Source organism: Streptomyces sp. NPDC033131 (genome assembly GCF_055578365.1).
The window spans coordinates 228680-277106 of record NZ_JBVIPA010000003.1 but is presented as its reverse complement, the minus strand read 5'-3'; the positions used below and the strand labels follow the sequence as shown (position 1 = coordinate 277106).

Annotated in this window: 44 protein-coding genes and 3 tRNA genes (1 of these 47 only partly in view); 26 read left to right on the top strand and 21 right to left on the bottom strand. The window is 71.4% G+C overall.

All coding sequences use genetic code 11. The annotated features are described in order from the left end of the window. The 7 genes from ACZ5XS_RS06515 to ACZ5XS_RS06485 all read left to right on the top strand — a co-directional run. The coding region (locus ACZ5XS_RS06515; RefSeq protein ID WP_468648355.1) for a hypothetical protein at nt 1-201 on the top strand (201 nt) is incomplete at its 5' end. Between the two features lie 111 nt (nt 202-312). Next, nucleotides 313-1161: a hypothetical protein gene (locus ACZ5XS_RS06510; protein WP_468648353.1), complete on the top strand. Its 849-nt coding sequence runs from the start codon at nt 313-315 to the stop codon at nt 1159-1161. A 115-nt stretch (nt 1162-1276) separates the two neighbouring features. Beyond that, nucleotides 1277-2056 carry an HAD-IIA family hydrolase gene (locus ACZ5XS_RS06505; protein ID WP_468648351.1) on the top strand — a complete coding sequence of 260 codons (780 nt, stop codon included), beginning with the start codon at nt 1277-1279 and terminating at the stop codon, nt 2054-2056. A gap of 91 nt (nt 2057-2147) precedes the next feature. After that, complete coding sequence (locus ACZ5XS_RS06500) at nt 2148-2714, top strand: hypothetical protein (RefSeq protein WP_468648349.1); 567 nt, start codon at nt 2148-2150, stop codon at nt 2712-2714. Between the two features lie 5 nt (nt 2715-2719). Next, nucleotides 2720-3385: a class F sortase gene (locus tag ACZ5XS_RS06495; protein ID WP_468648347.1), complete on the top strand. Its 666-nt coding sequence runs from the start codon at nt 2720-2722 to the stop codon at nt 3383-3385. A gap of 97 nt (nt 3386-3482) precedes the next feature. Continuing rightward, nucleotides 3483-5057 carry an LPXTG cell wall anchor domain-containing protein gene (locus ACZ5XS_RS06490; protein ID WP_468648345.1) on the top strand — a complete coding sequence of 525 codons (1575 nt, stop codon included), beginning with the start codon at nt 3483-3485 and terminating at the stop codon, nt 5055-5057. Nucleotides 5058-5652: 595 nt separating this feature from the next. Continuing rightward, nucleotides 5653-6672, top strand: a complete 1020-nt coding sequence (locus ACZ5XS_RS06485; RefSeq protein ID WP_217234859.1) for a glycoside hydrolase family 6 protein — start codon at nt 5653-5655, stop codon at nt 6670-6672. A gap of 67 nt (nt 6673-6739) precedes the next feature. Here the strand turns inward: ACZ5XS_RS06485 and glxA are convergent, their stop codons facing one another. The 3 genes from glxA to ACZ5XS_RS06470 form a co-directional block, all read right to left on the bottom strand. Then, on the bottom strand, nt 6740-8677 hold the full coding sequence (gene glxA / locus ACZ5XS_RS06480) for a radical copper oxidase GlxA (protein WP_468648343.1): 1938 nt from the start codon (nt 8675-8677) through the stop codon (nt 6740-6742). Further along, complete coding sequence (locus ACZ5XS_RS06475) at nt 8674-10671, bottom strand: glycosyltransferase family 2 protein (RefSeq protein ID WP_468648341.1); 1998 nt, start codon at nt 10669-10671, stop codon at nt 8674-8676. Before ACZ5XS_RS06475 ends, glxA begins: the two co-directional genes overlap by 4 nt. Before the next feature lie 439 nt (nt 10672-11110). Continuing rightward, a tRNA-Lys gene (locus tag ACZ5XS_RS06470) sits at nt 11111-11184 on the bottom strand. 189 nt (nt 11185-11373) lie between these two features. Between ACZ5XS_RS06470 and ACZ5XS_RS06465 the strand changes: the two genes are divergently transcribed. The 5 genes from ACZ5XS_RS06465 to ACZ5XS_RS06445 all read left to right on the top strand — a co-directional run bounded on the left by ACZ5XS_RS06465 (nt 11374) and on the right by ACZ5XS_RS06445 (nt 16842). After that, entirely contained in the window at nt 11374-12705 is a 1332-nt protein-coding gene (locus ACZ5XS_RS06465) for a peptidoglycan-binding protein (RefSeq protein ID WP_468648339.1), read from the top strand. A gap of 102 nt (nt 12706-12807) precedes the next feature. Next, on the top strand, nt 12808-13917 hold the full coding sequence (locus tag ACZ5XS_RS06460; protein WP_468648337.1) for an SPFH domain-containing protein: 1110 nt from the start codon (nt 12808-12810) through the stop codon (nt 13915-13917). A gap of 101 nt (nt 13918-14018) precedes the next feature. Then, nucleotides 14019-14624 (top strand): lytic polysaccharide monooxygenase auxiliary activity family 9 protein, encoded by a 606-nt coding sequence (locus tag ACZ5XS_RS06455; protein WP_468648335.1) that lies wholly within the window; start codon nt 14019-14021, stop codon nt 14622-14624. 117 nt (nt 14625-14741) lie between these two features. Continuing rightward, nucleotides 14742-15182: a hypothetical protein gene (locus ACZ5XS_RS06450; protein ID WP_468648333.1), complete on the top strand. Its 441-nt coding sequence runs from the start codon at nt 14742-14744 to the stop codon at nt 15180-15182. A 58-nt stretch (nt 15183-15240) separates the two neighbouring features. Next, nucleotides 15241-16842, top strand: coding sequence for an AMP-binding protein (locus ACZ5XS_RS06445; protein ID WP_468648331.1), 1602 nt, complete (start codon nt 15241-15243; stop codon nt 16840-16842). Between the two features lie 18 nt (nt 16843-16860). Here ACZ5XS_RS06445 and ACZ5XS_RS06440 read toward each other — a convergent pair. The 6 genes from ACZ5XS_RS06440 to ehuB form a co-directional block, all read right to left on the bottom strand. Beyond that, a tRNA-Lys gene (locus ACZ5XS_RS06440) sits at nt 16861-16934 on the bottom strand. 86 nt (nt 16935-17020) lie between these two features. Continuing rightward, nucleotides 17021-17779 carry an IclR family transcriptional regulator gene (locus ACZ5XS_RS06435; RefSeq protein WP_468648329.1) on the bottom strand — a complete coding sequence of 253 codons (759 nt, stop codon included), beginning with the start codon at nt 17777-17779 and terminating at the stop codon, nt 17021-17023. 222 nt (nt 17780-18001) lie between these two features. After that, nucleotides 18002-18778: an ectoine/hydroxyectoine ABC transporter ATP-binding protein EhuA gene (ehuA, locus tag ACZ5XS_RS06430; protein ID WP_468648327.1), complete on the bottom strand. Its 777-nt coding sequence runs from the start codon at nt 18776-18778 to the stop codon at nt 18002-18004. Between the two features lie 10 nt (nt 18779-18788). Continuing rightward, nucleotides 18789-19439, bottom strand: coding sequence for an ectoine/hydroxyectoine ABC transporter permease subunit EhuD (gene ehuD, locus ACZ5XS_RS06425; RefSeq protein ID WP_217234849.1), 651 nt, complete (start codon nt 19437-19439; stop codon nt 18789-18791). Further along, nucleotides 19436-20164, bottom strand: coding sequence for an ectoine/hydroxyectoine ABC transporter permease subunit EhuC (gene ehuC / locus ACZ5XS_RS06420; protein ID WP_468648325.1), 729 nt, complete (start codon nt 20162-20164; stop codon nt 19436-19438). The genes ehuD and ehuC overlap by 4 nt, the downstream gene beginning before the upstream one ends. Next, the gene (ehuB, locus tag ACZ5XS_RS06415) at nt 20161-21066 is read right to left on the bottom strand and encodes an ectoine/hydroxyectoine ABC transporter substrate-binding protein EhuB (protein WP_468648323.1); all 906 of its coding nucleotides are present in this window, start codon (nt 21064-21066) and stop codon (nt 20161-20163) included. Before ehuB ends, ehuC begins: the two co-directional genes overlap by 4 nt. A gap of 97 nt (nt 21067-21163) precedes the next feature. Here ehuB and ACZ5XS_RS06410 point away from each other — a divergent pair, with 97 nt between their 5' ends. Further along, nucleotides 21164-21658: a DUF3830 family protein gene (locus ACZ5XS_RS06410; RefSeq protein ID WP_217234846.1), complete on the top strand. Its 495-nt coding sequence runs from the start codon at nt 21164-21166 to the stop codon at nt 21656-21658. On the opposite strand, the gene ACZ5XS_RS06405 is transcribed toward ACZ5XS_RS06410, so the two are convergent. Further along, a complete protein-coding gene (locus tag ACZ5XS_RS06405; protein ID WP_468648321.1) occupies nt 21639-23063 on the bottom strand; it encodes an amidase in 1425 nt (474 codons plus the stop codon). The two genes, ACZ5XS_RS06410 and ACZ5XS_RS06405, sit on opposite strands and share 20 nt — an antisense overlap. A gap of 21 nt (nt 23064-23084) precedes the next feature. Next, nucleotides 23085-24050 (bottom strand): D-2-hydroxyacid dehydrogenase, encoded by a 966-nt coding sequence (locus ACZ5XS_RS06400; RefSeq protein ID WP_468648319.1) that lies wholly within the window; start codon nt 24048-24050, stop codon nt 23085-23087. Between the two features lie 270 nt (nt 24051-24320). Here ACZ5XS_RS06400 and ACZ5XS_RS06395 point away from each other — a divergent pair, with 270 nt between their 5' ends. From ACZ5XS_RS06395 to ACZ5XS_RS06385, 3 genes are all read left to right on the top strand, one after another. Further along, the gene (locus tag ACZ5XS_RS06395) at nt 24321-25166 is read left to right on the top strand and encodes a maleate cis-trans isomerase family protein (RefSeq protein WP_217234843.1); all 846 of its coding nucleotides are present in this window, start codon (nt 24321-24323) and stop codon (nt 25164-25166) included. Beyond that, entirely contained in the window at nt 25163-25894 is a 732-nt protein-coding gene (locus ACZ5XS_RS06390) for a maleate cis-trans isomerase family protein (protein WP_468648317.1), read from the top strand. Before ACZ5XS_RS06395 ends, ACZ5XS_RS06390 begins: the two co-directional genes overlap by 4 nt. A 347-nt stretch (nt 25895-26241) precedes the next feature. Further along, a complete protein-coding gene (locus ACZ5XS_RS06385; protein ID WP_468648315.1) occupies nt 26242-27336 on the top strand; it encodes an LLM class flavin-dependent oxidoreductase in 1095 nt (364 codons plus the stop codon). 27 nt (nt 27337-27363) lie between these two features. On the opposite strand, the gene ACZ5XS_RS06380 is transcribed toward ACZ5XS_RS06385, so the two are convergent. After that, nucleotides 27364-29379, bottom strand: a complete 2016-nt coding sequence (locus ACZ5XS_RS06380; protein ID WP_468648313.1) for a putative bifunctional diguanylate cyclase/phosphodiesterase — start codon at nt 29377-29379, stop codon at nt 27364-27366. A gap of 312 nt (nt 29380-29691) precedes the next feature. On the opposite strand from ACZ5XS_RS06380, the gene ACZ5XS_RS06375 reads away from it, so the two are divergent. Continuing rightward, nucleotides 29692-30954, top strand: coding sequence for a M6 family metalloprotease domain-containing protein (locus tag ACZ5XS_RS06375; RefSeq protein WP_468648311.1), 1263 nt, complete (start codon nt 29692-29694; stop codon nt 30952-30954). A gap of 53 nt (nt 30955-31007) precedes the next feature. Here the strand turns inward: ACZ5XS_RS06375 and ACZ5XS_RS06370 are convergent. The 7 genes from ACZ5XS_RS06370 to ACZ5XS_RS06340 all read right to left on the bottom strand — a co-directional run bounded on the left by ACZ5XS_RS06370 (nt 31008) and on the right by ACZ5XS_RS06340 (nt 37493). Beyond that, nucleotides 31008-31081: transfer RNA gene (locus ACZ5XS_RS06370), tRNA-Lys, on the bottom strand. Next, complete coding sequence (locus tag ACZ5XS_RS06365; RefSeq protein WP_468648309.1) at nt 31072-31668, bottom strand: bifunctional DNA primase/polymerase; 597 nt, start codon at nt 31666-31668, stop codon at nt 31072-31074. The genes ACZ5XS_RS06370 and ACZ5XS_RS06365 overlap by 10 nt, the downstream gene beginning before the upstream one ends. A gap of 144 nt (nt 31669-31812) precedes the next feature. After that, on the bottom strand, nt 31813-32178 hold the full coding sequence (locus ACZ5XS_RS06360; protein WP_217234837.1) for a hypothetical protein: 366 nt from the start codon (nt 32176-32178) through the stop codon (nt 31813-31815). A 315-nt stretch (nt 32179-32493) separates the two neighbouring features. Beyond that, nucleotides 32494-33840 (bottom strand): AAA domain-containing protein, encoded by a 1347-nt coding sequence (locus tag ACZ5XS_RS06355; RefSeq protein ID WP_468648605.1) that lies wholly within the window; start codon nt 33838-33840, stop codon nt 32494-32496. Nucleotides 33841-33875: 35 nt separating this feature from the next. Further along, complete coding sequence (locus ACZ5XS_RS06350; RefSeq protein ID WP_468648307.1) at nt 33876-35471, bottom strand: hypothetical protein; 1596 nt, start codon at nt 35469-35471, stop codon at nt 33876-33878. Then, nucleotides 35462-36589, bottom strand: a complete 1128-nt coding sequence (locus ACZ5XS_RS06345; protein ID WP_468648305.1) for a hypothetical protein — start codon at nt 36587-36589, stop codon at nt 35462-35464. Before ACZ5XS_RS06345 ends, ACZ5XS_RS06350 begins: the two co-directional genes overlap by 10 nt. Continuing rightward, a complete protein-coding gene (locus tag ACZ5XS_RS06340; protein ID WP_468648303.1) occupies nt 36540-37493 on the bottom strand; it encodes a phosphatase PAP2 family protein in 954 nt (317 codons plus the stop codon). The genes ACZ5XS_RS06345 and ACZ5XS_RS06340 overlap by 50 nt, the downstream gene beginning before the upstream one ends. Before the next feature lie 198 nt (nt 37494-37691). Between ACZ5XS_RS06340 and ACZ5XS_RS06335 the strand changes: the two genes are divergently transcribed. Beyond that, complete coding sequence (locus tag ACZ5XS_RS06335) at nt 37692-38288, top strand: histidine phosphatase family protein (protein WP_468648301.1); 597 nt, start codon at nt 37692-37694, stop codon at nt 38286-38288. 230 nt (nt 38289-38518) lie between these two features. Here ACZ5XS_RS06335 and ACZ5XS_RS06330 read toward each other — a convergent pair whose 3' ends face one another. Further along, complete coding sequence (locus tag ACZ5XS_RS06330) at nt 38519-39961, bottom strand: hypothetical protein (RefSeq protein ID WP_468648299.1); 1443 nt, start codon at nt 39959-39961, stop codon at nt 38519-38521. A gap of 297 nt (nt 39962-40258) precedes the next feature. Here ACZ5XS_RS06330 and ACZ5XS_RS06325 point away from each other — a divergent pair, with 297 nt between their 5' ends. Both ACZ5XS_RS06325 and ACZ5XS_RS06320 read left to right on the top strand, forming a co-directional pair. Then, the gene (locus ACZ5XS_RS06325; RefSeq protein WP_468648297.1) at nt 40259-40675 is read left to right on the top strand and encodes a hypothetical protein; all 417 of its coding nucleotides are present in this window, start codon (nt 40259-40261) and stop codon (nt 40673-40675) included. A gap of 53 nt (nt 40676-40728) precedes the next feature. Further along, the gene (locus ACZ5XS_RS06320) at nt 40729-41589 is read left to right on the top strand and encodes a spermidine synthase (RefSeq protein ID WP_468648295.1); all 861 of its coding nucleotides are present in this window, start codon (nt 40729-40731) and stop codon (nt 41587-41589) included. 6 nt (nt 41590-41595) lie between these two features. Here the strand turns inward: ACZ5XS_RS06320 and ACZ5XS_RS06315 are convergent, their stop codons facing one another. Then, the gene (locus ACZ5XS_RS06315; RefSeq protein ID WP_468648293.1) at nt 41596-42111 is read right to left on the bottom strand and encodes a hypothetical protein; all 516 of its coding nucleotides are present in this window, start codon (nt 42109-42111) and stop codon (nt 41596-41598) included. A 122-nt stretch (nt 42112-42233) separates the two neighbouring features. Between ACZ5XS_RS06315 and ACZ5XS_RS06310 the strand changes: the two genes are divergently transcribed. From ACZ5XS_RS06310 to ACZ5XS_RS06285, 6 genes are all read left to right on the top strand, one after another. Next, on the top strand, nt 42234-42938 hold the full coding sequence (locus tag ACZ5XS_RS06310) for a response regulator transcription factor (protein WP_468648291.1): 705 nt from the start codon (nt 42234-42236) through the stop codon (nt 42936-42938). Further along, nucleotides 42935-44347 (top strand): sensor histidine kinase, encoded by a 1413-nt coding sequence (locus ACZ5XS_RS06305; protein ID WP_468648289.1) that lies wholly within the window; start codon nt 42935-42937, stop codon nt 44345-44347. The genes ACZ5XS_RS06310 and ACZ5XS_RS06305 overlap by 4 nt, the downstream gene beginning before the upstream one ends. A 203-nt stretch (nt 44348-44550) precedes the next feature. Then, on the top strand, nt 44551-45864 hold the full coding sequence (locus ACZ5XS_RS06300; RefSeq protein WP_468648287.1) for an ABC transporter substrate-binding protein: 1314 nt from the start codon (nt 44551-44553) through the stop codon (nt 45862-45864). Then, the gene (locus ACZ5XS_RS06295) at nt 45861-46841 is read left to right on the top strand and encodes a carbohydrate ABC transporter permease (protein ID WP_468648285.1); all 981 of its coding nucleotides are present in this window, start codon (nt 45861-45863) and stop codon (nt 46839-46841) included. Before ACZ5XS_RS06300 ends, ACZ5XS_RS06295 begins: the two co-directional genes overlap by 4 nt. Further along, nucleotides 46838-47722: a carbohydrate ABC transporter permease gene (locus tag ACZ5XS_RS06290; protein WP_468648283.1), complete on the top strand. Its 885-nt coding sequence runs from the start codon at nt 46838-46840 to the stop codon at nt 47720-47722. Before ACZ5XS_RS06295 ends, ACZ5XS_RS06290 begins: the two co-directional genes overlap by 4 nt. Nucleotides 47723-47748: 26 nt before the next feature. Continuing rightward, a protein-coding gene (locus ACZ5XS_RS06285) for a glycoside hydrolase family 36 protein (RefSeq protein WP_468648603.1) crosses the window boundary here: on the top strand, nt 47749-48427 show its 5' portion. 635 nt of this gene lie beyond the right edge of the window; only the first 679 of its 1314 coding nucleotides appear in the window; its start codon is at nt 47749-47751; its stop codon lies beyond the right edge, outside the window.

Genomic DNA, 48427 nt, shown 5'->3' with positions numbered 1-48427 from the left:
GACGGGGCCCGGCGGGGGTGGGTCGCGCTGCCCGGCGTTGGCGGGGTGCCGTCCGCGCCCACCCGTGCCGCCCTGGCGGCACGATTGCCCGCGGGGTGGCGGGGTGGGCTGCCCGCGGCCCGCGAGCACAGCTGGCGGCGGGCACAGCTGGCGGCGGGCTGCGTCCGTGCCGCACCAGCGGCACGACTGCCCGCGGGGTGACGGGTGCCCCGCCAATCGGGCGGAATCACGCCCCCGCCGTGTGCTCGACCGGCATGGCGTCCTCGTTGGTCCGTCCTTGCCCGGCATGGTCATGTGTTTATGCGACTGCCTATGCCCGTGCCCGTTTCCCTCTGTCTCGCAGCAGCCGCCGCCCTCTTCCCCATGTCGGCGTACGCCGCCGACTCGGGCGGTCTCTGTGCCGCCTCCGGGGACCAGGCCTTTCCGGTCACCACGCGTATTCACGGCGGACCCCCCTCCTACGAGGCCGGGGGTGGATACGGCACCTGGTATCTGGACCTCACCAACACCACCACCCGGACCTGCGCGAACATCCACCCGGTCGTCGTCCTCGCCGACGAGCGGCGGGCCCTGGAACCCTCTCAGCCCCGCCTGGAGTTCTACGACGGCACCGTGCGGGGCAGCACCCGCCCCCACCCCGTCCGCGTCGAGCGCACCGACGCCGACGAGCTCGTGGGCGCCTTCGCCGACGAGCGGGCAGGCTTCCCCGGGTTCACCGTCGGGCCGGGACAGACCCTCACGGTGAAGGTCCGGCTCGCGGTCACCTCGGACGCGGTACCGAACGAGGTCACCGCCAACGCGGCCGTCGTACAACGCCACGACGACGACGGCGAGTGGATCGGCCAGTCCAACGACTACCGCTTCGGCATCGACACCGAACCGTCCCCCGAGCGCAGCCCGGGCCTCGAACCCACCGCCACCGCCACCGACACCACGACCGACACCACGACCGACACCACGACCGACACCGCCCACACCCCAACCCCCACAACCCTCACGACCCCCACCTCCACCCCGACCCCCACCACCCCCCGCCTCCCCTTCTCCGACGAGGCCCAGGAACTCGCCCTCACCGGCCTCCGCACAGCCGTCGCCCTCGCGGCCCTCGCCCTGCTGCTCGTCACCGGCGGTGCCCTGCTGCTGGCCCGCGGACGTCGCTGACCCGGTCTGCCCCCGTCTCCCGGAACGGGTCGTTCCCCAAGATCCGGCCACTGTCTAGGCTGGGCGCACCCAGCACCGCGTTCATGCGGCATGCGTACGGCAGGAGACCCCGCACATGGCAGACCGCAGGCCCATCGAGTCGTGGCTCACCGACATGGACGGTGTGCTCATCCACGAGGGCGTACCGATCCCCGGCGCCGAGGCCTTCCTCAAGAGGCTGAAGGAGTCCGGCAAGCCGTTCCTGGTCCTCACGAACAACTCGATATACACCCCGCGCGATCTGCACGCCCGGCTGCGGCGCATGGGCCTGGACGTGCCGGTGGAGTCCATCTGGACCTCGGCGCTGGCCACCGCCCAGTTCCTGGACGACCAGCGGCCGGGCGGCTCGGCGTACGTGATCGGCGAGGCGGGCCTGACCACCGCGCTGCACGACATCGGCTACATCCTCACCGACCACGAGCCGGACTACGTCGTCCTCGGCGAGACCCGCACGTACTCCTTCGAGGCCATGACCAAGGCCGTACGGCTCATCGAGGCCGGCGCCCGCTTCATCGCGACCAACCCCGACGAGACCGGCCCCTCCACCGAGGGCCCGCTCCCGGCGACCGGCGCCGTCGCCGCGCTGATCACCAAGGCGACCGGCAGGCAGCCGTACTTCGCCGGCAAGCCGAACCCGCTGATGATGCGGACCGGGCTCAACGCGATCGGCGCGCACTCCGAGACCAGCGCCATGATCGGCGACCGCATGGACACCGACGTACTGGCCGGCATAGAGGCCGGAATGCAGACGTTCCTGGTGCTCACCGGCCTGACCCGGCCCGAGCAGGTCGAGAACTTCCCGTACCGGCCGTCCAAGGTCGTGGACTCGATCGCGGACCTCGTCGACCGGGTCTGAAACCTTCTTGACCCGTTCGGAGCAGTGCGGCCCCGCTGAGGGTGCGGGGCCGCGGCCCGAGGGGGAGGCTCCGGGTATCTGGAGGTTCACGATGGGTTCAGCACGTCTCACTCTCTGCACCGCTCTCATGGTCGCCACCGCGCTCACCCCGACGGCGTACGCGGCGGACGGGGGCAGCGGCATCGCGGTGACCCCCTCGTCCCCCGCCCCCGGCACCGACATCGCGCTGCGGGTCTCGGACTGCACGTCCCGGACCGCCACGGCCGTCTCGGCGGCCTTCGTCGCGGACATCGAGCTCACCGGCGTCGACGGCACGCTCGTCGGCGAGACCCGCGTGAGCACCTCGGTCGAGGCGGGCTCCTACGAGGTGAAGGTCACCTGCGGCGACAGCGACCGCAAGGCCTCCCTGACCGTCGTGGAGAAGGCACCGCGGTCCGGCCGGCCCGAACACCAGCCCACCACCCCCGCCTCCCCGGTCGCCCCGGTGAAGGCCGGAGGCGGCGGCACCGCGCGCCTCGCGGCCGTGGACGCCGCCGAGGACGCCCGCGCCGCCGCCGGTCCCGGCACCGGGCACGCCGTGATCGGTCTGATCCTCGCCGCGGCAGCCGCGGTGGCCGTCGTGCTCCGGAGTACCCGCCGGAGCCGCGGGACGGGCTGACCGCCATGTCCGACCACGAACGTTCCTTCACCACCGGCCGTCTGGTGACCGGCGTGGCCTGGGCGCTGCTGCTGCTCGGGCTGTGGCTGTGGGGGCGCGAGGTGACCGACGTACGCCCCGGGATATCCGCGCCCACCACGGGAGACATGGCGGCGGTCGGGCGGCCGCCGGAGGTGGAGCTGCCGCCCGCGCACCGGCCGCTCGGCGCGGCCCTGCCGCAGCGCGTCGACATCCCCTACCTCGGCGTGCAGGCGCCCGTGGTGGCGCGCGGCCTGGACGCGGAAGGCGCGATCGACCCGCCGCCGTTCGAGCAGTCGGGGATCGTGGGGTGGTACGCCGGGGGCGTGCGGCCGGGGGCCGCCGGGACCGCGCTGATGGTGGGGCACGTCGACACCCGGACCCGGCCCGCCGTCTTCTACAAGCTCAGTTCCCTCAAGCCCGGCGAGACGGTCCGGGTGATCCGCGACGACGGCAAGGTCGCCGAGTTCACGGTCGACGACGTCCAGGTCGTCACCCGCGACCACTTCGACGCGCAGCAGGCCTACGGCCCGCGCCAGACCGGACGGGCCGAACTGCGACTGATCACCTGCGGCGGCAGCTTCGACCGGGCCAGCCGCAGCTACACGGCGAACGTGATCGTCTCGGCGTACCTCACGGGCAGCGGACTCTAGAACTCCCGTACAACCAACTCCCGTACAACCCTGGGTGGCGGTCGGATGTCTGAGTGGCTGGCGGGGCGAGGTTCGCCCTGCGGGGAGGAACCCAGGGATGATCAACCGCCGACGCAGGACGGGGGCGGTTCTGGCCGCCTTCGCGGCCGCCGTCGCGGCATGGCTGCCCGTCACGTCCGCCCGGGCGGCCGACGGCCCGGTCGTGCACATCGACGTGCGGAGCGAGGCCATCGGGCTGCCCGTACCGCCGAGCGATGATCCGCCGCAGATCAGTTGGCTCCTGAGGAACGACGGGCCCGGCGCGGCGAAGGACGTGACCATCAGCGCGGACCTCAGTGCCGTCAAGGACTGGGTCACGGTCAACGGAAAGTCGCTCGACACCTTCACCTGGCCCGCGCTCGAGGACGTCCCCGAGGGCGACAACGCCGGCTACATCGTGGATCTGAACGCCAAGCCCGGCACCCCGCTCGGCACCACCGGCACGGTGACCCTGAGCGGCACGTCGTCCAACGGCACCGTGGTGTCCGTCCCCGTCGAACTGACCGCGGGAACCACCGAGCTGACGGTGAACAAGCTGCCCGACCGGAAGGGTGACAAGCCCGGCTCCACGGTCGAGTCCCCGGTCACGATCAGCAACACCGGCACGCTGCCCGCCGAGGGGGTCCAGCTGCGGCTGCGCACCACCATCGGGCTCGCGTACGCGGAGCGCTTCTCGAACTGCGTGTACTCCAAGGCCGTCGGGGACGCCTACGGTCCGACCGAGCAGGCGCTGTGCACGTTCGACACGGTCGTCGAGCCCGGCAAGAGCTACCGGCTGGAGCAGCCGGTCGAGCTGGACGTGACCCCGCAGGCCCTGTTCGAGTACTTCAGCCACGAGGCACTGCCCCTGACCGGCGGCGACACCAAGCCTCCCGCGGGGAACGGTCCCGCGCTCTCCCTGGTCGCCGCCGGAGCCGCGGCCACCGACGGCACACCGATCAGCCGACGGCACATCGACGCCGACAGCACCGCCGACATGGTCGCGGGCGGCGACACCGCCGAGGGCACACCGGGCGACCTGGTGCACGTGGACGTCTCCCTGAGCAACGAGGGCCCGGGCTGGGTCGGCTACAACGCCAGCGACGACCAGCCCGCGCTGCTGGTGACCGTCCCCACCGGCACCAAGGCCGTGGAGGTCCCCGACCGCTGCAGCGTGTGGAACGAGGAGGCGGAGTCCGGTACGGGCGAACAGACGCCGGGCGCGCCGCAGTACATCTGCCACCCCCGTCCGGTCCAGTTCGCCGTCGGGGACACCCGTTCCTTCCGGTTCGGCCTGCAGATCCGCGAGAACGCCCGGACGACCACCGGCGAGGCCCTGGCCACCACGGCGTACGGCAACACCATGACCTTCGACGACGAGCACGGCAACGACACCGCGCCCGTCACGGTCAAGGTCGAGGGCGGCGCCGACGGCGCCCCCGCGCCGAGTGCCTCCGCGTCGGCGTCCGCCGCCCCCGGGGCCGGCGGCAACAGCCCCCGGACCCAGACGGTCTCCGCGGCCGACGACAGCACCGGCACCGGCTCCCTCGCCAGCACCGGCGGCAACGGCACCCGGCCGCTGGTGGCCGCCGCCACGGGCGCTCTCCTGCTCGGCGGCGCACTGGTCCTGTTCGTCCGGCGCAACCGGGCCTGACAGGTGATTGTGGCCGGCACCCGGCCCGGTCGGCGGCCCGCTCCCCCCGAAGCCGCCGACCGGGCTGGTCCTCGACCGCGCGCGCACGGGCTGCGGGAGAAACCCGGCGTCGGCGCGGGAGGCCTGAGTGGCCAGGGGCTGGGGCCGTATGAGAAGACTCTAGGGCGGATGAGCGCAGGGGCCTAGAGGTCGATTGACGCCAAGCTCCCGTCCGGTGGCTGTGCGTCATCCCCGCTGGTGACGCGAAGTGCGCGGGGCGGTACCCGGTTTCTCCGGCGTCCCGCCGATCCGCGTCTCCTCGCGCGGTTCTCCGTCGCCCGCGAGCCGGGGGCGGAGGCCACCACGACCACCGCCCTCGCGACCCGGGCGGGCGGCAGCCGGCGCTCGGTGCGCATGCCCTCGGCCTGTTCGACGCGCGCCCTGCCGCACCGGTCCGGCCGAAACCGCGCCTGGTCGCGCGCGCTTTGTGCGGGCGCGCGCCGCCCTGGGCCATGGGGGCCGTAACAGCTCTTGGACAAGGCGCGGACGGCGTCGTGGGCCGCGCGGCGGGTGTGTCAGGATTGGGGCTTGGAACGGTGCACCCAAGGGGGGTTGGATGTACGTCAGCTGGGGGGCTCGAACACGCGCTTCCGCGACGGTGCTGGGGGCGGCACTGCTGATAGCGGGATGTTCCTCGTCGGGGGACGGGGACGACGAGAAGGACGGCGCCGGCGCCGGGATCACACAGCAGCCCAAGGCGAGTGACCCTTTCTGGGTCAACCCCGCCGGCAACGCGGCGGAGCAGGTCGTCGCCTACGAGAAGTCCGGCAAGAAGGCGGAGGCCGAGCAGATCCGCAAGATCGCCGAGCAGCCGACCGGCGAGTGGATCGGCGTGGAGGACCCGGAGCAGGAGGCACGCGGCTTCACCGAGGCCGCCGAGAAGGCCGACCGCACGGCCCTGCTGGTCCTCTACAACATCCCGCACCGCGACTGCGGCCAGTACTCGCAGGGAGGCGCCGCCGACGGCAACGCCTACCGGACCTGGATCGACGGCGTGGCCAAGGGCATCGGCGACCGCTCGGCGACGGTGATCCTGGAACCGGACGCCGTACTGCACCTGGTCGACGGCTGTACCGGCGAGGAGTTCCACGAGGAGCGCTACGCCCTCCTCACGGAGGCCGTCGGCAAGCTCAAGACCCTGAAGAACACCAAGGTCTACATCGACGCGGGCAACGCCGGCTGGGGCAACCCCGACCAGATCTTCGAGCCCCTGCAGCGCGCGGGCATCGACCAGGCCGACGGCTTCTCGGTCAACGTCTCCAACTTCTACTCCACCCAGGAGTCCATCGCCTACGGCAAGAACCTCTCCTCGAAGGTCGGCAACAAGCCCTTCGTCATCGACACCAGCCGCAACGGCAACGGCCCGTACACGGGCGGAAACCAGGACGAACGCTGGTGCAACCCGCCCGGCCGGGCGCTGGGGGAGACCCCGACGACCAAGACGGCGGACCCCCTGGTGGACGCCTACCTCTGGGTCAAACGCCCGGGGGAGTCGGACGGCGAGTGCAAGGGCGGCCCGAAGGCCGGGGAGTGGTGGGCGGACTACGCACTGAAGCTGGCCAAGGCTTCCGGATAGTCCCTTCCACGCGTCTGGGGGCGCCCTCCGTGACGGAGGGCGCCCCCAGACGCGTACTGCCCACGGGCTAGGGAACCTTGACCCACCGCGCCTTGCTCGGCGTCCCCTGGTCGTCGTTCACGAACACCATGTACCACCCCGACTGAACCAGGTTCTTGTTCTTCGGGACGGTCACGGTGACCTTGTCGCCCGACGTCTTGAAGTCCAGCGCGATCGACCGCTGGTCGACATCCGTCACGTGCGTCGCGGCACTGGGCCGCATCAGCCGCACCGACTTGATCGACGACGCGTGCTGCGAGGTGAACGTCCCCGACTCGCCGCGCTCGATGGTCTGCGGGCCGCCCGAGAGCGAGGGCCGCGAACCCTGGTACAGGTACGGCGGCGTGTAGATCTCGATCCGCTGCTCGAACTCGCCGGGCTTCGTGTTCGCCTTGTCCGCGTACAGCGAGTCCGAACCGAAGAACATCACCCGCCCGTCCGGCAGCAGCAGCGACCCGGAGTGGTAGTTCCGGCCCACCAGCGGCTCGGCGACCTCCTTGAAGGTCTTCGTGTCCGGCTGGTACAGCCGCGCCTGGAGGATGTTGGAGTCACCGCGTCCGCGGTAGTCCTCCGAACCGCCCGACACGAGAACCGTGTCGTCGGGCAGCACCGAGGCCTGCGGATAGCGCGTGCCCTTCTCCATGCTCGGCCCGTCCTCGAACTTCGGGCTGTCCGCCTTCAGGTCGATGAGCCGCGTCTTGTTGCTGGACAGCTGGGACTCGCCGACCCCGCCGCCGCCGATCACCATGTACTTCTCGTCCTGCGCCGGCGGCAGCAGCACGGTCCCCGCGGTCTCCAGCATGTTCGGGTCGCTGAGTCCGGGCAGCTTGGTGAACTTGTTGGTGTCCACGTCCCAGACGCCCGGGTCGCGGCCCACGTCGTCCGGACCGTAGCCCGCGTTCGCGCCCGAGTAGAAGATCTTGCCGTTCTGCATCAGGAACAGCGCCGGGTACGTCGGGAACTGCATGGTCTCCGGCAGGTAGGACCACTTCTTGGTCTTCGGGTCGAAGACCTCGTTCTTGCCGGGGACCAGCTGCCCGATGTCGTCGAGGCCGGAGACGCTGAGGATCTTCCCGTCGCTCAGGGTGGTGAGCGTCGGGTACCAGCGGGCCTCCTTCATCGGGTCGACCTTGATGTACTTCTCGGCGACCGGGTCGAACTCGAAGGCGTCCCGGATGCCCTGGAAGTCCTTCTTGTCCAGGGCGAGCTTCTGCGCGATGCCGTACGTGTTCTTGGCGTCGGCGCCGGACAGCCCCTGCACCTTGTAGTTGTCCTGCGTGCCCGTCTCGTACCTGGCGCCGCTCTTCTGCGCCTCGACGTAGATACGGCCCAGGCCCGGGGTGTTGCCGAGGAACTCGCCGGTCGTCTTGTCGAACTTCTTCGTCGCCCGCTCGACGACGACCGGGTCCTTCGACACGAAGGTCTTGCCGTTCTCCTTGCCCACGAACGTGGTGCCCGCGGGCAGGGTGATCGGCTTGTCCGGGTTCTCGTTGTGGACGATCATCAGGCCGCCGGCCTTGGTGACGTCACCCTTCAGCTTCTCGTACCGCTTGGTGCCGCCGGCGATCAGCAGGTTGCCGTTGGCGAGCTGGGTGTGGCCGGTACAGAACAGGTCCTTGGGCGTCGGCACCTTCTTGATGGTGCCCTTGACCGGGTCCCAGATCCGGGTGTCGAACTTCTTGTCGTCGAAGTTGTCCTGGTTGTTGCCCGACCCCGCGACGAGCAGCACCTTGCCGGTGCGCAGCAGCGCCGCGTGGATGGTGTTCTGCCGGTACTTCTCCGGGAACTCGATGACGTCCCATTTGCCGTTCGCGGCTTTGTATTCCGGCTTGTTGATTTGGTACTGGTGGTATTTCTCGGTCCCGAAGCGGTACAGCCACGGCCCGTTCATCCCGGCCAGCGCGAGCACCACCGCCGTACCTATCGCGAGTCGACGGGCGCGGCGGCGGCCTGCACGGTCGTTCATTCCTTACGTCCCCCAAGTCCACCAAGGGCGATCTGCATGGTCTGGTCTTCCGTCCCGTTCGAGGCGGCCCAGCTCGGCCTGTGCTGCGGGGCGTGCTGGGCCGGTGTGCGCTGCACGGGCAGCGGCTGCGGCTCGTAGGTCCCCGCGGCGGCAGCGGGCTGAGGGGCGGGAACCGCGTCCTGCGGCTCCTGCGTGGGCACGTCCGGCTTCTTCTTCGCCTGACGGAGCATGTGGCGCCAGGCGAAGATCGGCGTGGCGGTGATCAGCGTGGCGAACATCGCCCAGATGATCATCGCCGGGTGCGAGTGCCCGAGGACGAAACCGGCGACGATCGAGCCGGTGAAGAGCACGATGAAGTACCAGTGGTACCGGAAGGTCCCGAACCACCTGTCCGGGCTCGCGGAGTCGCCCTTGGGCGTGACCACGAACTTGCTCTTGCGGCGCAGGACGGAGTCGATCAGCGCCTTCGCGTAGAGCGGCGCCGACAGGGCGGACATGACCATGCCCGCCACACCGCCGGACCCCTCCGGCTCGTGCGGGGAGACGTTGTGCCGGCGGTTCCAGATGTAGAGGCCGATCTGGAGCGCGGAGGCGTTGCCGTAGAGCATCAGCCACACGGTCGGGTCGATGTTCACACCCGAGGCGCCCAGGCCCAGGAACAGTGCGCAGCTCAGTGCCGCGAGGATCCAGTTGAGGGCGGACATCGGGTAGAAGATGATCATCATCGTGTAGTTGAAGAGCTTGCTCGGCGGCAGCGAGTACCAGCCCTTCCAGTACTGCTTGAGGATCGTCTCGTAGGTGCCGCGGGACCAGCGCATCTGCTGGGTGAAGAAGTCCGTCCAGGCGCTGGGGCCCTCACCGACGGCGAGGACGTCCGGGGTGTAGACCGAGCGCCACTTCTTGCCCGTCGCCGGGTTCTTGTGGCGGTGGATCTCGAAGCCGGTGGCCATGTCCTCGGTGATCGAGTCGTACAGGCCGCCGATCTGCTTGAGCGCCTTGATGCGCACGGCGTTCGAGGTACCCACGAACATCGGCGAGCCGTAGCGGTTGCCGGCCCGCTGGATCAGCGCGTGGAAGAGGAACTGCTGCGACTCGGCGGCCTTGGTGATGAAGTTGTCGTAGTTGCCGTAGACCTGCGGGCCGATGACGAAGCCGATGTTCGGGTCGCGGAAGAAGCCGAGCATCCGCTCCAGGTAGTTCGGCAGCGGCACGTGGTCGGTGTCCACGGAGGCGAAGAAGTCGTAGTTGTCGCCGTGCGCGTCCAGCCAGGCGTTGTAGTTGCCGTGCTTGGTCTTGGCGCGGTGCGGGCCCTTGGCCTGGTTCCACTTCGCGATGCCCTTGCGGGAGAAGTGGTGCACGCCGAGGCGCTCACAGACCTCCTTGACCGCCGGGTCGTCGCCCTCGTCGAGGAGCCAGACGTGCATGAGGCCGCGGTGCCGGATCTTCACCGCGGCTTCCAGGGTCTTCGTCACCATGTCCAGCGGTTCCTTGCCGGGAACGAAGGACGTGAGGAACGCCACTCTGGTGCCGGTCTCGGGCACCACCGGAATCGGGTCGCGGGCGACCAGGGTGGCGTGGGCGTTCGACAGCACGTTCATGCACCGGAAGAACTCGATCAGGCCGATCGAGACGAGCATCACGATGTCGAGCGCGGGCAGCCAGGAGAAGGCCGGGTAGTCGCGCTCGGTCCAGTGCTCGGGCTGGAGCAGCCAGGCCAGCAGGACCAGCGAGAGCAGGGGTGCGGCGGCCAGCATCAGCGCGACTCTGATGCGGTGCGGCTCCTGCGAGATCAACGAGCGGTACTGCACCCTGTACGGCTTGCCCGGATCGGGCTGCGTGAGGGGACCGGCCAGTCTGCTGTAGTGCTCGTAGTCGTATTTGGGCAGTGTTTTCTTGATCCGGCGGAACGAACCGGTCCGATGCGAAGGCACCCTGAGCTGGGTGGTCTGGGACGGATCGAGGTCCTGCCGGGCGCCCGTCGGCGTCGACGTCATGAGTCATTCCCCCCACACGCGGGAACGCCGCGTGTTTCGTCGTTTCCTTACGTCTGCTCAGGTCCCCCTCGACCTTCACAGGCGTATCAGCGGTGGGTCGCAGTCACCACATGCTCCACACTTACAGGACACGGAACCACGACCTTCCGGTTGCATGATGCCCCCCTCGGCATCCGGTCGTGAACGGGGCCCCTCTCCCCGATCAACCGGGCAACCGGATCCTTCCCCCCAACTGCCGCGTATCGGCAGCATCTTGAAAACCAGGGTTCTACGGTGTTCATCATGATCGCAAGATGCGAAACGCGGTGTTTACCGGTCATACGCGTTCATTGTGGCGCCTGTGGGGAACTTGTGGAGTCATTGTGCACGGCGAAATGGCCGACGACCCGGCCGGAGAGCGGACAGGCCCCCCGCCTGGGCGGGGGGCCTGTCGTGTCTGTGCGCCGCCAGGGACTCGAACCCCGGACCCGCTGATTAAGAGTCAGCTGCTCTAACCAACTGAGCTAGCGGCGCCCGCTGACCTGCACAACTCTACCGGATGCCGGAGAGTGCCCCGGACCACCGGGCGCCGCCGGGCGGCCGCCCCGGAGCGGGCCGCCGTACATCATTCGGACCGTCAGCATGCGCGTCTCGATGACAGTTGAGAAACTGTCGAATGTGCACAGGTGCGGACATTTCCATCTGGAATGTGAAGGGAATCGCATGACGACTCCGGTCTTCGAGGAATTCGATCCCGCGAGCGACTGCGACTGCCCCGGATGCGTTCACTGGCGGCGGGTCCTGCCGCACTCCCTGTCGTCCCCGGCCGGCCGCCATCCCGCCGCCCACCGGGCGGTGCTCCTCGCCGCGGCGGCCTCCACGGCGCTTGTGTCGGGCCATGCGGCACCGGCCGTCGCCGCCTCCCACGCGCCCGCCCGTCCGGGCGTTCCCGCAGGTGACGAGCCCGAGACCCCGCAGGGCGGCAAGGCCCCGCTGCACGGCCCCGGGGGGCTGCCCGCCAAGCCCGCGGTCCCGGTGAGGACGCCCGCGACCACCCGCGCGGACATCATCACCCGGGCCAAGCAGTGGGTCGCCGCGAAGGTGCCGTACAGCATGACCGGGTACTGGTCCGACGGGTACCGGCAGGACTGCTCGGGCTTCGTGTCGATGGCCTGGAATCTCCCGGGCAACGAGTGGACGGGCAGCCTCGGCCAGTACGGGGTGCGGATCGCCAAGGACGATCTGCAGCCCGGCGACATCCTTCTCTTCCACAACCCGGCGGATCCCGAGAAGGGCTCGCACGTGGTGATCTTCGGCGGCTGGACGGACTACACGCACACCTACTACGTCGCCTACGAGGCGACCCGCCCGCACGCCCGCCGGCAGTCCACCCCGTACGCCTACTGGAGCCACTCCAAGCGGTACGTCGCCTACCGCTACAAGGGGCTCGCGGCCGGTACGGCGGGGGCGCCACCGGACACCACGAAGCCCGACAGTGCCAAGCCGGGCGCGCCGGCCGTGACGCCGTTCCCCGGACCGGCGTACTTCGGTCCGGGCGCCAACAACAAGTACGTCACCCAGCTCGGCCGCCTGCTCGTCGAGCGCGGCGCCGGGCGGTACTACACCTCCGGTCCCGGCCCGCGCTGGTCGGACGCCGACCGCAGGGCGACCCGGGCCTTCCAGCAGGCCCAGGGCTGGCGGGGCGCCGACGCGGACGGGCTGCCGGGTCCGCGGACCTGGGCACTGCTGGTGACGGGGCAGGGCAGGGACGTCACGGCCGGGGCGGCCGGGCCTGCCGGACCCGCTTCCCACGGGGTGTCCGGCTATCCGGGGCGGGCGATGTTCCGGCCCGGGGCGCACAACACGTACGTCACCGAGCTCGGGAAGCAGCTGGTGAAGAAGGGATTCGGCACGTACTACAAGACCGGGCCGGGACCGCGCTGGGGCGAGGCGGACCGGCGGGGCGTCGAGGCCTTCCAGCGCGCCCAGGGCTGGCGGGGCGGCGCGGCGGACGGCTACCCGGGTCCGGAGACCTGGCGGCGGCTCTTCGCGTAGCCCCGGGGACCGCTCGCCGTCCCGACCCCACGCACTGCCCGCGATCTGCTCGCGATCCCACGCACTGTCATGGCGTATCTGGCGCGGAGGCTGGAGGCACGCATGAGTACGACCACTTCCCACACCCCCGAGTCCGAGGGGCCGTCCCGTCCCGCTCGGCTCATCCAGAACGAGGCGACCACCGAGATCCCCGTCCACCTGCTGTTCCGCGACGAACCCGACCTGGTGTCGGTGCCGCTGAAGCCGGCGGTCGTGGGGCGGCGGCACGGGACCGGGGAACAGCCCCGGTTCCGGCGTCAGGTGCCCCTGGAACCGCGGCCCGCGCCGGAGATCGACCCCGCGCTGACGGAACGGCCCGCGCGGGTGCTGCCGGGTGCGGCGGGCGTGTTCGCCGGTGTCTGCGGGGCGGCCGGCGCTCTGGCCACGTCGTGGTGGGCGGGCGCGCTGCCGCCGCTCGTGGTGGAGGCGCTGGGGCTGCCGTCGTACGCCGGGACGGGTCTCGGTCCCGCGCAGTGGGCGGCGTACGCGGGGGCGGGCGGCCTCGCGCTGTTCGGGTTCGGCGGGCTGGCGAGGGGGCGGACCGGGCGGGCCTGGGTGCTCGGACTGTTCGGCCGCTACCGGGGCACGGTCCGGCGTACCGGCCTGATGTGGGTCAACCCGCTGCTGCTGCGCCGCCGGGTGGACGTCCGGCTGCGGCACTGGCGCAGCGAGCCGATGCCGGCGGCCGACGCGAGCGGGGTCGCGCTGCGGGCGGTGGTCCTGGTGGTGTGGCGGGTGCGGGACACCGCGCGGGCCACGCTGGGCGTCGAGGACCACGAGACGTATCTGCGCGAGTGCGTGGAGGCGGGGCTCGCCCGGGTGCCGGTGGAGATGCCCGGTTCGGGGCGGGGGCCCGCCGACGCGAGCGGGGACGCGCTGACCCGGCTGGTCGCGGCCGACGTGGCGCCGGTCGGGGTCGAGGTGTTCTCGGTGCAGCCGGTACGGGTGGAGTACGCGCCCGAGGTCGCGTCCGCGATGCACCGCCGAAGGATCGCCGCGCTGGACGCCCAGCACCGGGCGAGCGTGCTCACCTCGGTCGTCGACTCGGTGGAGGACACGGTGACGCGGCTGACCGTGCGGGGGCTGGTGGCGCTGGACGACTACGAACGCAAGGCGCTGGTGAAGGACTTGACGGTGGCGTTCTGCGCGGGGCGCGGAGAGTCCGGGCCGTGATTGGTATGGACATGCCCATGAGGCGGCAATAACCTGGGACTTGGTCTAGACCTACCTGCACAGCTCAGTGAACCTCCCCCACGTTCTCCAGGAGCGGCAGCATGCGCAAAAAGACCAAGTGGTACGCCGCCGCGCTCGGCCTCACGACGACCGGAGCCCTCGTGCTCTCGTCCGGCGGCGCGAGCGGCCACGGCTACACCGACCTCCCCATCAGCCGTCAAAAGCTCTGCCAGAACGGCTCGGTGACCAACTGCGGCAACATCCAGTGGGAGCCGCAGAGCGTCGAGGGCCCCAAGGGATTCCCCGCGTCCGGTCCGGCCGACGGCCGGATCTGTTCCGGCGGCAACACACCCTTCGCCCAGCTCGACAGCCCGAAGACCCCGTCGGGCGGCGCCTGGCCCACGACGAGGGTGTCGGGCGGCCAGAGCTACACGTTCCGCTGGCAGTTCACGGCCATGCACGCCACGACCGACTTCAAGTACTTCGTCACCAGGGCGGGCTGGAACCAGAACCACAACCTGGCCCGCTCCGACCTCAACCTCACCCCGTTCCTGACCGTCCCCTACGGCGGCCAGCGACCCCCGTCCACGCTCTCCCACAGCGGCACCCTGCCCTCCGGGCTGAGCGGCCGTCACGTCATCGTCGCGGTGTGGACGGTCGCGGACACCGCCAACGCCTTCTACGCCTGCTCGGACGTCACGTTCTGACCGCCGCCCGCGGGGGTGCCGGAACTCTGAGCCTTACTTGAGAAAGCCCGGCACCCCCCGCGGGTAGGTTCCCCACACGCCGCCGAACAGGACCGGTGCGGAACATCGGGGGACACCGTGGAAGCGATCTTCGTCGTCATGCCGTTGCTCATGCTCGGGATCGTGGGCTTCGCCGCGTTCGCGGTGATCCGACGCGCCCAGGAGGTCAGCAGCGCCTGGAACAGCGGCCTGACGGCCCAGGCGCGCTGTCTGCGGGCGTACACGTCGACCAGCGGCGGCGGCAGCACGTCCGTGCACACGACCCTGCACCACGTCTACGAGTTCTTCACGCACGAGGGCCGCGTCGTCCGCTTCGACGAGCCGGGCGGCTCGAGGACGACCGTCGCGGGCGACATCGTCCTCGTGCACTACGCGGCGCACCGCCCGGAGCGGGCCACGGCCAAGCCGCCGGCCCGAGGGCGGCTGGCGGCGAGCACCGGCTGCCTGCTGGCGTTCCTCGGCGTGATCGCCCTGGTGAGCCTCGGCTTCATGGCGGTGGCGCTGGTGGTGTTCGTCTGACGGCGGCGTCACGACCCGGGCTCCACATCTGACGGAGTGTCAGCTATCGTGCGCGGCCATGGAGGCCAGTCGACGGAGCACGGTCGCGGAACTCGTCGCGGCACGGTGGGGCGACCACCGGCCCGGACTGTGGTGCGAACAGGGGACACTGACCCACCACGAGGTGGCGGCCGGTGCCGCGGCCAGGGCGGCGCTGCTGGCCGACCTGCTGCCACCCCGTCCACACGTCGGGGTCCTGCTCGACAACACCCCCGAGTACCCGATGTGGCTGAGCGCCGCCGCCCTCGCCCGAGCCGCCGTCGCCGGCGTCAACCCCACCCGCCGCGGCTCCGAACTCGCCCGCGACATCCTGCACACCGAGTGCCGCGTCCTGGTCACCGAACGCACCCACCTGCCCCTCCTCGCCGGCCTCCGGCTCCCCGGCGTACGCCTCCTGGTGACCGACACACAGGAGTACGAGGACCTGCTCGCCCCCTACGCGGACGCGCGGCCGGACGCCTCCCGGGCCACCCCCGCCGACCGCCTCCTGCTCTACTTCACCTCCGGCTCGACCGGCGCTCCGAAGGCCGCGCTGTGCTCGCAGGGCCGCCTGGCCGCCGCCGGGCGCTCGCTGGCCGACCAGTTCGCCGTCCGCCAGGACGACGTGCACTACGTCTGCATGCCGATGTTCCACGGCAACGCGGTGATCGCCGACTGGGCCCCCGCCCTCGCGGCCGGGGCCGGCGTGGCACTGCGCCGGCGGTTCTCGGCGTCCCGGTTCCTGACCGACGTACGGGAGTACCGCGCGACGTACTTCACCTACGTGGGCCGCGCGATCCAGTACCTCCTGGCCACCGAGCCGCGCCCCGACGACCGGGACAACCCCCTGCGGCTGGGCTTCGGCACGGAGGCGGGCGCGGTGGACGCGGCGGCCTTCGAGCGGCGGTTCGGGGTGCGGCTGGTGGAAGGGTACGGCTCCTCGGAGGGCGGCGCGGCGATCCAGTGGCGGCCCGGCACCCCGCCCGGCGCGGTCGGCCCGGCGACGCCCGGGCTCGCGGTGCTGGATCCGGCCACCCGCCAGGAGTGCCCGCCGGCCGTCCTCGACCCGGCCGGACGGCTGCTGAACGGCGACGAGGCCATCGGGGAACTGGTGAACCGCGGACCCAGCCCCTTCGAGGGCTACTGGCGCAACCCGGACGCGGACGCGGCACGGCTGCGGGACGACGGCTGGTACTGGACCGGCGACCTCTTCTACCGCGACACCGACGGCTACCTCTACTTCGCCGGCCGCACCGACGACCGGCTGCGCGTCGACAGCGAGAACCTGGCCGCCGCGATGATCGAGAACATCCTCGCCCGGTACGAGGGCGCGGTCGCCGTCGCGGTGTACGCGGTGCCGGATCCGGTGACCGGGGACCAGGTGATGGCGGCGGTCGCCGGGGACTTCGAACCCCTGGGCTTCGCCGAGTTCCTGTCCGCGCAGCCGGACCTGGGGACGAAGATGGCGCCCCGGTTCGTGCGGGTGGTGGAGCGGATGCCGGTCACCGCCACGAACAAGATCCACCGGGCGCGGCTCAGGAAGGAGGGGGTCCGGTGTGCCGATCCTGTGTGGTGGCGGCCTCCCGGGGAGCAGGCGTACCGGAGGCTGACCCCGGCAGACGCCGAAGGGCCCCTCGTCTGACGAGAGGCCCTTCATCTGTGCGCCGCCAGGGACTCGAACCCCGGACCCGCTGATTAAGAGTCAGCTGCTCTAACCAACTGAGCTAGCGGCGCATGACTCCCGCCGACCACTCTTCGCGGCCGACGACAAGAAAATACTACCTGGCCCGACGCAGTGCTCCGGACCACGTGCCGCTGCCCTAGATCGCCAACGACAGCAGCACCGGAGCCGCCCCCCGGTTCAGCTTGTCCGCTGCCTGGCGGAGCCGGTGGGCGTGCTCGACCGGCAGCGACAGAGCGAGGCAGCCGACCGAGGAGCCGGCCGTGATCGGGACGGCCGCGCAGACCGTGCCGACGGCGTACTCCTGCAGGTCGAGGTGGGGCACGGTGGGCGGCTGGGTCTCCAGGCGGGAGAGCAGCAGCTTGTCGCTGGTGATGGTGCGGGAGGTGAGCCGGGCCATCTTGTGGCGGGAGAGATGATCCCGGCGGCCGTTGTGGTCGAGCTGGCCGAGCAGGCTCTTGCCGAGCGCGGTGGCGTGGGCGGAGTAGCGGAAGTCGACCCACTCGTTGACCGAGGGCGTGGTGGGGCCGTCGGCGTACTGGGCGATGGTGACCTCGCCGTCCACGTACCGGCTGATGTAGACGGCGGCGCCGATCGAGTCGCGCAGCCGGTCCAGGGTGCGCTGCAGCCGCTCGCGCAGCGCCTGGTCGCGACCCTCGGCGGAACCGAGGCGGGTGAGGGCGGCGCCGGTGACGTACGCCCCGTCGGTGCCCTGCTCGACGTAACCCTCGCGGCGCAGCATCCTCAGGAGCGTGGTCAGTCGCTCCGGGTTGAGGCCGGTCAGGCGGGCGAGACGGGTGTCGGTGACTCCGGTGGTGTGTCGCGCCACGGTCTCCAGGACGCGCAGTGCGTCCTGGGCCGAGTGGTACGGCGCGGTCGGCTCGTGCATCAGCGCCACGGTGTTCCCCCTGCGCTCGCTCGGTCGCTCTGGCAACTGGGCCGTAATCCGGACAGCGAATCCCCTCCACGATAGCGGGCAAGAGGCTTGTAGTGAGCGGCTGTTGACGAGATTACGTCGGTCGTGTGGCCCTCTCAGCAGGGATGCTGACACTCTGGCATATGCCGGTGACAAGCTCCGACCCGTGGACCTCGGGTGTTGAGCTCTGTTCACCTCTTGTCGTCACAGCACCGCGCCGAGAAATTCTCGCGTCCGGTCCTGCTCCGGCTCGCTGAAGATCTTCTCCGGCGGTCCCGACTCGATGACCCGGCCGGAGTCGAACATCAGGACCTGGTCGGAGATGTCCCGGGCGAAGTTCATCTCGTGGGTCACACACAGCATCGTGATGTCGGTGGTGCGGGCGATGTCCCGCAGCACGTCCAGGACGCCCGCGACCAGCTCCGGGTCCAGCGCCGAGGTCACCTCGTCCAGGAGCAGCACCTGCGGCCGCATCGCCAGCGCCCGGGCGATCGCCACCCGCTGCTGCTGGCCACCGGACAGCTGGGTCGGGCGGGAGTCCCGCTTGTCGGCCAGGCCCACCAGTTCCAGCAGGTCGCGGGCCCGCTCCTCCGCCTCGTCCTTGGACATGCCGAGGACGGTGACGGGGGCCTCGGTGATGTTCCTCAGGACCGTCATGTTCGGGAACAGGTTGAACTGCTGGAACACCATCCCTATGTTCTTGCGGACCTCGCGGACCTGCTTCTCGGGGGCGGGGAAGAGCCGCTGCCCGTCGACGGTGATCGTGCCCTCGTCGGGCTTGGCCAGCGTCATCAGCAGCCGCAGGATCGTCGTCTTGCCGGAGCCGGAGGGCCCGATCAGCGTGACGTGCTTGCCGGAGTCCACGGAGAAGTCGAGCCGGTCGAGGACGGTGTTCGTCCCGAAGCGCTTGGTGACCTGCTCGAAGCGGATCAGTTCGCTGCCGTCCACCGGCCGGTTGGCGTTGGCGTCGGGCTCTTTCATGAGGGGGGCGTCAGTGGACAAGACGTCGCTCCAGTGCTCGCAGAAGAAGGGAGGCCAGATAGGAAATGAGGATGAAGGCCACGCCGATCACGGTCAGCGGCTCGGTGAACTGGAAGTGCTCCTGGGAGTACAGCCGCGCCTGCCCGAGCATCTCCAGGACGGTGATCACCATCAGCATCGGCGTGTCCTTGAGCATCGCGATGACGTAGTTGCCGAGCGCCGGCACGACCCGGCGGATCGCCTGCGGCAGGATCACCACCCGCCAGGTCCGGGTGACCGGCAGATTCAGCGCCGTCGCCGCCTCCCACTGCCCGGCCGGCACCGCCTCGATACCGGCGCGGTAGACCTGCATCGTGTACGTCGAGTAGTGCAGCCCGATGCCGATCACACCGGTGGACAGCGCGGACAGGGTCACGCCCCACTCCGGCAGCACGTAGAAGAGGAAGAACAGCTGCACCAGCAGCGGGGTGTTGCGTACGAACTCCGTGACCACGCCCACCGGCCAGCGCACCCAGCGCGAGGGCGTGCGCATCAGCAGTGCCCACACCAGGCCGAGGGCGAACGAGATCAACGAGCCCAGGACCAGCGCCTGCAGGGTGACCAGCAGACCGTCCCAGAAGTGCGGCATGAAGCCGCTCACAGCGTCCCAGTCCCACTTCATGAGGCACCTCCGGCCGCGCCGACCCCGGTCGCCTCGGGCCGGGCGAGCTCATCCTTGACGGACACCCCGCGCTGCGGCCCCTTGCCGACCCCCGCCTTCAGCTTCGTCTCCAGCCCCCGCATCACACGGGTGAGCAGGAAGGCGATCACGAAGTAGATCACCAGCAGGTACGAGTAGATCTCCGCGCTCTCCTGCAGGGCCAGCCGCACCAGATTGCCGCTGAACGCCAGGTCGCCCATGCCCATCACCGACACCAGCGCGGTGCCCTTGAGCAGTTCGATCAGCAGGTTGGAGAACGGCGGGATCATCTCCGGCACCGCCTGCGGCAGCATGATCAGCCGCATCCGCTGCCACGGCGTGAAGCTGAGGGCGATCCCGCCCTCCTGCTGCGCCGGGTCGACGGCCTTCAGCGCGCCGCGCACGATCTCCGAGCCGTACGCCCCGTAGGTCAGTCCCAGCGCGAGCGTGCCCGCCCACATCGGGACGAGCTGCCAGCCGAAGGCGATCGGCAGCACGAAGAACACCCAGAAGATCATGACCAGCGCGGAGGTTCCGCGGAACACCTCGGTGTAGAGGCCCGCGAGGAAGCGGACGATCCACAGCCGGTGGGTGCGGGCGATGCCGGCGACGAAGGCCACGGCCGCGCCGAGCAGCGCGCTGAAGACGAGGAGCTGGACGGTGGTCCATATCCCCTTGAGTACGAGTTCCCAGAGTCCCGAGGTCATCCGCCGCACAACTCCTTCGCGGTGAGGTCCGTCATCTCGGCCTCGGTGAACCCGAAGGGCTTGAGGATCCGGAACAACTCCCCACTCTTCTTCAGCTTCTGCAACTCGACGTTGAAGGCGTCCCGCAGATTCGTCTCGGTGGGCCGGAAGGCGAAGGCGCCCCCGTCCACGTGCGGTTTCCCCTCGACGAGCGGCGCGAAGGCCTTGGTGGCCTCGGTTCTGCTCGACTTCTTCACGACTTCGCGGGTGGTGAGCGCGGTCCCGGCGAAGACGTCGACCCGCCCCGCCTCCACGGCGTTCAACCCGGCCACCTGGTCCGGAACGATCAGAATGTCGCTCTCCTTGTATCCCGCCTCGACGGCGTACTGGATCTCGGCGTACCCGGTGCCGGTGGCGAACCTGGCCTTCTTCTCGACGACGTCCTTGTAGTCGTGCAGGCCCTTCGGATTGCCCTTGCGCACGATGAACGAGTCGAGCATCTGGTAGTCGGGGTCGGAGAAGATGACCTGCTCGCAGCGCTCGGGGTTGACGTACATCCCGGCGGCGACGACATCGAACTGCTGGGAGTTCAGCCCCGGAATGAGCGACCCGAACTCGGTCGGCACGGGCTGCACCTTGTCGACCCCGAGCCGTTTGAAGATCACCCTGGCGAGCTCGGGGGCCTCGCCGGTCATCTCGCCGTTCGTGTCGATGTACCCGAAGGGAATCTCACCGGCTATTCCCAGCCGTACGACACCGGCCGCCTTCAGCCGGTCGAGGAGTTCACCGCCCTCGGTGCTCGACGCGGTGGCCACGCGCGAGCACCCGGCGGCACCCAGCGCGCCGAGCGCCGCTACCCCCGCGAGCAGCGACCGGCGTGTGGTCCCGGACCTGTGTGTGCCATGTTCCAGTGGTGGAGCCATGGCGGCGCGGCTACCCGAGACCACACGAGGTATGCCGATCGGTTTCGGCCCCGATCTTCGACAAGGCCCTCTTGACCGGCGAGGGACCATGGAACGCATGGCTGATCGCTACATCGAAGTCTCCCTGGTCAAGCGGGGTATCACCTGCACCGCCAAGCTCCTCGACGACCGCGCCCCGATCACCTGCGCGGCCGTCTGGGACGCCCTTCCCCTGGCCGGCGACGTCTACCACGCCAAATACGCACGCAACGAGATCTACGCCCTGTTCCCCCCGTTCGCGACATCCGAGCCACCCCTGGAAAACCCGACAGTCACCCCCATCCCCGGCGATCTCTGCTATTTCTCCTTCGCCGGAGCGGAACTGGGCACCAAGTCCTACGGCTACGACCGCGAGGTACGCCCGGGTACGACCGTCGTCGACCTGGCCCTCTTCTACGAACGCAACAACCTGCTGCTCAACGGTGACGTGGGCTGGGTGCCGGGCATCGTCTGGGGCCAGATCGTCGACGGCCTGCCGGAACTCGCGGACGCCTGCAACGACCTGTGGCGGACCGGGGCGGCGGGGGAGACGCTCAGCTTCCGGAGGGCGTGACGGAGAGGGCCGTGCCGGCGACCCGGGCCTCGTACAGCGCGTGCGCCGCCCGCAGCACCAGGTCGTCGCGGTGCCGGGCCGCCACCAGTTGGAGGCCGATCGGCAGACCGTCCGCGTCCGTGCCCACCGGTACGGACGCCGCCGGCTGCTGGGTCATGTTGAAGGGGTACGTGAACGGCGTCCAGCCCGTCCAGCGGCGGTGGCCCGACCCCTTCGGGACCTCGGCGCCCGCCTCGAAGGCCGTGATCGGCAGGGTGGGCGTGACCAGCAGGTCGTAGGAGTCGTGGAAGTGGCCCATGCGGCGGCCCAGTTCCATGCGGACGTCGACCGCGGCCAGGTAGTCCAGGGCGGTGAGACGGGCGCCCTGGGCGCAGATCTCCTGGAGGCCGGGGTCGAGCAGTTCACGCTGGTGGGGGCCCAGATGCTGGGTCACGCGGGCCGCGCCGCCGAACCACAGGGCGTGGAAGGCGTCCACCGGGTCGGTGAAGTCGGGGTCGGCCTCCGTGACGTACGCGCCGAGTTCCGCGAGGCGTTCCACCGCACCCCGGACCGCTGCCGCGACCGCCGGCCGCACGGCGACCTGGCCGCCGAAGGAGGGGGAGTAGGCGACGCGCAGACCCCGTACCCCGCCCGAGAGGCCCGCGGCGAAGGAGGCGGGCGGCGTGGAGAGGGCCGACCAGTCGCGGGAGTCCGGGGTGCCGATGACGTCGAGGAGCAGGGCCGCGTCGGCCGCGTCGCGGGTCATCGGGCCCACGTGGGCGAGGGTGCCGAAGGCGCTCGCGGGATAGAGCGGGACACGGCCGTACGTCGGCTTCAGCGCGAAGATCCCGCAGAAGGCCGCCGGGATACGGACGCTGCCGCCGCCGTCCGTGCCCAGGGCCAGCGGTCCCGCGCCCAGCGCCACGGCCGCCGCTGCGCCGCCGCTGGAGCCGCCCGCGGTGCGGGTGGGGTCGTGCGGGTTGCGGGTCACGCCGTTCAGCGGCGAGTCCGTCACGCCCTTCCAGCCGAACTCCGGGGTCGTGGTCTTGCCGAGGAGGACCGCGCCGTGCTCGCGCAGGCGGGCGACGGACGGGGCGTCCTCGTCCCAGGGGCCCTGCTCGGAGATGGTTTTGGAGCCCTTGAGGGTCGGCGATCCGCGCAGCAGCAGGATGTCCTTCACCGTGACCGGGACGCCGTCCAGCAGACCGGCCGGCTCGCCCCGCCGCCACCGGTCGGCCGACGCCCGCGCCTGCGCGAGCGCCTCGTCGGCGGTGAGCCGTACGAACGCGTTCACCTCCGGCTGGATCCGCTCGGCCCGTGCCAGGGTCGCGCGGGTCACCTCGACGGGGCTGAACTCGCCCTTGCGGTAACCGTCGAGGAGTTGTACGGCGCTCAGCCCGGTGAGATCGAGGTCCTGCTCCGTCATGCGCTCTCCAGCCGTGGGGGTTCAGCGTCCGGGGACGTAGCCGCGCTGCTTGTCGACCACGTTCGTCAGTGGTCTGCCCGCCTCCCAGCGCTCGTACAACTCGATGAACTGGTTGCCGAGTTCGTCCCGCCAGCCGATCGTGTCGCCGCTCATGTGCGGGGACACGATCAGGTTCGGGACCTGCCACAACGGGCTGTCCGGGGTGAGGGGTTCGTGCTCGAAGACGTCCAGGGCCGCACCCGCGATCCACCGCTTGGACAGCGCCTCGGCGAGCGCGTCCTCGACGACCAGCTGCCCCCGGCCCACGTTGACGAACCGCGCGGAGGGCTGCATCACGCCGAAGCGGCGGGCGTCGAACATGCCCTGCGTCTGCTCCGTGAGCGGTGCCGCGGCGATCACCCAGTCGGCGCGGGCCATCAGCCGGTCCAGGTCCTCGGGGCCGTGGATGCCGGTCCGCGGGGTGCGCCCGACCAGCGCCGTGGTGATGCCGAGCGCCTTGAGGGTGGCGACGATCGCCCGCCCGATGGGCCCCGACCCGACGACACACGCGCGCGTGCCGGCGACCCGCTGCGACTCGCGGTGCCGCCAGGTCCGCTGCTGCTGGAGCTCCCAGGTGCGGGGCAGGTCCTTGGCCATCGCCAGGACCAGCGCGGCGACGTACTCGGCGATCGGCTGGTCGAAGACGCCCCGGGCGTTGGTCACCACGGTGTCGGACGCCGCCAGTTCGGGACACATCAGATGGTCCACGCCCGCGCTCGCCGTGTGCACCCAGCGCGGCCGCGGCCCCTCGCCCGGCCAGGCCGAACGCACCGCGTGCGAGGTGAAGTCCCAGACCAGCAGCACGTCGGCGAGCGGCAGCCGCTCGGCCAGCGTCGACGCGTCCGCGTGCTCGATCCGGGCCCGGCCGGTCAGACCGCCGAGGCGGGGCAGCGGGTCGGCGTCGAGGACGAGGAGGGTGGGGGGAAGACCGGAGGGGGAGGCGGTCATTCTGGAGCCGTTTCTGAAGCGGTTGTGGAAGCGGGGCCTGTGGCCGACGCCCGAGCCGCTGCCCGAGCCGGTTTCCTGACCGGTTTCCCGAGCCTTTTCCCGGCGGGTGACGGCCGTCCGACATGGGCGGACATGAGCGGTTGACCAAGGCGTGACCTGGGCGTCACGAGGGCGGATTGACCACGCTCGCACCCGAACCTACCTTCGTCAACACGGGCACGTGCACGGTCCGTTCCCCTCCCGCTTCCGACAGTGAGGCCGGTGTCTGCCATGGATGTCACCTTTCTCGGTGGTCCCCGCCCCCAGCGCGGCGTCGGTGTCGTCGCCCCCTTCGACTTCGCGCTCGACCGTGAACTGTGGCGCTGGGTGCCCGACGAGGTGTCCCTCCATCTGACCCGCACGCCGTACGTCCCCGTCGAGGTCAGCCTCGACCTGGCCCGGCTGGTCAGCGAGCACGAGACCCTGCACGACGCGGTACGCACCCTCACCGCCATCGCCCCCGAGGTCGTCGCCTACGCCTGCACCTCCGGCAGCTTCGTCGGCGGGATCGCCGGGGAGCGCGCCATGTGCGGTGCGATGACCCACGCCGGCGCACTGCCCTCCGTGACCACGTCCGGGGCGCTGCTGGAGGCGCTGGCCGAGCTGGACGTACGGCGGGTGGCGCTGGTGACGCCCTACACGGTGTCCGTCACCCGGGCCCTGGAGGAGTACGTGGCGGAGGCGGGCGTCGCCGTCACCGGATGCGCGTACATGGGGCTGACCAGGCACATCTGGAAGGTGCCGTACCGGGACGTGGCGGAGATGGCACGCCGGGCGGTGGACGGCGGCGCCGAGGCCCTGTTCATCAGCTGCACCAACCTGCCGACGTACGACGTGATCCCCCAACTCGAGGCGGAACTGCGCATCCCGGTGATCTCGGCCAACCAGGTCACGATGTGGGCGGCCCTGCGCCGACTGGGTACCCGTGCCGTGGGGCCGTACCAGGCGCTGATCGATCCGGAGGCACGACGGACCGGTCCGGTACTGCCCGACATGCCGGCACTGCCGGACGCGCAGGCACTTCCGGACCTACCGGGACTGCCGGACGAAGAACAGCAGCAGGAAGGGTGGACATGACAGCACTGGGGTTCCTCTATCCGGGCCACTCCGCCGAGGACGACTATCCACGCATCGAGCAACTGCTCGGGAGCGACATCCGGCTGGACCTGGTGCACACCGACATCGGCGAGGACGCCCACCGGGTCGACGCCCTCCTCGAGATGGGCTCGGCGGGCCGGCTCGCGGCCGGCGTCGAGGAACTGCGTATGGCGGGCGCCGAGTCGGTGGTCTGGGCCTGCACCAGCGGCAGCTTCGTGTACGGCTGGGAGGGCGCCCACGACCAGGTCCGCTCCCTGGCCCTCACGGCGGGCATGCCGGCCTCCTCGACGTCCTTCGCCTTCGTGCACGCGGCGAAGGAGATCGGGGCGAAGCGGGTCGCGGTCGGCGCGACGTACCCGGACGACGTGGCCGCGCTGTTCGCGCAGTTCCTGAGGGCGGCGGGCATCGAGGTGGTCGGGGTCCGCGGGTCCGGCATCATCACGGCGGCGGAGGTCGGGACGTGGGAGGAGGCGGAGGTCTTCGCGCTGGCCCGCGCGGCGGACGACGTGTCGGCGGATGCGGTACTGCTCCCGGACACGGCGCTGCACACGGCGGCCCACATCCCGTCCCTGGAGAAGGAACTCGGCAAGCCGGTGCTGACGGCCAACCAGGTCACGGTGTGGGAGGCGTTGCGGCTGACGGACCGACGGGTGAACGCGCCGGCGCTGGGCGCGTTGTTCACCCGTGAGCCGATCATCCAGGCCTGACCCCGCCCACCAGGCACCAGGGGGCTCCGCCCCCTGGCCCCCCGGTCCTTCGCCCACCCGCCCCCCCCGACTCGGTCGGACGAAACGTGACCCTCGCGTCGGTGGCGCACCGCTCAACCCACCGAGTCGGGTGGTGGGTGGGCACAGGCCCGGGGTCCGGGGCGGAGCCCCGGGGCGGTGCGGTCTGACTGGTCGAGTCGGGTGGTGGGTGGGTAAAGGCCCGGGGGTCTGGGGGCGGAGCCCCCCGGCGGACGCCCGCACCGGCGCCGGGTGCCAGGGAATAAGCGGGGACTGCCTCCTGTTACCTCCGGAGGACAGCGCACGGCCCACACCAGGAGGCACCCACCGTGACCGCAACGGCAGACGAGACCCGGGGAACACCGCACGGCACCGCCCCCGTCCCCCTCTCCGTACTGGACCTGGTCACCGTAGGCGCGGGCCGCACCGCCACCGACGCCCTCCGCACGAGCGTCGCCATCGCCCGCCTCGCGGAGTCCCGCGGCTACCACCGCTACTGGGTCGCCGAGCACCACTCCATGCCCGGCGTGGCGTCGAGCTCTCCCGCCGTGATCCTGGCCCACCTCGCCGCCCACACCACCCGCATCCGCCTCGGCTCGGGCGGCGTGATGCTCCCCAACCACGCTCCGCTGGTGATCGCGGAACAGTTCGGCACGCTCGAAGCGATGGCCCCCGGCCGCGTGGACCTCGGCCTCGGCCGAGCCCCCGGCACGGACGGCGCCACCGCCGCCGCCCTCCGCCGCACCGACAGCCTGAACGAAGGCGCCGACGACTTCCCCCAGCAGCTCGCCGAGCTCGTCCGCTTCCTGGACGACGACTTCCCGGACGGCCACCCCTACCGCCGTATCCACGCGGTACCCGGCCCGATCCAGGCGACCTCCCCCGGCGGCGTCCAGTCCCCGCACCGCCCGCCGGTCTGGCTGCTGGGCTCCTCCGGTTTCAGCGCCCGCCTGGCCGGGTCCCTCGGCCTGCCCTTCGCCTTCGCGCACCACTTCTCGGCACAGAACACCGTCCCGGCCCTCGACCTGTACCGGGAGTCGTTCAGGCCGTCCGCGGCCCTCGACGAGCCGTACGCCCTCATCGGCGTCTCCGCCCTCGCCACCGAGGACGAGAAGGAGGCCCGCCGCCAGGTGAGGGCCGCCGCGCTCAGCATGATCCGGCTGCGCACCGGCCGCCCCGGCCTGGTCCCCACCCCGGAGGAGGCCGACGCCTACGAGTTCAGCCCGATGGAGCGCGACTTCGCCGACTCCTGGAACGCCAACGTCATCCACGGCACCCCCGACGAGGTCCGCTCCGGCCTCGACGACCTCCACAAGCGCACCGGCGCCGACGAGCTGATGATCACGGGCAACGCCCACAGCGGGGACGTACGCCTGCGCTCCTACGAGCTCATCGCGGACGCCTACGGACTGCCCACCGGCTGACCCCCGCGGGCCCGCCCGTCACACCCCTCACACCCGTACGTCCAGCAGTCCGGAGATACGATCCGGCGGCACCGGCCGCGAGTACAGCCACCCCTGGCCGGTGTCGCAGCCGATCCGCCGCAGCCGGGACGCCTGCGCAGAGGTCTCCACGCACTCCGCGGTGACGGTCAGGCCGAGCCGGTGGGCGAGCTGGATCATCGCCTCCACGACGACCTCGTCGGCCGGGTTGGGCGCAACGCCCTCCCCCTCGTACTGGAAGCCCCGTACGAACGACCCGTCCAGCTTCAGCACCGACACCGGCAGCCGGCTCAGATACGCCAGGTTCGAGTAGCCGGTCCCGAAGTCGTCGATCGCGATGCCCACACCCATGTCGCTGAGCGCCTGGAGGGCTTGCAGCGGGCGTCCCGCCGAGCCCATCACCGCCGACTCCGTCAGCTCCAGCTGCAACAGCCGCGGCTCCAGCCCCGTCTCCGCCAGGATCTCCGCCACGTCCGCGACCAGATCCGAGTCCCAGACCTGACGCACCGCCACGTTCACGCTGACGAAGATCGGCGGCTCGTCGGGGTGGTCCAGCTGCCACTGCCGGGCCTGGCGGCAGGCCGTGGCCAAGACCCAGCGGCCGAGCTGCACGATCGAGCCGTCCTCCTCGGCCAGTCCGATGAACCGATTCGGCGTCAGCACTCCGAACTGCGGGTGATTCCACCGGACCAGAGCCTCCACGCCCCGCAGCCGGCCGTTCTCCATGCTCACCAACGGCTGGTACTCCAGCACGAACTCGCCGCGCTCGATGGCCGGGCGGAGCGTGGAGGCGAGAGCCTGGCGGGTCATGCGGTGCGCGTTGCGCTCCGGGTCGAAGAGGGTCCAGCGGGCCTTGCCGTCGGCCTTCGCCCAGTACAGCGTCGTGTCGGCGGCCTGCATCAGACCGGTCGCGCTGGTGCCCGCCGCCTGCCGCTCCACCACACCGATGGAGGCCGACACCGACATCCGCTGACCGGACAGGTCGAAGGGGGCCTGGACCGCCTCCAGTACGGCTTCGGCGAGATCGGCGAGCTGCTCGGTGCCGGTGGAGTCCTCGACGAGCAGGGCGAACTCGTCGCCGCCGAGCCGGGCGACCAGCGGGGCGGTCGCCCGGCCGTAGCCGGCCTCGTCCGCGCAGCGCGTGAGGCGTTCGGCGACGGCGGCCAGCAGCCGGTCGCCGACGCGGTGACCGAGGGTGTCGTTGACCGCCTTGAACCCGTCCAGGTCCAGGTAGCACAGCCCGATCCGGCCGGTACCGCTCTGCTCGTACGACTCCGCCTCCAGCGCGGCCGAAAGGCGCTCGAAGAACAGGGTGCGGTTGGGCAGCCGGGTCACCGGGTCGTGCATCTGCAAGTGCCGCAGCCGTGCCTGGAGTTCACGGCGGGCGCTGATGTCGGCGACCGACAGCAGGACCCCGGGTTCGTTCCCGGCGAGGGGGGCGACGGTGACCTGCACCCACAGGGAGTGCCCGTCGGGGTGCTTGAGGCGGCGCGTGCAGCGCAGCTTCGCCTGGCGGCCGCGCAGCACCTCGCGGTACGCGTGCCAGGTGCGGGCGTCCGAGCTCAGGTCCACGAGGTCGGCGGCGACGCGGCCGGTCAGTGACTCGGAGCCGGCGCCGAGCAGGGTCACGAGCATGTCGTTGGCTCCGACGACCAGTCCCTCCCGGTCGACGACGGCCATCGCGAGCGGCGCGGCCGTGAACACCGAACGGTAGGAGAGACCTTCGGCATCGGGAGACGGGGGCGCGGTAGGGGGAGATGGGGGTGCGGTACCGGCAGACGGGGCCGCGGTATCGGGGGACGGGGTCGCCGTACCGAGCGACAGGGCCTCCGTACCGAGCGACAGGGGCTCCGGGGCGAGCGACAGCGACTCGGTGTCGAGCGACAGGCGCTCCACACCGGAAGACGGGGTCTCGCGACCGGAAGACGAGGTCTCGCGACCGGGAGACGTGCGGACATCACTCTCTGTTACGGCGGACCCGTCGAGGTCCACCGCGGCCGTCGGCCCTTCGGACGTTCCGCTCACCGCTTGCTCCCGCAGTGCACTCGATCGCTGTCCGCCAGGAAAGTGTGCCGATCATAGAGGCTGGCCCCGGGCCCTTCCAGCCACAGTCCAGTGTCCCGGAACGACAGGCCTTTCTGACAGATCGTTTCTGCGCGCGTCTGGACGGGTCCTTCAGGCGCCTGACCAGTTGTGACGTTCCGTGAGCGATTCCGGGGTGTCGATCCTGATGGTTCTTCTCCCCTCTCACCCGTCTGGTGCAGACAAACAGGGCGTAGTACGACAAACGCCAGCAGTCTGGGTGCGGTGTCCCGTGAACCGCACCCGGAGGTCCCTGTGCCGCGTCCGTTTCCGCGCTCCCGACTGCGCAGTACCGCGGCCGTGTTCACCACCTTGTCGGCGCTCGCCGCCACCTCCCTCGTGACCGGGCCCTCGGTCGCCGAACCGTTCGCGGTATCGCCGTGCACCCTCCAGCGCACCGAGGCCCACCACTCGGAGGGCCTGGACACCTGGAACACCGCCTATCCGCGCCCGGCCCGGGTGCTGGACGCGGTGACGGTCTTCCTGTCCTTCCCGGACTCGGTCCCGCTGACCAGCCCCGCCGAGCTGACCGCCGACCATTTCCCGGCCACCAGCCGCTTCTTCGAGCGCGCCTCCTACGGCCGGTTCACCCTGCGCTCGCATCCACGGCGGGACTGGATCCGGATGCCGCGGCCCTCCACGTCGTACGCCATACAGCGCGACTGGAAGCCCGCCCACCGCGCCGCCTACCTGCGCGACGCGCTCGCCGCGGCAGACGGGCAGGTCGACTTCTCGCGCTACGACATCGTCTACTTCGTCGCCGATCCGGACGCGCCCGGCGTGGACTCGGACGCGACGAAGGTCGTCAACCTCGACACCCCGCTGCGGGCGGACGGTACCGACATCCGCCGGGTCGTCACGGTGTTCGAGCAGCATCCGCCGGACCGGCTGGTGCTGGCCCACGAGACCGGGCACGTCTTCGACCTGCCGGACCTCTACCACCGTCCGGCGGACGGCAAGGGCGACTGGGACACGTATGTCGGCGACTGGGACCTGATGGGCAGCCAGTTCGCGCTGGCGCCGGACCTGTTCGGCTGGCACAAGTGGAAGCTCGGCTGGCTGGAGCCCCGGCAGGTGGCGTGCGTACGGGACGCCGGGCCGACCCGGCTGACCCTGGAACCGCTCGGCGCGGGGCCGGGCGTCCCTGTCGTGGGCGCCGCCGGGGCGCCGGCCTTCGGGTTGGGCCGCGGGACCAAGCTCGCGGTCGTGCGCACCGGGGTTGACAGCGTGCTCGCCTTCGAGGCGCGCGGACCGGTCGGCAACGACACGCAGGTCTGCCGGCCGGGCATCCTCGTCTACCGGGTGAGCAGCGGCGCGGCGTCCGGCGGCGGACCGGTGGAGGTGATCGACGCCCACCCGCACACCGAGGCCTGCTGGGAGGCCTCCGTCTACCCGCCCCTCGCGGACGCTCCGGTCTCGGTCGGCGAGAGCTTCACGGTGCCGGGCGAGGACGTGCGGCTGGAGGTGGAGGGGCGGACGGCCTCGGGGGCGTGGACGGTGAAGATCACGACCGCCTAGCCGCGTGGGTACGCGAAAGGCCCCTCGCCTGAGCGAGGGGCCTTTTCGTGTCGTGCGCCGCCAGGGACTCGAACCCCGGACCCGCTGATTAAGAGTCAGCTGCTCTAACCAACTGAGCTAGCGGCGCCTGCTGACGTCGTAGACCTTAGCACCCTGATCGGCGGGAGGAAAAATCGATATCCGCACGGCCGCGCGGGCCGCACGGACGGCCGCCCAGAGCAGGATCTCGGGGCCCGGCAGCCAGGGCCGGCGGGTGTCCGGGGCGACCAGCCAGCGGCAGCCGGACGGGCCGGCGGAGCCTTCGGCGTCCACGGGTGCGGGGACGGTCACCGCGTCGCCGGTGCCGTGGCACAGCAGCGGCGGGATGGCACCGGTGCGCCCGAACTCCTCCCAGTGCAGCAGCGACGGCAGCCGCTGTGCCGTGCCGGGCGCGGCGAACAGCAGCATCCGGCCCCGGAACACCGCGACCGGCCCCGACCCCGGGCCCTCGTCCCACAGCCGGTCGAGCATCCGGCGCCCGAAGATCGCGGGCGCGCCGACGACGTCGAAGGCGGTGCCGCAGGGCAGGACGACCGGGGCGTCAGGCCGCTCCTCCCAGAGCGCGAGGGTGCTGCGCGGATACGCTGCCGCCGAGGCGAGCCAGGCGGCTCCGTCCGGGGTGACCCCCGAGACGTCGAAGCGGTCGGTGCCGGTCTCTTCGCGTGGGCTGCTCATGCCGACTACATCTACCGGTGGTGAGCGCTCGGTCTCCGAGGGTTGCCGGAAACCGGGACGGGTCGTACCGGGAGGGAGTATCTTGCCCACCTGGCATATGCGTTCAGTACATGCGCTTCACATGACCCACACGGTTCACACGGCTCACACCGGGTCGGCGTGTCCCGGCCCCTCGGCGCCCCGCAGCAGATCTCGGCCGAACTCGACCATCTTCTTCGCGTAGTCCTCGGTCCACTCGGCCCGGGCGGCGATGTCCGCCGGCGTCAGCCGGTCGAAGCGGCGCGGGTCGGCCAGCTGGGCCGCCGCGATCGCCTGGAACTCCACGGCACGGTCGGTCGCCGCCCGGAACGCGTGCGTCAGCTCCGTCGCACGGGCCAGCAGTGCGCGGGGGTCGTCCATCGACTCCAGATCGAAGAAGCGCTCCGGGTCGTCGGCGACCTGCGCGGGCTCGAAGAGCAGGGGCGCGGGGCGTAGCCGCGGGTCGTTCCGACGCGGCGTGGGCTCCGCCATGTCTTCTCCTCCTCGTACGTCACGGATGACCCGTCGGTGAGTGGGCCACCGTCCATTGTCCCGCGCCCGCGCAAGGGGGCCGGTGCTTCCGGCGGCAGCCCTGGTCACTCCAGCGGTGTCAAGCTCTGCGGGCCGCGCGATGTTCCCACGGGCCGGTCACGGCCGCCAGGCCACCTTGTGCTCCGGCAGATGTGCCGGCATCGCGTGGTTCGCCTCCCAGCCGTCCGGTCTGTATTCATCGGCCGCCTCCGGCGGCGTGCCGGACTCCGTCCGGTGACGTGGCGGCGCGGTGGTCGTCGGCGCCGATGAGGGCGGTCATGGTCGCCAGGCCACCTTGTGCTCCGACAGATGTGCCAGCACCGCGTGGTTCGCCTCCCAGCCGTCCGGGAACTTCACGAGCGTTCCCAGCTGGACCGGTTCCGTCGACGGGTAGTCGTCGAGCAGGTCGGTCACGCCTGCCCGGCACACCACGATGCACGCGTGCCTGTGTCGGGAGGTGAGCACGCACAGGCGGCCCGTCTCCAGGTGGAACGCGGTGGCGTCGGGGCGGCCGGAGAGCGGGTGGAGGACGACCGTGACGTCGTACTCGCGGCCCTGGAGGCGGTTCGCGGTGTCGACGGTGACGTCCTGGACGCCCAGCTCGGCCAGCGCGGCGCGGACCGCCGCCGCCTGGTCGCGGTGGGCCGTGCCGACGGCGATCCGGTCGGCGGCGAGAGGGGTGGGGTCGGGGGAGCGCTCCGAGGTGGCAGCGCCGCCCCGGTCGAGCAGCCGCCGTACGACCGCCGCCACCGCCCGCACCGCCTCGGGATCCGTGCGCGGGGTGTGCCGCGCGGGCAGCTCCAGCAGGCCCCAGCCGGACTCGGCCGCCTCGTCGATCACCCGGTCGGGGCCGGAGCCGTCCGACGGGACCGAGAGGGTGAGGCGGCGGTCGTCGTGGCCGGTGCCGCTGCGGAAGGGCGTGTACGGGTAGAAGGCGTCGGAGACCAGGGGCGCGGCCGAGGCCGGGAGCCGCCAGGACACCGGCAGGCGGTGCTGCGGCAGCTCGGGGTTGTGCGCGAGCAGGGTGGTCACGGCGGAGCCCGAAGGGTCGTAGGACAGGCCCGCCCACTGCTCGCTGCCGACGATCGCGAACGGGTCGAGCTGGCCCGGGTCGCCCACGAACAGGGCCCGCTCGAAGAGCCCGGCCACGGCGAGCAGCGCGTCCGAGCGCATCTGGTAGGCCTCGTCGACGATGGCGTGCCGCCACGGTTCGTCGACCTTGACGTGTCCCCATTTGGCGGCCGTGGAGATGACGACGGCCAGCCCGGTGAGGTCGCCCGCCTTCGCCGACTTCCGGACGTTCGGCAGGTCGTCGAGCGCCTTGTCGTAGGGGTCGGCGTCGCTGCTGTGCAAGCGCCCCACCGGCAGGCCGGGGTTCTTCTCCGCGAGCCTCAGCACCAGGTCGTCGACCTGGGCGTTGGTCTGCGCCACCACCATCAGGGGGCGGCCCGCCTCGGCCAGTTCCAGCGCCGCGCGGACGACGAGCGTGGACTTGCCGGCGCCGGGCGGGGAGTCCACGACGACACCGCGCGCCGAGCCGTGCAGGGTGTCGTGGAGGATCGCCTCGGTGGCGCGGGCGGCTGCCGTACCCGGGTCGAAGACGGTTCTCTGCGGAGCGGTCAGCGGGAGTGCCGCCTCGGCGGCGGGTGGAAGAGGGTTCACAGCATGTCCTCCTCGGTCACGGGGTCGGCGGTTTCCGGCACGGCGGCCGCCTCACCGGGTGGTCCGCCGTGCGTCCACGGGGTGTCCTCCGGGTCGGGCAGTTTCGCTCCGCCCCGCTGCTCGTGCTCGAAGAGGGTGAAGCAGACCAGGTCGCCCTTCTCGGGCACGGAACCGGTCTCGGGCTCCTTGCCGCGGCCCATCTTGTCGACGATCCGCACAACGAGCAGATCTTCCGCCTCCCGGCCCACGAACTCGGCCGCCTGCGGCTTCCCGCCCAGCGAGCGGTACACCTTCACCCGCTCCCCGAGATGCGGCCGGTCGTCCGTCCGTACGGTCACCAGGGGGCGCGGGCTCGGCCGCTTGCCCTCGCTGTACGCCATGACGACGTCCGTGACCTCACCCGCGAACGCCTCACCGGCCAGTCGCCGTCCGGCCATCACCAGCGGGTCGTCCAGGGCCTCCTGCGCCTCCAGGCGGGCCTGTTCGCGCTCGCGCGCGGCGAGCTTGTTCGCGGCGGTGACCGCGTCGTCGCGGCGCGGCTGCGGGGGTTCACCGGACAGGACGCGGTCGCGGTGGCCGGTGAACGACCAGCGGTCGCGGGTCCACCGCTCCTCGACGCGCCCGCCCTCGGGCAGGGCCCGCAGCAGGTCCAGGCCGCGCCACACCGCGTCCCAGGTCGGCCGCGTACGGCTCGCCACCAGGTCGCGGAGTTCCCGCTCGGTGGCGGTGAGCGCGCCCAGCCGGTCGTCCGCCTCCAGCCCGTCCTCGGCGGCCCCGAGTGCGGTACGGGCGCGGTCGTAGCGTTCGATGGCGGGGGCCAGGAGCTTGTTGTCGAACGCCGGGTCGGTGGCCGGGCCGGCCGGCGGCCACAGCAACTGGCCCTGCGCGTCCCGCCGCAGCTCGGCCCTTAGGGCGGCCTCGGCGCCGGACCTCCCCTCCGGCGGGTCGATCCAGGCGAGCAGCGCGCCCAGGTGCTGGTCCTCCAGGGTGGACTGGCCGGTCGCCCAGTGCCGGGCCAGGACGTCGGTCATGGCCAGCAGCAGGGAGGAGCCGGGCACGCGGGCGCGCTCCGCGAAGTGGGTCAGCCAGCGGCCGAGCAACGGCAGCCGGGGCGGCGCGGGGTACGGCGTCTCCGGGTCCTGTTCCGCCGTACGCCGAAACCGCATCGAGCGGCCGAGGAGCCGTACGAACTCGATGCCCGCGCGGCTCGGCACGATCAGCTGCGGGGCGTCCGTGCACAGCTCGACCTCGACCTTGACCCGCTTGCCGGTCTCCGGGTCGGTCTCGGTGCGCTCGGCGGCCTCGACGGACCCGGCATACGTGTCGAGGTACGGCAGGACGACGTCGGCGAGCTCCGCCAGGAACGCGAACCTGAGGTCGCGGTCGCGCGGCTGCGGTACGACCAGCAGGTGCGGCGCGTCCCGGTCGGTGCCCACCAGCGCGCCGAGCGGGGCACCGGCCTCACCGGCGGTGGTGAGCGGCACGAAGACGAGGGGGTGCTCGGAAAGGCGCCGGTGGCGGACCGTGGCGACCGGCTGGGCGCGGCCCGTGCTGACGGCTTCGAGGCGGGCGAGGGTGGAGATCAGCGACATGCGGCCACTCCCCGGCCGAGCGCCTGTGCCCTCAGCTCGGCCGCCCTCCTGAGCGCCGCCACGGCCGGATCGTCCGGATCCCCGGTCTCCCCGCGGGCCGCCGCCAGGACGTCCTCGACGGTTGTCAGGCCGCCGAGTTCGGCGCGCACCGAGCGGCCGAGCGACGTCACGGCGCCGTCGGCGCGGGAGCGGTCCCGGCAGTGGAAGGCCAGCTCGCACGCGGACAGGCACTCGGGAGCGTACGTCGCCGGGACCGCCTCGACCGCGGTCGTCAGCTCGCCGGCGGGCAGCTCGGGGGAGAAGCAGGTGCCCTCGGGCAGGGCGTCGGCGATGTCCTGGACGCGGGTGAGGCGGGCCAGCTGGCGGGAGGTCACCGCGCGCTGTTTGCGGATGTCCACGGCGGACGCGGTGGCGAGGTTGGAGAAGTCCTTCGGGCAGACCAGCAGGACGTGGTGACGCACGCGCGGCGGTGGGGTCAGGCGGGCGGCCTCTTCCTCCAGCGCCAGGACGTACACCGCGGCCTGACGGGCGGCGGCGCCCACCTTGGCCGGGTCAGCCGAACCGTCCAGCATCGGAAAGGACTTGATCTCGACGACCGTCCAGCTGCCGTCCGGGTGCACGACCACCGCGTCCGGCTCCAGGAAGGCGGGCGAACCGGCCACGTCGAGCGCCAGCATCGGGTGGTCGAGCAGCGTCCAGCCGCCGCTCGCGGTGGCCTCGCGCAGGGCGAGGGCCGTACGGGCGGTGCGGCCCTCGGGACCGATCGCGGTGAGGTCGGGCACCTCGGCGTCCGACGGCGGCTCGGCCCTGCGGTCCAGCGTCTCGTGCACCAGCCGCAGCAGCTCCGCGCCGCCGTCCGCCTTGACCCGCGCCTCGAACGCGTTGCCCCGCGTCAGGGCGAACTGCGACTGGCCGAAGGCGGAGGGGGAGCCCAGCGCGTCCGCGAGCGCCGCCTTGTCCACCCCGGCGCCGTCGAGGATCGCCCGCCGCTTGCAGCCGGGGTTGGCGGCGAGGGCGGCCAGGGCGCGCGCGTCCAGTGCCTTGGCCGGTACCTCGGGACCGCGCAGCTCAGCGAGCCGCTGCCGGAGCCCCGTCTCCCGCGTCCGCGGGAGAGGCACTCGGTTCGGCTCCGCCTGCGAACCGTGAATCGCGCTGCCGTGGAATGTGCTCACTCGCGGAAGTCTGGCATCCGTCACTGACAATCGAGGCAGGTGCGCCGGGAGAGCTTGCCGCGACACCCGCGAACCGGACCCGCATCGGCGCCGTGACCCGCACCGCGTACCGCGTGACGACCGGCGCGAGCAGCAGCCCGGCCCCCATCACCGCGGCCCCCGCGACCGCGTCGAGGAAGTAGTGGTTCGCGGTGCCCATCACCACGATCGTGGTCACCAGCGGATAGACCACCGCGGCGGCCTTCGCGGTACGCGTCCCGCCGTACTTCCACAGCATCACACCGCACCACAGCGCCCAGCCCACGTGCAGGCTCGGCATGGCCGCGTACTGGTTGGTCATTCCGCCGAGGCCCCGCGGGGCGCTCGCCTCGCCGCCCCACCAGCCGTACGAGCTGTACTGGGCCATCGTGTCGACGAAGCCGTGGCCCGGCGAGAGCAGCCGGGGCGGGCAGGTCGGCAGCAGGGTGAAGCCGATCAGGCCGATGAAGGTCGACGTCATCAGCCAGGTGCGGGCCAGCCGGTAGTGCACGGCGCGGGACCGGAACAGCCAGACCAGGATCGCGGGCGTGACCAGATAGTGCAGCGACGCGTACCAGAAGTCGGCCGGGACGCCGATCCACGCCTCGCTCGTGAAGAGCCGGTTGAGCGGGTGCTCCGCGTTGATGCGCAGGACCTTCTCGACACGCAGGATCGCCAGACCGTGGTCGACGGCACTCGTGACGTCGCCCCGGGCGAGGAGTCGGCCGGCGGAGTAGCAGGCGTACACCAACACGATCAGCGGCAGCTCGGTCCACCAGCGCAACCGGATGAGCGGGGCCGCCTCGGTGCCCGGTGTCTCGGTCTGCGGCATCCGATCGCCTCCCCCTTCGTCTCACGCGCGTCCGGTGGTCTGTATACCGGTCGGGCCACTTTACGGCGCGTGTGCGCACCCTCGTGGCACGCCCCCGGCCCTCAAAGACGCTGAGATCGCCCGACAGGTTGCCCCGGGACAGCGTGCGCCATGATGGTGGGGCCTCGCCTCTCATTTCTCCCGGAAGGGTCTCTCTTCATGGCACCGCGCATCCTGCTGGCCCGGCACGGACAGACGGAATGGTCGCTGTCCGGCAAGCACACCGGCAGGACCGACGTACCTCTCCTCGAAGAGGGCCGGCGCGGCGCCAAGCTGCTCGGCGAGCGCCTGCACCGGGCGCCGTTCGACGGTCTGGCCGGGGCGGAGGTGCGCACCAGCCCGCTGGCACGCGCGCGTGAGACGTGCGAACTCGCCGGCTTCGGCGAGCGCGCGAGCACCTGGGACCCGCTCATGGAGTGGCACTACGGCTCCTACGAGGGGATGACCCCGCAGGAGATCCAGGACATCCGGCCCGGCTGGCTCATCTGGCGCGACGGCGTGCCGGGTGGTGAATCGCTCGCCGAGGTGACGGCCCGGGCGGACGAGGTGGTGGCCTGGGCGCGGGCGGCGGACCGGGACGTCCTGGTCTTCGCGCACGGGCACATACTCCGGTCCATCGGTGCGAGGTGGCTGGGACTGCCGATCGACTTCGCGGCGCGGATCAGGCTCAACCCGACGTCCCTCTCGGTCCTCGGCTGGGCCTACGGGGAACCGGCGATCGACAGCTGGAACGATGTGGGCCACCTCACGGCGTAGCACCGCACGCGGTGCTGGTGCCGGCGGGCGGGCTGTCGTTCGGCGGCGCCGGCCGCACGGTGGAGGCGGAGACGTCGTGGCCGCCCCCATGTCGGAAAGCCGCTGTCGATGGCGGAGGACCGCCGGGACGATCAGGGCGATCCGGCCGGCCGGGAGTTCGCGCCGGCGCCGGCCGGCTGCCGCGCCTGTTCGGTGCGGGGGGCGCGCCCCTTCGGCACGACGGGCCGCGGCTAGACCGTGCGCGGCAGGCTCGCGTGGCGTTCCAGGAACGTCGACACGCCCGACGCCCGCCGGTGCGGCAGCAGCACCCTCGCCGTGGCCGCGAGCATCGTCTGGATTCTGGACGACTGGACCTCGCCCAGCAGGTCCAGCACCCGCATCCCGGCCGCCGCGGCCTCGTCGGGACATCCTCCGCGCGCGAGGTCGTCGGCCAGTTCCGCCGTGTACAGGGCGATGTTCCGGGTGAAGTGCGGGTCCTGGAGCTGCGCCGCACGCCGCGCGTGCCGGGCCGCGCGGCGCCAGTCGCCGAGTGCCGACCAGCACTGCGCCTCCAGCCCCTCGAGTTCGGCCTCCCCGTAGAAGCTCATCCACTCGGGGTCGGCGTCCGAGCGTCCTCGCTCGAAGAGGACCTGCGCGCGGGCGAGCGCCTGCTCGCACCCGGTGCGGTCGGCGAGCCCGGCCCAGCCGCCCGCCTCGCGCAGCGCGAGCAGCGACATCAGGCGGGCGGAACCCAGCGGGCGCCCGACGCGCTGCGCGGCCTGCGCGGCGCGCACCGCCTCGCGCGGCCGGCCCGCGTCGCGCGCGAGGAACGCCGTGTTGCAGAAGGCGTGCGCCTCAAGGCCGGGATCGCCGGTCACCCGGGCGGTGGCGAGCGCCTCCGCGTAGTGCGAGCGGGCGTCGTCGAAGCGGCCCGAGTCGTGGGCCAGCCAGCCGACCGAGATGGCCAGTTCACCGGCGCCCGAGTGGAGCCGTTCGGCGGTCGTCTGCCGGGTCGTGTGGGCGTCGAGCAGGGCGTAGGCGGCGCGCAGCGGAGCGGCCGCGCGACGGTAGAGGCCGTCCGCGCCGTGCCGGTCGTCGAGCAGCCGGATCCTGCGGACGGCCTCTTCGAGGGCGCCCGCCTCGCTCGTCCCGACGCGCCGGACGGGCCGTTCGGCGGCCGAGGCGTCGAAGGCGAGTGTGAAGGGGCCCAACGAGGCGACGGCCATCGTGGCGCCCCCGCTGGTCATGAATGCGCGACGCAGCACGTCGCTCTCCTCGTCGTTGTCGTGCGTCTCGTACAGGTCCTGCGTTTCATACGGCTCGTACGTTCCCGGCGTCTCACCGGCGGTGTGCACCGGGGTCGTCGCGAGGGACGGGGCCGCGTCCTCGGGGGCGCGCGCCCGGCGTCCGCGTACGGACGAGCGGGGCGCGAACCCGAGGTCGGTGAGCGTGCGGCCGGGGAACATGTGCAGGAACACCCGTTCGTACGCGTAGTTGGGACAGCGGATCTCACCCGCCTCGACCCGGCCGACATAGCGTGCGTCGCAGCTGACCCGCTCGCCGATCTCGCGGGCGGCCCGCCGTACCGCCGAGGCGAACTCGGCCGGCGAGCGCTGTCCGCGCAACCGCCGGAACGCGAGGTTCGGCCGCGGTGGTAGCGGGGACGGGGACGGGGTCACCATTGACGACGCCATGGCCGGGTCCTCTCGTGCGAACCGTCGAACCATGCCGGAACCGTGGTGGGTTCACGGCGAGTTGTCCGTGTGACACCCCGTTTCCGGCGGGCAAGAACGTACCCGCTGTGTCGGACCCGGCACGCGGTGTTTGGCTACAAACCGGATATCTCATCCGAGATCTGCCATGAACTGCCATCCTTTGCGGCGGACTTCCGCCGTAGCCGTTGACACCTGGCCGCGTTGAACCCTGCGGACCGGGAGCCGCCCGACTCCCGACCCGTTCGTTGGAGGAGGGGTTCCGTGGTGGAGGCCGGCATGGAGACCAGACACAGCGCCGATCCTTGTGCGTCCCATTCGTTCAGTGCGCCGACCGCGTGTCCGGACGCCGCGTGCGACGTCGTCACGGTGCCGACGCGGCACGGGCTCGAGGCGGTCGACATCCTGCGGCGCGGGGCGGGCGACGAGGCGGTCGGGCCCGTCCTGCACGACGACGACTGCGGCACGCTGGGGTTCGTGGTGCCGCCGGGGACCGCGGCCGGGTGGGACGTGCCGGGCAGTACCTGTACGGAGACGGACGGGCGGGGGCTGCGGCTGAGCCCTCAGCCGCCGGTGGAGGGCCCGGACTGGCTGCTGCCGCCGGGGGAGGCGGACCTCGCGACGGATCCCGCGGTGCTGCGGGCGGCGCTGGGGGAGGCGGCCCGGCTGATCGAGGCGGCGGACAACTGCCGGTGACGCCGGCACGGGCTCGCTGAGCCGAGCGCCCCGCGGCGCCTGATAATGGCGCAATGGGAAAGTCCAGGAACGCCCGTCGGGAAAGCGCCGCCGTCGTCGAGACCGTCGACGGCGGGCTCGCCGAACTCATACCCGACCGGGACCGGGCGCGGGCCTGGACGCTGCTCGTCGACGGGGCGCCGCAGTCGCACGTCGACCTCGACGATCCCGGCTACCTGTCCTTCGAGTACCAGCGGCGGCTCGGGCACGTCATCGACCTGGCCGCCCCGCCCGGCAAGCCCGTGCACGCCGTGCACCTCGGCGGCGGCGCGTTCACCCTCGCCCGTTACGTCGCCGCCACCCGGCCCCGCTCCACCCAGCAGGTCGTCGAGCGCGACGCGGCCCTCGTCCAACTGGTCCGCCGGGAGCTGCCGTTGGAGGCGGGGGCCCGGATCCGGGTGCGTTCCGCCGACGCCCGCGAAGGACTCGCCAAGGTGCCCGACGGCTGGGCCGACCTCGTCATCGCCGACGTGTTCAGCGGGGCCCGCACCCCGGCCCACCTCACCTCCACCGAGTTCCTCGACGACGTCCGCCGGGCGCTGAAGCCGGGCGGCTGCTACGCCGCCAACCTCGCCGACGGGCCGCCGCTGGCCCACATGCGCGGCCAGATCGCCACCGCGGCGGCCCGTTTCCAGGAGCTCGCCCTGGTCACCGACCCGACCGTCCTGCGGGGCAAGCGCTTCGGCAACGCGGTCCTCGTCGCCTGCGACCACCCGCTGCCCGTCGCCGAACTCACCCGCCGCGCGGCCTCCGACCCGCACCCCTGCCGTGTCGAACACGGCAGGTCGCTGACCGACTTCACGGGCGGGGCCGTACCGGTGGCCGACGCGGCCGCGGTGGCCTCCCCGGCGCCGCCGGCATCGGTGTTCCGGTGAGCTGACTCAGTAGGTCCCGATCTCCATCCGCGGCGGCCCGTCGTGCCAGGTGCAGAACACCGACACCCGGTCCGCGCCCGAGGAGAACTCCACCCGGATCCACGACTCGGTCTTCCACACCTGCATCGACCAGCCGGTGCCGGGAGTCGCCGACACCAGCGTCGCGGAGGCCCTGCCGAGGTCGAAGACCGCACGGCCGCCGTCGGTGTCGTAGCTCCTGACCTGACCGGACGTGGCGGGGGACGGGCTCGGTTTCGTCGTGGGTGTCTTCGAGGGCGTCCGCGTGGGGGTCGGGGACGGCTCGCGGGAGGGGCTTGCCGAGGGGGACGGCGTCGGCCGGTTCGTCGACGACGCCAGCGGTTTCGACTCCTGGGTGGTCGCGTCGGCCGCCGTGATGGGCAGGGCGCGCGGCGGGTCGTAGGCCGTGCCCGCCATCACCGTGTGGACGCCCCACCACGACAGCGTGGCCGCCGCGCCCGTGGCGAGCGTCCAGGCCAGTACGAGCAAGAGTCCTCTGCGCATCGCGGGCCATCCTGCCTCACACGTCCCACCGGTGTCGCCCGCTCCCCGCCCTGCTTTCCACAGGCGGGAAGTTGTCCACAGGCACCGGATGGGCCTGTGCCGCATGGCGTACGGTGCGGCGCATGGCAAGTGTGCTCGTGGTCGAGGACGACCAGTTCGTACGCTCGGCGCTCATCCGGCATCTGACCGACGCCGCCCACACGGTGCGCAGCGTCGGCACCGCGCTGGAGGCGCTGCGCGAGGTCGCCCATTTCCGTTTCGACGTGGTCATCCTCGACCTCGGTCTGCCCGATCTGGACGGCTCCGAGGCCCTGAAGATGCTGCGCGGCGTCACCGACGTCCCAGTGATCATCGCCACCGCCCGGGACGACGAGACGGAGATCGTCCGGCTGCTGAACGCGGGGGCGGACGACTACCTGACCAAGCCATTCTCGGTCGAGCACCTGTCGGCACGCATGGCCGCCGTCCTACGGCGCTCCCGCACCGCGGCCGGGGACGCCCCGCCCGAGAGCGTGCTGCGCGTCGGCGGCCTGACCGTCGACCCGCTGCGCCGCCAGGCCGAGTTGGACGGCGTACGGCTGGACCTGACCCGGCGCGAGTTCGACCTGCTCGCCTTCCTGGCCGGACGGCCCGGTGTCGTCGTCCCGCGCAGGGAACTGCTCGCCGAGGTCTGGCAGCAGTCATACGGCGACGACCAGACCATCGACGTCCATCTGTCGTGGCTGCGGCGCAAGCTGGGCGAGACGGCGGCCAGCCCGCGCTATCTGCACACGCTGCGGGGCGTCGGCGTGAAGCTGGAGCCACCGGGACCGGAGCCGGCGCGATGAGGTGGGCACTGGTCAAGGTGTCGCTGGCGGTCACCGCCATGGTCGTGGTCGCCTTCGCCGTCCCCCTCGGACTCGTCATCAGGGAGATGGCCCGGGACCGTGCCTTCTCCAACGCCGAACGGCAGGCCGCGGCCGTCGCCCCCGCCCTGTCCATCACCACCGACCGCGATCAGCTGGAGCGGGTCGTCGCCTCGGCCGGGGCGGACGCGGGCCTGGCCGTGCACATACCGGCGTCCGACGGCGCCGCGGCCGTGGACCTCGGGCGCCGGCGCGCCGCCGACGGGGACATCGCGACCGTGCGGAAGCTGGGCCGCGCCTCCACCAGCGCGGTGTCCGGCGGCTCCGCGCTGCTCCAGCCGGTCGCGCTGAGTTCCGGCGAGATCGCGGTCGTCGAGGTGTACGTCCCGGAGTCCGAGGTCAGCAACGGCGTGGCCACCGCCTGGGCGGTGCTCGCCGGCGTCGGTGCCGCGCTGGTCGTCGGCTCGGTCGCGGTCGCCGACCGGCTGGGCGTGCGGATGGTGCGGCCCGCGCGGCGCCTGGTCGAGGGCGCGCACGAACTGGGGGAGGGGAAGCTGGGCGCGAGGGTGCCCGAGGAGGGGCCGACCGAACTGCGGCTGGCGGCGGTCGCGTTCAACTCCATGGCCGACCAGGTCGTACAACTCCTCGCGAACGAGCGGGAGCTGGCGGCCGACCTGTCCCACCGGCTGCGCACACCGCTGACGGTGCTGCGGCTGAACGCGGCCTCGCTCGGGGACGGACCGGCCGCCGAGCAGACCCGGGCCGCGGTCGCCCAGCTGGAGCGCGAGGTCGACACGATCATCCGTACCGCCCGGGACGCCAAGCCGCAGACCGCGGCGGCCGGACCCGGCGCCGGGTGCGACGCGGCGGAGGTGGTGCGCGAGCGGATGGCGTTCTGGTCGGCGCTCGCGGAGGACGAGGACCGCAAGTGGCGAGTGGCCGGGGCCGACCGGCCGGTGCGGATACCGGTGGCCCGCGCGGACCTGGCCGCCGCCCTGGACGCCCTGCTCGGCAACGTCTTCCGGCACACCCCGGTGGGCACCGCCTTCGCGGTGGACCTGCACAACGGCGAGGACGCGGTGATCGTGCTGGTGTCCGACGCGGGGCCGGGCATAGCCGACCCCGAGGCGGCCATGGCGCGCGGCCGGGGTTCGGGAAGCGCCGGGTCGACCGGGCTGGGGCTCGACATCGTGCGGCGGCTCGCGGAGGAGACGGGCGGGGACGTGCGGATCGGGTCGTCGGTGCTCGGCGGGACCGAGGTGCGGATCTGGATCCAGCTGGACGGGCGGGAGCGGCCACCGCTGAGGCGGGGGCACCGGGGCACCGTACGACGGCGGCGGCCCGGCCGACTGGTTCCCTCCTTCGTCAGCCGGTCCCGACCCCGTCCTTGAGGGTCCCCCTCTCCTCCGTGAACGTTCCCATCCGGGCCGAAGGGCTCGTGTCGATTACGTTTCGACAAAACGCCTCGAAAGCTATTGACGTATGACCTGACATACGGCTGTCATTGCGCAAACGTGTTTGGTCAAGTTGATTTCTGGTCGATTGCGATCGGATCTCCGACGACCATGACCGACCCTCCCGTCAGGAGCCGTTCATGCCCGACCTCTCTCCCTCCGGTCTCTCCCTCCCCTCTCCCAGCCGCCGCACCCTGCTGCGCGGCGTCGGCGGTGCGGCTCTGCTCGGCGCCGGGATACCCCTGCTGAGTGCCTGCGGCGGCAGCGGTACGTCCTCCGACCCGAAGACGGTCACCCTCGGGTCCAAGGCGTCGGACGCGGTGCCGAAGAAGGCGTTCGCCGACGTCTACGCGGCGTACAAGAAGAAGACCGGCATCACGGTCGACGTGAACACCAAGGACTCCAACACCTTCCAGGAGCAGATCAACTCCTACCTGCAGGGCACGCCGGACGACGTGTTCACCTGGTTCGCCGGCTACCGGATGCAGTTCTTCGCGGCCAAGGGTCTGGCCACCCCGATCGACGACGTGTGGAAGACGATCGCGGGCAACTTCCCCGAGGCGATGCAGAAGCTCAGCAAGGGCGAGGACGGCAAGTTCTACTTCGTGCCGCTGTACACGTACCCCTGGGCGCTGTTCTACCGGAAGAGCGTCTTCAAGCAGTACGGCTACGAGGTCCCCACCACCTGGGACGACTTCGTCGCGCTGTGCAAGCAGATGCAGAAGGACAAGCTGGTCCCGATCGCCTTCGGCGACAAGGACGCCTGGCCCGCGCTCGGCACCTTCGACCAGATCAACTTCCGCAAGAACGGCTACGACTTCCACGTCGACCTGATGGCGGGCAAGGCCTCCTGGACCGACGCCAAGGTGAAGTCCGTCTTCGACCTGTGGTCCGAGATCCTCCCGTACCACCAGGAAGGCGCCGTGGGCCGCACCTGGCAGGACGCCGCCCAGACCCTGGTGTCCAAGAAGGCCGGCATGTACCTGCTGGGCACCTTCGTGGGCCAGCAGTTCACCAACCCGGCCGACCTCGAGGACCTCGACTTCTTCGCCTTCCCGGAGATCGACCCGGCGTACGGCCAGGACACCGTCGAGGCCCCGACCGACGGCTTCATGATGAGCAAGAGCCCGAAGAACAAGGCCGAGGGCATCAAGCTCATGGAGTTCCTGGGCACCCCGGAGGCCGAGGAGGCCTACCTCAAGGCCGACCCGAGCGTCGTCGCCGCCTCCACCAAGGCCGACACCTCCGCGTACACCCCCCTTCAGAAGAAGGCGTACGACATGATCGCCGGGGCCAAGAGCCTCACCCAGTTCATGGACCGCGACAGCCGCCCGGACTTCACCTCGACGGTGATGCAGCCCTCGCTGCAGAAGTTCGTCCGTGACCCCAAGGGCGTCGACAGTCTGCTGTCCCAGATCGAGCGCCAGAAGAAGACGATCTTCGCCTCGTCATGACAACGGAAACCACAGAGGAGATCCCGGAGGCGGCCGCCGTGCCGCCTGCGGGCGCCGCCCCCGCCAAGAAGAAGGTGCCCAACGGGCACCGCCGCCTGCTCACCCGCCGGGACCGGTTCATCCTGGCGCTGATGGCGGGCCTGCCCACCCTCCTGCACGTCGCCCTCGTGTGGGTGACGGCCTTCGCCTCGATCGCGCTGGCCTTCACCACCTGGGACGGCATCGGCTTCGACTCGATCAAGTGGGTCGGGCTCCAGAACTTCAAGGAGCTGTTCGAGCAGAACCCGCAGTTCTGGCCGGCCGTCCAGCACAACGTGATCTGGTTCGTCGTCCTGATCGCCATCCCCACCCCGCTCGGCCTGTTCCTGGCCGTGCAGCTGGACAAGAAGATCCGCTTCAGCCGCGTCTACCAGACGGCGTTCTTCCTGCCCGTGGTCATGTCGATGGCCGTGATCGGCTTCGTCTGGCAGCTCATCTACAACCCCGACACCGGTCTGATCAACAGCGTCATCGGGGCCAACGAGCCGGGCAAGTACATCGACTGGATCGGCGACCCGGACCTCAACCTGTGGGCCATCCTCATCGCCGCGTCCTGGCGCCACACCGGCTACATGATGATCCTCTACCTGGCCGGCCTGAAGGGTGTGGACCCCTCGCTGCGCGAGGCGTCCTCGCTGGACGGGGCGAACGAGTGGCAGACGTTCAAGAACGTCATCTTCCCCACCCTGCGCCCCACCAACACCGTCGTCCTGGTCGTCACCATCATCGAGGCGCTGCGCGCCTTCGACCTGGTCTTCGTCTTCAACAAGGGCGCCGAGGGCACCGAACTGCTCTCGATCCTGGTCACCAACAACATCATCGGTGAGTCCAGCCGCATCGGATACGGCTCCGCGATCGCGGTCGTCCTGCTGCTGATCTCGCTCGTCGTGATCATTCCGTACCTGGTGTCCACCTTCCGGAAGGAGCGGCGCGCATGAGCACCACCGTCATGACCAAGGCCCGCACTCCCGTCCGCCCGGCCCGGATCCTGCTGCACCTCTTCCTCGCGGGCGCCTCGCTGGCCTGGCTCGGGCCGCTGCTGTGGGCGCTGTACTCGGCGATGCGGCCGTACGCGGAGACCAGCGAGAAGGGCTACGTCTCCTGGCCCGACAAGCTGAGCTTCGACAACTTCACGAACGCGTTCACCCAGTCCGACATGGGGCACTACTTCGTCAACACGCTGATCATCGCCGTGCCGGCGGTGCTGGTGACGCTGTTCCTGTCGTCGATGGTCGCCTTCTACGTCAGCCGCTTCGACTTCCGCATCAACCTGTTCCTGCTGCTGGTCTTCACCGCCGGCAACCTGCTCCCGCAGCAGGTCATCATCACCCCGCTGTACCGCCTGTACCTGCTCATCGACCTGCCCGGCATCACGATGTCCGGCAAGCTGTACGACTCCGCGCTCGGCCTGGTCCTCATCCACGTCGCGTTCCAGTCCGGGTTCTGCGCGTTCGTGCTGAGCAACTACATGCGCTCGCTGCCGCACGAGCTGACCGAGGCCGCGCTGGTGGACGGCGCCTCGGTGTGGCGCATGTACTGGCAGATCGTGCTGCCGCTGTGCCGCCCGGCGATGGCAGCCCTGGCCACGTTGTTGTCCATCTGGATCTACAACGACTTCTTCTGGGCCCTGGTCCTCATCTCCACCGGCGAGAACATGCCGATCACCTCGGCGCTGAACAACCTCACCGGGGCGTACTTCACCGATCCCAACCTGGTCGCCGCCGGCGCCCTGCTCACCGCGATCCCCACCCTGATCGTGTACTTCGTGCTCCAGCGCCAGTTCGTCAGCGGCCTGACCCTGGGCGCCAACAAGGGCTGACCGCCCCCCGCTTGAAAGAGACCTCCGTGCACAACCCCTTCACCCCGGTCGCCTCCGTGTCCGTGGACCGGCGCACCGCCCGCGTCCACGAGGAGGGCTGGCAGTCCTGGAGCCCCAGCGGCGCCTACGCCCTGGACGCGGCGCCGTACCGCCCGACGAACGACAACTGGGCGACGGTCTGCTACCGACCGGGCGTCACCGTCCCCGCGGGCACCTTCCAGGGCGAGGGGCTGCTCGCCCTGGACCCGGGCGACGGATCGCCGGTCCGGCTGTGGGCGGCGGCGGAGCCGCTGACGGAGGTCCCGTCGATCCGCCTGCTCGTCGAGGGCGACACGGCTCAGATCAGCGCCGACGGCCCGGTGAAGGAGTTCACGGGCACGGACATCCAGTCGACGCTGGCGGACTGGGCCGCCGGTCTCGGGGTCGCGGCCCCGAGACCGGCCCCCACGGTCTGGTGCTCCTGGTACGAGTACTTCACCGCCGTCACCGAGGACGACATCCACGAGAACCTTCGCGCGATGGACACCCTCGACCTGCCCGTCGACGTCGTCCAGATCGACGACGGCTACCAGAAGGCCCTCGGCGACTGGCTGACCCTCTCCGGCCGCTTCCGCTCCCGGGCCGGGATCGCCGACGCGATCCGCGCCCGGGGCCGCCGGGCCGGCATCTGGACGGCACCCTTCCTCGTCGACCCGGCGAGCGACC

Bases quoted from the DNA above. Each gene is read 5' to 3' on its own strand.
- ACZ5XS_RS06510 (WP_468648353.1), top strand. From the start codon at position 313: ATGCCCGTGCCCGTTTCCCTCTGTCTCGCAGCAGCCGCCGCCCTCTTC.
- ACZ5XS_RS06505 (WP_468648351.1), top strand. From the start codon at position 1,277: ATGGCAGACCGCAGGCCCATCGAGTCGTGGCTCACCGACATGGACGGT.
- ACZ5XS_RS06500 (WP_468648349.1), top strand. From the start codon at position 2,148: ATGGGTTCAGCACGTCTCACTCTCTGCACCGCTCTCATGGTCGCCACC.
- ACZ5XS_RS06495 (WP_468648347.1), top strand. From the start codon at position 2,720: ATGTCCGACCACGAACGTTCCTTCACCACCGGCCGTCTGGTGACCGGC.
- ACZ5XS_RS06490 (WP_468648345.1), top strand. From the start codon at position 3,483: ATGATCAACCGCCGACGCAGGACGGGGGCGGTTCTGGCCGCCTTCGCG.
- ACZ5XS_RS06485 (WP_217234859.1), top strand. From the start codon at position 5,653: ATGTACGTCAGCTGGGGGGCTCGAACACGCGCTTCCGCGACGGTGCTG.
- glxA (WP_468648343.1), bottom strand. From the start codon at position 8,677: ATGAACGACCGTGCAGGCCGCCGCCGCGCCCGTCGACTCGCGATAGGT.
- ACZ5XS_RS06475 (WP_468648341.1), bottom strand. From the start codon at position 10,671: ATGACGTCGACGCCGACGGGCGCCCGGCAGGACCTCGATCCGTCCCAG.
- ACZ5XS_RS06465 (WP_468648339.1), top strand. From the start codon at position 11,374: ATGACGACTCCGGTCTTCGAGGAATTCGATCCCGCGAGCGACTGCGAC.
- ACZ5XS_RS06460 (WP_468648337.1), top strand. From the start codon at position 12,808: ATGAGTACGACCACTTCCCACACCCCCGAGTCCGAGGGGCCGTCCCGT.
- ACZ5XS_RS06455 (WP_468648335.1), top strand. From the start codon at position 14,019: ATGCGCAAAAAGACCAAGTGGTACGCCGCCGCGCTCGGCCTCACGACG.
- ACZ5XS_RS06445 (WP_468648331.1), top strand. From the start codon at position 15,241: ATGGAGGCCAGTCGACGGAGCACGGTCGCGGAACTCGTCGCGGCACGG.
- ehuA (WP_468648327.1), bottom strand. From the start codon at position 18,778: ATGAAAGAGCCCGACGCCAACGCCAACCGGCCGGTGGACGGCAGCGAA.
- ehuD (WP_217234849.1), bottom strand. From the start codon at position 19,439: ATGAAGTGGGACTGGGACGCTGTGAGCGGCTTCATGCCGCACTTCTGG.
- ehuC (WP_468648325.1), bottom strand. From the start codon at position 20,164: ATGACCTCGGGACTCTGGGAACTCGTACTCAAGGGGATATGGACCACC.
- ehuB (WP_468648323.1), bottom strand. From the start codon at position 21,066: ATGGCTCCACCACTGGAACATGGCACACACAGGTCCGGGACCACACGC.
- ACZ5XS_RS06410 (WP_217234846.1), top strand. From the start codon at position 21,164: ATGGCTGATCGCTACATCGAAGTCTCCCTGGTCAAGCGGGGTATCACC.
- ACZ5XS_RS06405 (WP_468648321.1), bottom strand. From the start codon at position 23,063: ATGACGGAGCAGGACCTCGATCTCACCGGGCTGAGCGCCGTACAACTC.
- ACZ5XS_RS06400 (WP_468648319.1), bottom strand. From the start codon at position 24,050: ATGACCGCCTCCCCCTCCGGTCTTCCCCCCACCCTCCTCGTCCTCGAC.
- ACZ5XS_RS06395 (WP_217234843.1), top strand. From the start codon at position 24,321: ATGGATGTCACCTTTCTCGGTGGTCCCCGCCCCCAGCGCGGCGTCGGT.
- ACZ5XS_RS06390 (WP_468648317.1), top strand. From the start codon at position 25,163: ATGACAGCACTGGGGTTCCTCTATCCGGGCCACTCCGCCGAGGACGAC.
- ACZ5XS_RS06365 (WP_468648309.1), bottom strand. From the start codon at position 31,668: ATGAGCAGCCCACGCGAAGAGACCGGCACCGACCGCTTCGACGTCTCG.
- ACZ5XS_RS06360 (WP_217234837.1), bottom strand. From the start codon at position 32,178: ATGGCGGAGCCCACGCCGCGTCGGAACGACCCGCGGCTACGCCCCGCG.
- ACZ5XS_RS06350 (WP_468648307.1), bottom strand. From the start codon at position 35,471: ATGTCGCTGATCTCCACCCTCGCCCGCCTCGAAGCCGTCAGCACGGGC.
- ACZ5XS_RS06340 (WP_468648303.1), bottom strand. From the start codon at position 37,493: ATGCCGCAGACCGAGACACCGGGCACCGAGGCGGCCCCGCTCATCCGG.
- ACZ5XS_RS06335 (WP_468648301.1), top strand. From the start codon at position 37,692: ATGGCACCGCGCATCCTGCTGGCCCGGCACGGACAGACGGAATGGTCG.
- ACZ5XS_RS06330 (WP_468648299.1), bottom strand. From the start codon at position 39,961: ATGGCGTCGTCAATGGTGACCCCGTCCCCGTCCCCGCTACCACCGCGG.
- ACZ5XS_RS06325 (WP_468648297.1), top strand. From the start codon at position 40,259: ATGGAGACCAGACACAGCGCCGATCCTTGTGCGTCCCATTCGTTCAGT.
- ACZ5XS_RS06320 (WP_468648295.1), top strand. From the start codon at position 40,729: ATGGGAAAGTCCAGGAACGCCCGTCGGGAAAGCGCCGCCGTCGTCGAG.
- ACZ5XS_RS06315 (WP_468648293.1), bottom strand. From the start codon at position 42,111: ATGCGCAGAGGACTCTTGCTCGTACTGGCCTGGACGCTCGCCACGGGC.
- ACZ5XS_RS06310 (WP_468648291.1), top strand. From the start codon at position 42,234: ATGGCAAGTGTGCTCGTGGTCGAGGACGACCAGTTCGTACGCTCGGCG.
- ACZ5XS_RS06305 (WP_468648289.1), top strand. From the start codon at position 42,935: ATGAGGTGGGCACTGGTCAAGGTGTCGCTGGCGGTCACCGCCATGGTC.
- ACZ5XS_RS06300 (WP_468648287.1), top strand. From the start codon at position 44,551: ATGCCCGACCTCTCTCCCTCCGGTCTCTCCCTCCCCTCTCCCAGCCGC.
- ACZ5XS_RS06295 (WP_468648285.1), top strand. From the start codon at position 45,861: ATGACAACGGAAACCACAGAGGAGATCCCGGAGGCGGCCGCCGTGCCG.
- ACZ5XS_RS06290 (WP_468648283.1), top strand. From the start codon at position 46,838: ATGAGCACCACCGTCATGACCAAGGCCCGCACTCCCGTCCGCCCGGCC.